This window comes from Candidatus Zixiibacteriota bacterium (assembly GCA_034439475.1).
Taxonomy (GTDB): domain Bacteria; phylum Zixibacteria; class MSB-5A5; order GN15; family FEB-12; genus JAWXAN01.
In genome coordinates this window covers 1-57,671 of sequence record JAWXAN010000070.1, presented here as the reverse complement: position 1 = coordinate 57,671, position 57,671 = coordinate 1, and the positions used below count along the sequence as shown (strand labels likewise).

Annotated in this window: 52 protein-coding genes, 1 other RNA gene and 1 riboswitch (1 of these 54 running past the window's edge); of the genes, 25 read left to right on the top strand and 28 right to left on the bottom strand. The window is 48.2% G+C overall.

Annotation, left to right across the window (positions count from 1 at the left end):
* From SGI97_09935 to SGI97_09905, 7 genes are all read right to left on the bottom strand, one after another.
* Positions 1-218 carry the beginning of a DUF255 domain-containing protein gene (locus SGI97_09935; GenBank protein ID MDZ4724207.1) on the bottom strand. Its footprint begins 304 nt before the window's first position, so 218 of the gene's 522 nt are visible here — the first part of the coding sequence; the start codon lies at positions 216-218; its stop codon lies off the left edge, out of view.
* 44 nt (positions 219-262) lie between these two features.
* On the bottom strand, positions 263-1,636 hold the full coding sequence (locus SGI97_09930) for an MBL fold metallo-hydrolase (GenBank protein ID MDZ4724206.1): 1,374 nt from the start codon (positions 1,634-1,636) through the stop codon (positions 263-265).
* Positions 1,637-1,775: 139 nt separating this feature from the next.
* Entirely contained in the window at positions 1,776-3,848 is a 2,073-nt protein-coding gene (locus SGI97_09925; protein MDZ4724205.1) for a thioredoxin domain-containing protein, read from the bottom strand.
* Positions 3,849-4,321: 473 nt separating this feature from the next.
* Entirely contained in the window at positions 4,322-5,764 is a 1,443-nt protein-coding gene (locus SGI97_09920) for a capsule assembly Wzi family protein (GenBank protein ID MDZ4724204.1), read from the bottom strand.
* A gap of 103 nt (positions 5,765-5,867) precedes the next feature.
* Entirely contained in the window at positions 5,868-7,478 is a 1,611-nt protein-coding gene (locus SGI97_09915) for a sugar transferase (protein ID MDZ4724203.1), read from the bottom strand.
* The gene (locus SGI97_09910; GenBank protein ID MDZ4724202.1) at positions 7,475-8,551 is read right to left on the bottom strand and encodes an aminotransferase class I/II-fold pyridoxal phosphate-dependent enzyme; all 1,077 of its coding nucleotides are present in this window, start codon (positions 8,549-8,551) and stop codon (positions 7,475-7,477) included. Before SGI97_09910 ends, SGI97_09915 begins: the two co-directional genes overlap by 4 nt.
* A gap of 337 nt (positions 8,552-8,888) precedes the next feature.
* A complete protein-coding gene (locus SGI97_09905; GenBank protein MDZ4724201.1) occupies positions 8,889-11,255 on the bottom strand; it encodes an SLBB domain-containing protein in 2,367 nt (788 codons plus the stop codon).
* A gap of 526 nt (positions 11,256-11,781) precedes the next feature.
* On the opposite strand from SGI97_09905, the gene SGI97_09900 reads away from it, so the two are divergent.
* The 3 genes from SGI97_09900 to SGI97_09890 all read left to right on the top strand — a co-directional run bounded on the left by SGI97_09900 (position 11,782) and on the right by SGI97_09890 (position 15,415).
* Complete coding sequence (locus tag SGI97_09900; GenBank protein ID MDZ4724200.1) at positions 11,782-13,278, top strand: outer membrane protein transport protein; 1,497 nt, start codon at positions 11,782-11,784, stop codon at positions 13,276-13,278.
* An 18-nt stretch (positions 13,279-13,296) separates the two neighbouring features.
* A complete protein-coding gene (locus SGI97_09895) occupies positions 13,297-14,625 on the top strand; it encodes an alpha/beta hydrolase-fold protein (GenBank protein MDZ4724199.1) in 1,329 nt (442 codons plus the stop codon).
* Positions 14,626-14,701: 76 nt separating this feature from the next.
* Complete coding sequence (locus SGI97_09890; protein MDZ4724198.1) at positions 14,702-15,415, top strand: PIG-L family deacetylase; 714 nt, start codon at positions 14,702-14,704, stop codon at positions 15,413-15,415.
* Between the two features lie 258 nt (positions 15,416-15,673).
* On the opposite strand, the gene SGI97_09885 is transcribed toward SGI97_09890, so the two are convergent.
* A complete protein-coding gene (locus tag SGI97_09885; protein ID MDZ4724197.1) occupies positions 15,674-16,849 on the bottom strand; it encodes a PLP-dependent aspartate aminotransferase family protein in 1,176 nt (391 codons plus the stop codon).
* 6 nt (positions 16,850-16,855) lie between these two features.
* Entirely contained in the window at positions 16,856-17,842 is a 987-nt protein-coding gene (locus SGI97_09880) for a cysteine synthase family protein (protein MDZ4724196.1), read from the bottom strand.
* A gap of 348 nt (positions 17,843-18,190) precedes the next feature.
* Between SGI97_09880 and SGI97_09875 the strand changes: the two genes are divergently transcribed.
* A complete protein-coding gene (locus SGI97_09875; GenBank protein ID MDZ4724195.1) occupies positions 18,191-18,358 on the top strand; it encodes a hypothetical protein in 168 nt (55 codons plus the stop codon).
* 64 nt (positions 18,359-18,422) lie between these two features.
* On the opposite strand, the gene greA is transcribed toward SGI97_09875, so the two are convergent.
* The 4 genes from greA to SGI97_09855 form a co-directional block, all read right to left on the bottom strand.
* Complete coding sequence (greA, locus tag SGI97_09870) at positions 18,423-18,899, bottom strand: transcription elongation factor GreA (protein MDZ4724194.1); 477 nt, start codon at positions 18,897-18,899, stop codon at positions 18,423-18,425.
* Between the two features lie 22 nt (positions 18,900-18,921).
* Positions 18,922-20,313 carry a sodium:solute symporter family protein gene (locus SGI97_09865; GenBank protein MDZ4724193.1) on the bottom strand — a complete coding sequence of 464 codons (1,392 nt, stop codon included), beginning with the start codon at positions 20,311-20,313 and terminating at the stop codon, positions 18,922-18,924.
* Between the two features lie 6 nt (positions 20,314-20,319).
* Positions 20,320-22,863 (bottom strand): TonB-dependent receptor, encoded by a 2,544-nt coding sequence (locus SGI97_09860; protein MDZ4724192.1) that lies wholly within the window; start codon positions 22,861-22,863, stop codon positions 20,320-20,322.
* 87 nt (positions 22,864-22,950) lie between these two features.
* Positions 22,951-23,047, bottom strand: a riboswitch (TPP riboswitch).
* A gap of 137 nt (positions 23,048-23,184) precedes the next feature.
* Complete coding sequence (locus SGI97_09855; protein MDZ4724191.1) at positions 23,185-23,535, bottom strand: pYEATS domain-containing protein; 351 nt, start codon at positions 23,533-23,535, stop codon at positions 23,185-23,187.
* A 34-nt stretch (positions 23,536-23,569) separates the two neighbouring features.
* Between SGI97_09855 and SGI97_09850 the strand changes: the two genes are divergently transcribed.
* From SGI97_09850 to SGI97_09830, 5 genes are all read left to right on the top strand, one after another.
* Positions 23,570-24,580: an SDR family NAD(P)-dependent oxidoreductase gene (locus SGI97_09850; GenBank protein ID MDZ4724190.1), complete on the top strand. Its 1,011-nt coding sequence runs from the start codon at positions 23,570-23,572 to the stop codon at positions 24,578-24,580.
* The gene (locus SGI97_09845; GenBank protein ID MDZ4724189.1) at positions 24,577-24,996 is read left to right on the top strand and encodes a hypothetical protein; all 420 of its coding nucleotides are present in this window, start codon (positions 24,577-24,579) and stop codon (positions 24,994-24,996) included. The genes SGI97_09850 and SGI97_09845 overlap by 4 nt, the downstream gene beginning before the upstream one ends.
* Positions 24,993-26,177, top strand: a complete 1,185-nt coding sequence (locus SGI97_09840; protein MDZ4724188.1) for an aminotransferase class V-fold PLP-dependent enzyme — start codon at positions 24,993-24,995, stop codon at positions 26,175-26,177. The genes SGI97_09845 and SGI97_09840 overlap by 4 nt, the downstream gene beginning before the upstream one ends.
* Before the next feature lie 237 nt (positions 26,178-26,414).
* Positions 26,415-27,377 carry a ring-cleaving dioxygenase gene (locus SGI97_09835; protein MDZ4724187.1) on the top strand — a complete coding sequence of 321 codons (963 nt, stop codon included), beginning with the start codon at positions 26,415-26,417 and terminating at the stop codon, positions 27,375-27,377.
* Positions 27,378-27,389: 12 nt separating this feature from the next.
* Positions 27,390-28,025 (top strand): alpha/beta hydrolase, encoded by a 636-nt coding sequence (locus SGI97_09830; protein ID MDZ4724186.1) that lies wholly within the window; start codon positions 27,390-27,392, stop codon positions 28,023-28,025.
* Between the two features lie 3 nt (positions 28,026-28,028).
* Here SGI97_09830 and SGI97_09825 read toward each other — a convergent pair whose 3' ends face one another.
* Entirely contained in the window at positions 28,029-28,439 is a 411-nt protein-coding gene (locus SGI97_09825; GenBank protein ID MDZ4724185.1) for a RidA family protein, read from the bottom strand.
* A gap of 235 nt (positions 28,440-28,674) precedes the next feature.
* Between SGI97_09825 and SGI97_09820 the strand changes: the two genes are divergently transcribed.
* The 3 genes from SGI97_09820 to ssrA all read left to right on the top strand — a co-directional run bounded on the left by SGI97_09820 (position 28,675) and on the right by ssrA (position 34,398).
* Positions 28,675-30,333, top strand: a complete 1,659-nt coding sequence (locus tag SGI97_09820; GenBank protein MDZ4724184.1) for a SulP family inorganic anion transporter — start codon at positions 28,675-28,677, stop codon at positions 30,331-30,333.
* A 299-nt stretch (positions 30,334-30,632) separates the two neighbouring features.
* Positions 30,633-33,722, top strand: coding sequence for a hypothetical protein (locus SGI97_09815; GenBank protein MDZ4724183.1), 3,090 nt, complete (start codon positions 30,633-30,635; stop codon positions 33,720-33,722).
* 325 nt (positions 33,723-34,047) lie between these two features.
* Positions 34,048-34,398: a transfer-messenger RNA gene (gene ssrA, locus SGI97_09810) on the top strand.
* A 350-nt stretch (positions 34,399-34,748) separates the two neighbouring features.
* On the opposite strand, the gene SGI97_09805 is transcribed toward ssrA, so the two are convergent.
* Positions 34,749-35,270, bottom strand: a complete 522-nt coding sequence (locus SGI97_09805; GenBank protein MDZ4724182.1) for a pyridoxamine 5'-phosphate oxidase family protein — start codon at positions 35,268-35,270, stop codon at positions 34,749-34,751.
* Between the two features lie 325 nt (positions 35,271-35,595).
* Here SGI97_09805 and SGI97_09800 point away from each other — a divergent pair, with 325 nt between their 5' ends.
* Positions 35,596-36,585, top strand: a complete 990-nt coding sequence (locus SGI97_09800) for a TerC family protein (GenBank protein MDZ4724181.1) — start codon at positions 35,596-35,598, stop codon at positions 36,583-36,585.
* Between the two features lie 29 nt (positions 36,586-36,614).
* Here SGI97_09800 and SGI97_09795 read toward each other — a convergent pair whose 3' ends face one another.
* The 7 genes from SGI97_09795 to SGI97_09765 all read right to left on the bottom strand — a co-directional run bounded on the left by SGI97_09795 (position 36,615) and on the right by SGI97_09765 (position 41,145).
* Entirely contained in the window at positions 36,615-37,439 is an 825-nt protein-coding gene (locus SGI97_09795; protein MDZ4724180.1) for an ion transporter, read from the bottom strand.
* Complete coding sequence (locus SGI97_09790; protein MDZ4724179.1) at positions 37,436-38,686, bottom strand: ice-binding family protein; 1,251 nt, start codon at positions 38,684-38,686, stop codon at positions 37,436-37,438. The genes SGI97_09795 and SGI97_09790 overlap by 4 nt, the downstream gene beginning before the upstream one ends.
* Positions 38,687-38,770: 84 nt before the next feature.
* Positions 38,771-38,920: a lmo0937 family membrane protein gene (locus SGI97_09785; GenBank protein MDZ4724178.1), complete on the bottom strand. Its 150-nt coding sequence runs from the start codon at positions 38,918-38,920 to the stop codon at positions 38,771-38,773.
* Positions 38,921-38,954: 34 nt separating this feature from the next.
* Complete coding sequence (locus SGI97_09780; GenBank protein ID MDZ4724177.1) at positions 38,955-39,440, bottom strand: hypothetical protein; 486 nt, start codon at positions 39,438-39,440, stop codon at positions 38,955-38,957.
* 67 nt (positions 39,441-39,507) lie between these two features.
* Positions 39,508-40,038: a hypothetical protein gene (locus tag SGI97_09775; protein MDZ4724176.1), complete on the bottom strand. Its 531-nt coding sequence runs from the start codon at positions 40,036-40,038 to the stop codon at positions 39,508-39,510.
* A 218-nt stretch (positions 40,039-40,256) separates the two neighbouring features.
* Entirely contained in the window at positions 40,257-40,502 is a 246-nt protein-coding gene (locus tag SGI97_09770; GenBank protein ID MDZ4724175.1) for an RNA-binding protein, read from the bottom strand.
* A gap of 334 nt (positions 40,503-40,836) precedes the next feature.
* The gene (locus SGI97_09765; GenBank protein ID MDZ4724174.1) at positions 40,837-41,145 is read right to left on the bottom strand and encodes a hypothetical protein; all 309 of its coding nucleotides are present in this window, start codon (positions 41,143-41,145) and stop codon (positions 40,837-40,839) included.
* Positions 41,146-41,492: 347 nt separating this feature from the next.
* Between SGI97_09765 and SGI97_09760 the strand changes: the two genes are divergently transcribed.
* The 4 genes from SGI97_09760 (at position 41,493) to SGI97_09745 (ending at position 43,441) form a co-directional block, all read left to right on the top strand.
* Positions 41,493-42,062 (top strand): YeeE/YedE thiosulfate transporter family protein, encoded by a 570-nt coding sequence (locus tag SGI97_09760; GenBank protein ID MDZ4724173.1) that lies wholly within the window; start codon positions 41,493-41,495, stop codon positions 42,060-42,062.
* A gap of 12 nt (positions 42,063-42,074) precedes the next feature.
* The gene (locus SGI97_09755) at positions 42,075-42,488 is read left to right on the top strand and encodes a DUF6691 family protein (protein MDZ4724172.1); all 414 of its coding nucleotides are present in this window, start codon (positions 42,075-42,077) and stop codon (positions 42,486-42,488) included.
* Between the two features lie 97 nt (positions 42,489-42,585).
* Complete coding sequence (locus SGI97_09750) at positions 42,586-42,888, top strand: hypothetical protein (GenBank protein MDZ4724171.1); 303 nt, start codon at positions 42,586-42,588, stop codon at positions 42,886-42,888.
* Positions 42,889-42,931: 43 nt separating this feature from the next.
* Positions 42,932-43,441 (top strand): DinB family protein, encoded by a 510-nt coding sequence (locus SGI97_09745; protein ID MDZ4724170.1) that lies wholly within the window; start codon positions 42,932-42,934, stop codon positions 43,439-43,441.
* 18 nt (positions 43,442-43,459) lie between these two features.
* Here the strand turns inward: SGI97_09745 and SGI97_09740 are convergent, their stop codons facing one another.
* On the bottom strand, positions 43,460-44,335 hold the full coding sequence (locus SGI97_09740; protein ID MDZ4724169.1) for an NmrA family NAD(P)-binding protein: 876 nt from the start codon (positions 44,333-44,335) through the stop codon (positions 43,460-43,462).
* Positions 44,336-44,747: 412 nt separating this feature from the next.
* Between SGI97_09740 and SGI97_09735 the strand changes: the two genes are divergently transcribed.
* Together SGI97_09735 and SGI97_09730 are read left to right on the top strand one after the other, a co-directional pair.
* Positions 44,748-45,869 (top strand): hypothetical protein, encoded by a 1,122-nt coding sequence (locus SGI97_09735; GenBank protein MDZ4724168.1) that lies wholly within the window; start codon positions 44,748-44,750, stop codon positions 45,867-45,869.
* A gap of 117 nt (positions 45,870-45,986) precedes the next feature.
* On the top strand, positions 45,987-46,334 hold the full coding sequence (locus SGI97_09730) for a hypothetical protein (protein MDZ4724167.1): 348 nt from the start codon (positions 45,987-45,989) through the stop codon (positions 46,332-46,334).
* Here the strand turns inward: SGI97_09730 and SGI97_09725 are convergent, their stop codons facing one another.
* On the bottom strand, positions 46,335-47,855 hold the full coding sequence (locus SGI97_09725) for a fused MFS/spermidine synthase (protein MDZ4724166.1): 1,521 nt from the start codon (positions 47,853-47,855) through the stop codon (positions 46,335-46,337). It lies immediately after the preceding gene.
* Positions 47,856-48,075: 220 nt separating this feature from the next.
* Here SGI97_09725 and SGI97_09720 point away from each other — a divergent pair, with 220 nt between their 5' ends.
* The 3 genes from SGI97_09720 (at position 48,076) to SGI97_09710 (ending at position 50,097) form a co-directional block, all read left to right on the top strand.
* A complete protein-coding gene (locus SGI97_09720; GenBank protein MDZ4724165.1) occupies positions 48,076-48,804 on the top strand; it encodes a hypothetical protein in 729 nt (242 codons plus the stop codon).
* Positions 48,805-49,070: 266 nt separating this feature from the next.
* Entirely contained in the window at positions 49,071-49,679 is a 609-nt protein-coding gene (locus tag SGI97_09715; protein ID MDZ4724164.1) for a nucleotidyltransferase domain-containing protein, read from the top strand.
* A complete protein-coding gene (locus SGI97_09710; GenBank protein MDZ4724163.1) occupies positions 49,651-50,097 on the top strand; it encodes a hypothetical protein in 447 nt (148 codons plus the stop codon). The genes SGI97_09715 and SGI97_09710 overlap by 29 nt, the downstream gene beginning before the upstream one ends.
* A gap of 27 nt (positions 50,098-50,124) precedes the next feature.
* Here SGI97_09710 and SGI97_09705 read toward each other — a convergent pair whose 3' ends face one another.
* Complete coding sequence (locus tag SGI97_09705) at positions 50,125-50,739, bottom strand: YdeI/OmpD-associated family protein (protein ID MDZ4724162.1); 615 nt, start codon at positions 50,737-50,739, stop codon at positions 50,125-50,127.
* 202 nt (positions 50,740-50,941) lie between these two features.
* Between SGI97_09705 and SGI97_09700 the strand changes: the two genes are divergently transcribed.
* Together SGI97_09700 and SGI97_09695 are read left to right on the top strand one after the other, a co-directional pair.
* Positions 50,942-53,686, top strand: coding sequence for a protein kinase (locus SGI97_09700; GenBank protein ID MDZ4724161.1), 2,745 nt, complete (start codon positions 50,942-50,944; stop codon positions 53,684-53,686).
* A gap of 287 nt (positions 53,687-53,973) precedes the next feature.
* Positions 53,974-55,803: a DUF4153 domain-containing protein gene (locus tag SGI97_09695; GenBank protein MDZ4724160.1), complete on the top strand. Its 1,830-nt coding sequence runs from the start codon at positions 53,974-53,976 to the stop codon at positions 55,801-55,803.
* A 60-nt stretch (positions 55,804-55,863) separates the two neighbouring features.
* On the opposite strand, the gene SGI97_09690 is transcribed toward SGI97_09695, so the two are convergent.
* The 3 genes from SGI97_09690 to SGI97_09680 all read right to left on the bottom strand — a co-directional run bounded on the left by SGI97_09690 (position 55,864) and on the right by SGI97_09680 (position 56,999).
* Positions 55,864-56,214, bottom strand: coding sequence for a hypothetical protein (locus SGI97_09690; protein MDZ4724159.1), 351 nt, complete (start codon positions 56,212-56,214; stop codon positions 55,864-55,866).
* Positions 56,215-56,261: 47 nt separating this feature from the next.
* Positions 56,262-56,573 carry a hypothetical protein gene (locus tag SGI97_09685; GenBank protein ID MDZ4724158.1) on the bottom strand — a complete coding sequence of 104 codons (312 nt, stop codon included), beginning with the start codon at positions 56,571-56,573 and terminating at the stop codon, positions 56,262-56,264.
* Positions 56,574-56,768: 195 nt separating this feature from the next.
* Entirely contained in the window at positions 56,769-56,999 is a 231-nt protein-coding gene (locus SGI97_09680) for a DUF3185 domain-containing protein (protein MDZ4724157.1), read from the bottom strand.
* Positions 57,000-57,174: 175 nt separating this feature from the next.
* Between SGI97_09680 and SGI97_09675 the strand changes: the two genes are divergently transcribed.
* Positions 57,175-57,671 (top strand): hypothetical protein (locus SGI97_09675; protein MDZ4724156.1); only part of this gene is annotated, 497 nt, incomplete at its 3' end.

The following is a 57,671-nucleotide window of genomic DNA, read 5'->3' as shown; positions in this document are numbered from 1 at the left end:
CATGCCACTTCAGGGCGGGTAAAAATTGTGTCCTGCATTTTCTCGCAGTGCTCGCAATGGGATTGATTGACATATAAGAAGATCGGTTTGCTGTAGGCAGGGAAACTACTCGCCACTTCGCTGTAAGGAGTCCATTTTACCGCAACATTTTCGATTTTCTTAGGTCCGCAGCCAGCGAGCGCAAGACCACAGACCAAGGCTAGACAAAGATGTTTCATACACAAATCAAGCTTTCTACACAAAGGTTGGAAGCGCATACGCTTTATGGTAAAAATTGACACACTGATTCTTTCATATCATAGACAGGTTCACTGCGCAGGCCGCTAATTATGCTCGCGGCTGTTGTCGATCGCGAACCGCCGGCGCAATGGACAACTATCGGCTTTCCTTGGGGGATTTCATGCACTCGCTCGCGCAGTTCATAGAGGGGTATGGAAATGCTGTTTTCAAATGCTTTTCCTAAACGGACTTCGGATGGGTTTCGAACATCGACTATGGTAAACGCTGAAGCATCGTCCGCAATTTTGGAAATACTGAATCCCGGGCTCTTGATATCAGCATCAAGACCTGAGATGAAAGCTTTGAGATTCACTTCATATCCTATCTTGGAGATTCGGGCAAATATCGACTTTTTTTCAAAAATATTTTCAATGACTACGTAAAATGATTCCGTGGGCGCAATGATCGACCCCAGCCAAGTTTCAAATCGGGAATTGGACGGAATATGTATCGCCCCGGTGAGATGTCCGGCTTCGAATTGCTCACGTGTTCGGGCATCGACGATTGGTATGCCTGGCTCCAATAAGCTTTTGTCATTGACAACACGAACATCCCGCGCCGCACGAGCCAACCCGGACACTCCTTGTTTGTTCAAATTCACATTATATGAGAAATATTTCGGGACAAAAGGCTGATCGGCGGTGAGCAGTTCGACAAACCTATCCTCGCTCATCGGCTGCAGAGCGTAATTGGTTTTGAGTTCACGTTCAATCGTGCTGTAATGATCTTTGCTCAAATTTTTCCCGCACAGACTGCCGGCTCCATGCGCGGGAAATACGAGCGCGCTGTTCGGCAAGTTCATAAGTTTTGTTCTGGTCGAATGGAACATCTGCCGGGCAAGTTGCTTTCGCTCGGCGGTTATCGCTCCTACAGACTCGCGCAAATCGGGCCGTCCGACATCGCCAATAAAAAGGGTATCACCAGTGAAAACCGCCACGGTCTGGACAAACCTGTTCTTTAACAAAACGGTAATGCTGTCCGGAGAGTGGCCGGGTGTGTTCAAGGCATGCAGCGTGACCGAGCCAAGCGATAAAACATCTCCTTCATCGAAAGGGACAAAGGGAAATTCCGGCGACATAAGTTTGCTTGCATAAATCTTCGCTCCAGACAACTTGGCTATCTCAAGATGGCCGCTGACAAAATCAGCATGGGGGTGAGTTTCGATTATGGCGGTAATAGGAATATCATGACTGGCGGCGAATTGGATATATGTCTGCGCGTCACGTGACGGGTCAATTATTGCCATCTGCTCGCCGAGTATGGCATATGAATAATGCGACAAAGGCTCATCAGTAAATTGAGTGATTGAGTAGCCATCGCCAGAGGCGACTGTTTCATAGGTCAACATAGTCTCCATATAATCCGTTATAGCTTCATTGTTTGTTTCGTGGTCACACTTATGTCACGGTGTTTATTACTCTCATTCAATCGCACAATCGCAAATATACTGTAGATTTTATCCAAGCGCGAGTTGAAAGAATTTCGGGAATTGACAATCAGAGATTATTTAGTTGTGCTTTGAAAGCTTCAAGGTCGGTGACAGGAAGTTCACAGGTACTATTGCGGCAAACATACGCTGTGGTCCTGCCCTTAGTCGGCAGCCGTCCTTCAAAGAGCGGCGATGATGTGAGCTGGGCTTTGTCGCCGAATGCCATTGACAACACCTTGTGTGGTAGATACCGGCGATAAACTTCTTGACGCATTTCGTATGCGTCAGCTGAGTTGCCGACCAGAACTATTTCAATTTTATCGCCAAGCCAGTAGTCCAGCGCGAGCAGGGCCGACGAAAACGCAGATGGATATTTGGCCATTTTGCCGGAAAGCTTTCTCAGTCCATTTTCTGCCGCCGATAGATACTTTTGTTCGCCTGTTATGCGATTCAGTTTCAAAAGAGCTTCAATAAAAAACGACCCCGGGGCCGGAAGTGCAGAATCATTTTCTTCCTTAGGACGGACAATCAGATCGGCTTGGTTTGCTTCGCGCAGGTAGAGATTACCGCCTTCGTCCATGAATAGCTCGAGGGCGCTATCGGCAAGCTGTCGGGCAAATGCAAGCCACTTTGTGTTGTCTTTGATGTCGCTCTCATACAAATCAATCAGGCCGCGGAGATAGTAGGCATAGTCTTCGAGAAACTGCCCTTCGGAATGAATGCCTTCTCGAAAGGAATGAGTCAGCCTCCCGTCGCGATGCAGCTTTTTGGAAACAAATTCGGCATTGGCAATTGCGGCATCGAGGTAGCGCGTTTCTGAGGTTATTTGGTACCCCTTGCAGAAAGCCGAGAGCGCGAGTCCGTTCCATGAAGTCAAAATCTTGTCATCGGTCAACGGTCGAATACGCTTGGCGCGCGCTTCAAATAGTTTGTACCTGCACTCCGCAATTTTTTCAATAAATGCGTCAGGCGTCAAGCCACACGACTCCCGCACATTTTCCGAGTTCAGATTGATGTTAAGGATATTGAGTCCTTCGAAATTCCCCTCCTGTGTAACATTATAATATTGCATGAAGAGGTCGGCGTCCGCTCCGAGGATACTTTTGATTTCATCGGCCGACCAAACATAGAATTTTCCTTCTTCGCCTTCGCTGTCTGCATCGAGCGCGGAATAAAAGCCGCCCGACGAGTCTGTCATCTCTTGCAGGATAAAATCAAGAACGCCACACACTATTGTGCGATAAAAATCTATGCCCGTGATTTGAAAGGCTTCGACGTAGGTCGTCACCAGTAGAGCGTTATCATAGAGCATTTTCTCAAAATGCGGAACGAGCCACATTGCATCGACCGAATACCGTGAAAATCCCCCGCCGATATGATCATAGATTCCGCCTTGCCCCATTCCTACAAGCGCTTTCTGTGCGGCTTGCAGATAACTAAGATCGCCGGACGCGCGATAGTGCCTGAGAAATAGTGATAATTCGACTGAATGAGGAAACTTTGGCGCTGTTCCAAACCCGCCATATTGATGGTCAATTGTGCCAATCAATTGCTTCACACCGGAAGCTATCACATCTTTGGTTAGTAAAGTCGGTTCGGCGGTTGAAGAGAGGTGTCGTTCGACCTCCGCAAAAATCTCCTCAGACGACTCGATAATTTGCCCGGCTTGGTCACCGTATGCCTGCCCAAGTTCAGTAAGTACTTTCTTGAACCCCGGCCGGCCATACCTATCATCCGGTGGGAAATAGGTCCCGGCAAAAAAGGGTTTGAGTTGCGGCGTCAGAAAAACAGACATCGGCCATCCGCCCTGTCCGGTCATAGCTGTGGTGAACGACATGTATATGTGATCCAAATCGGGCCTCTGCTCACGGTCGACTTTGATGCTTATAAAAAGACGATTCATTATCTCGGCAATTTCAGGATTTTCAAACGACTCGCGCTCCATGACGTGACACCAATGACAGGCAGCGTAGCCAATAGAGAGAAAGATCGGCTTGTTCTCCGCCTTGGCCCGGGAGAGCGCTTCAGATCCCCAAGGGTACCAGTCGACAGGATTGTGAGCATGCGACAGCAGATACGGGGAGTTTTCGCTGATGAGCCGATTTGTGTGCGAGTGCGATGTTTCAACTGCCTGCTTCAAACAATTTTCCCTTTGTATTACAAAGCTCAAAGTCTGTTGCTATTATACGAAATAGAAGGCTATAGGAGAAATACTTTTATGATGTTTTGGCAGGCTTGAAGAGGGTATAGGAGAACATGAGATTGCCACGTCCCTCTCAGAATCGGGACTCGCAATGACGATGTTAAAATGTCACCCACATACATAGTGTCACCCAAGCGCCTGACCGCTGTGGCAGGAAAGCTGGGGTCCATCTTCTCTTTAATCTTGTACCACACTGCTTGCGGTGTGATCTTCTCTTTCCCTGCTGTGAGAGGACGCGGTGAGGGCTAATTAAATTTTGGAGACGAAAAAAGACCCGCGGGGCATAAGAATGACCCGCGCTACCAGACAAAGAGACGATGAACTGAGATGCTGTGCTGTCAGGCGCCCTCGCCTGACAGCATCCTTCTCTGGCCCGAAGAATCGCCACGAAGACAGAGTGAAGTTTTATCTTACTCTATGGAAATTATCTTTGAAAAAAATGTCGAAATCTTCAACTGGAAAAACGGCACAGTTTGTTCTTTGCCGTTCACATGCCCCTGATTTCTTATCTGCTCTATGCCGGTTTCAATATCGAAAAATCCAAAGGTCTTTACAAAGCCTTTCAAGCCCGCTGAAACAATTGCAATCTTTTCAACGACCCCGGTTGGAAACGGTTCGGTATAGGCTCCTTCGGCTGTAATCCAGGGTTCGCTCCAGATCGCATCGATACTTCCTTCGCCCTGACGGAGATATCGAAATGTGAGTGAGCTATTTACTGATGTCCCAAACCAGCGTGTGAGCGAGATTGTGCTCAGGTCATAGTCGTTGCCAAGCGCGGCTCCGATGAGATTATTATCGATTGTGTATCTGTTTCTCGGAGCAATCTGATTAAATGTCCAGTTTGTGACCCTACTGTAATCCATGGTGAGATCGTATGAAGGTAAAACATCGGCGATATATCCGGTTAACAAGATTCCCATCTCAGTCGGCTCTTTGTCTCCGCGCGACTTATTATCAAGCTGAATATCATCGATAAGCAACTGGCCGAAGAATTTATATCCCCGCGCAGGTTTGTAGGTAAAGTCAAACCCAAGCAGCGTGTTGTCATTGACATCCTCATTCAACTGCGAGCCATGATAGAAAATAATCGGATTGAGATAAAACAGATCAAGCTGTCGTCCTACACCGCCGAAAATAACTGTTTCAATCAATCCGAGTCGAAACTGAGGACTAAAATGCATATCCAAACGATGTCCAGCGAAATACCGATTCTCAAATTGCGCGACTGCATCAATATCGGTGTTCAAACCGTCGAGACGCGCCAAGCGATATGAAACTGTCAAGTTCCCCCATTTTAAGGCATAGGCAAAGCCGTCGAGTTTGCGCTCAGGCGATAGAAACAATGATTGCCGCTCTCCCCAGAATTGGGAAAAACGCCCCACGAGAAGATGGACACGATTTGTCTGATAACTGCCGAAAGCATATTCGACATCTCCAGCGAACCCTCGCCACTTTTTGCCACGATACTTTTCATCGCGGGCACGCCGTTCGTCGAGCACAAAAGCTGAGTAGATAAATAAATTATTCAATGGTTCGCCTGAGCCCCCCCCCCTCATTCGCTCAAAACCCTGCGGTCGGCTAAATCTCCCTGATCGGAAATCTTCGTCGATAAAACCAAACAGCGACAGTCTCGATGCAGGCACATTTTGGATGTCAGCAAACGGCGCTACGGAGCAGTCTATGTCGCTGCAGAGGTATGGTCCACACTGGTAATCATAGCGGTCCAAAGCAAATATTTCGTGTCTCTCAAGACGGTCATAAATAAAGTTATATTCAGCCTGCCCAAGCGGCAACACTCCGCCAGCGGAAGCGCTAATTGGTTTTAATGCCGAAGCGGCAATTAGTACGAGCAAAAAAGTTGAAGGGTAATGTCTCATGGGTCGAAGAAAATGACACATTGCGCACGGCGCAGATTTTTGAGAACAGCCAGTGCATGACTGTTCTCGATGATACAACCTACATCCCGGTCCCTTTAATCACGGTCGGGATAGTTTTCATAATCAGCTTTGCGTCAAGCCAGAGCGACCAGCGGTCGATATATTCAAGGTCGAGTCTCATCCAATTGTCAAAATCAATCGCATTTCGTCCGCTGACTTGCCAGATACAAGTCATGCCGGGTTTTACAGAGAGTTTGCGGCGATGCCACGGCTCAAAGTTGCGCACCTCGTTCGGAAGCGCGGGTCTGGGACCGACAAGAGACATCTCGCCCCGGAAAACATTGATAAGCTGAGGGAGCTCATCAATTGAAAATCCCCGGAGATATTTCCCGAGTCTTGTTACTCGCGGATCCTCCTTAATTTTGAACACGGGTCCTGACATCTCATTTTGGTCAAGCAGGTCATCTTTCTTCTGCTCCGCATCGGTGCACATGCTCCTGAATTTATAGAGCATAAACGGCCGTCCGTTGAGGCCGACCCTGACCTGCTTGAAAAAAATCGGCCCGCAGCTGTCGATTTTAATAACAGCCGCAATCAGCAACAGAATCGGAGACAGCAGCATCAGACTAATGGCGGAACCTATACGATCGACTAAAGCCTTGGCCAAAAGCGCAATCTGATTGGTGGGCGCGGAACGATACAGAAATGCCGGCAAACCATTTATATAAGTTGAACGTGGAACTGCTATCTGTGGCTTGAACAACTCAGGCATGACAAAAAGGCTCACTCCCATTCTCTCAGCCGCTTCGAAAAGCGCGCGAGAGCGCGGGAGATCCTGCGGCTCAACAGCCACAAAAATAGCGTCAGCCCGATCCTTCTCGATAATTTTGACCAGATTATCAGGATGTCCGGCAAGCGGGATATCCCGATAGCGCCACAATCCGGTCTGATGAAAATCAACAAAACCGGTGACATCCGTTTTTAGTTCTGGAGAATCAAAAATCATATCGGCAACTGTTCTTCCTTGAACGCCTGTCCCAACGATGAGAACCTTCCTGACGGAAGAGAATTGGTCGGGCAATCCTTTCGCTCGCAGACCAAAAGTGTTCCGTTGACGACGAACGTAATCCAAAATTACTTTTGCAATGTTATACAATATTAATTGTGAAGCAAGGTTTAAAAGAATAAAAAGTCCCACTGCCGTTCTATCAATCGGCCAGACAAAAAGATAGCTCGTGGCCAGAAATGCAAGACTCAGTTTTGCCTCATCCGCAAACAGCCAGCCCAATCTCTTTCGAATCCGTGAAAAAGTGAGCGCAGGCTGGGGACCGCGAGTAATATAGTAGCCTACTCGAATAGCAATCCCGACCATCAACGCTTGCATCATCCAGCTCTGCCAGTTTGAAGTTAAAAGCAAAGCTGTTATAAGAGAAGCCGTTGCGACAATCGTTTCGCCTGTCTGTCCGGCAAATGCCAACAGAAAATTTTTCTTTCTTTCGAAGTTTGCCGAGCGAGAGGTCGACGATTCAATTTCGACCTGAACCGAACTTCGGATTTTATTTATGGAGGTTTCTGTGTGTGAAGGGGTCTCAACTTCCTCAACAGTGATCGATTCGCGTACCATTTCACCCTCTAAACCGATACCGATTTCATCCATGACTGGGGCAGCGGTTGTCGCCGGAGGAGTCATGAAATTTCAACCTTGGCATTTTTATCCGCCCGATACACAGAGACCCTCCGCACATCAAAAACTGACTCTTTGGCCATAGGCATTGGCTCAGATTCGCTGGTGCCCTTGCGAAGTGTGACCGGCCGATTGTCCATTCGATTAATGGCATAAGACTCTTTCGGCATTGATTGAAAGGCCCGCGTGAGTAGAGCATTCATATTGACGGAGTGGATTGAATATCTGAGATAACCTTCAAGGCCGGGATAGCCGTCGAGATTCTCGAAATTGACTCCTTCCCGAACAAGCCAGTTGCCGGCCTGAATCGGCTGGGCAACCCGGATAAGCATAAAGTCTGTTGCGACAAGACGATAGTGTACACCAAGCTTTGTTAAAACGGTGGCAATGCGAAGCATTTCCTCATGTGTCGAAATGACCTGTTCTGCAACACTTGATCCAGCTTCGATCGCTTTGGCTGCAAGAGCAATGGTTTGACTGGAAATTTTTTCCAGGCGAATTTCATTCCTAATCTTTCGCATCGTCGAAGCGCTGCCAATAAGCACTCCTGCTGCATGGGAAATGGCTGTAGTATGGCCGTGTAAGCTTCTCAGAATCACGAGATTGGTGTATTGTTGGAGCAAAGGCAGTGCGGTCGCCCCGAAGTAATCGATATAGTATTCATCTATAATAACCAGTCCACGAGGCACGGCTTGTGCGAACTGCTCAATATCAGCCATTGAAAAAGAGGAGCCAGTCAGACGGTTAGGATTGGCAATGAAAACAATGTCTTCGGATCTTTCGATTTGGGAGAGGACGGCTTCAACATCACCGGAAAAGGGGGACAGAGACAACGCTTCAATTATTTCAATTCCGGCCCGGTCGGCCGAGATTGCCAGATCGGGTGTGCAATGACCCGCAACAACAAGCTTGGTCGAAGGTTCATTCCAGACAGCCAGCAGGGCCGTCATGAAATCGGTCGAATCGTTATAGACCAAAAGCGAATTCGGCTCGACTTTGAACTGTGTGCCTAAAAGCGGAAGAATATGCTGCAGTGACTCTTCGGCCGTGCGAAACTGTAGGTTCTCAATAGTTTTCATTCTTTTTTCCTTCTTCTTACTCATCACTCTCGCCGTTGAGCGAGGCCGATTCTATCTTTTGTTTTAGGTCGGCTGACTTGGTAATTGCAAGGAAGGTGCCGAGATGATCAGAAATCGAACATCACACAGTAAGGCTATGGAATAAAATGAGTTAACAGGCCGCACGACCGACAAAATGTTCTAACGCACAGAAGAAATTTCGCCTGAGCGAGACCTTCTTTCCCCAGTTCAGGAAATCTATTCCCAAAACTATCATCACCGGAGGCTGGTAGAGAGCCTCCGGTGATTTTAAGGAAGGTGAGATAAGAAAAGGAAGCTGAAATCGTTGTGTGAAGCTCTAAAGTTTATCTATTAAGAGTATTGTAGTTAGAAGTCCTGCGGTCGTGGTCACCACCGCCGTAAGTGTTTTAGTCCAATCTCTGCTCGTCTGAATTTTGGTCGGAACAACAATGACATCGCCGGGCTCTACGCGTTTACCGAGGGCGCCTGAGCCGGAATAGACCGAGCCATTTGCCTTGATGAGATTTGTCCCTTTTTTATCGGCCTGAAAAGAAAAATTGCCGGCTTGTTTGATGTAGAAGCTGACATTCTTTTTTTCCTGATACTTTATGGTTCCATCGGAGGAAACTGCCCCAAGTACCGAAATACCGCTTGGAGTCGCCGGAATATAGATATAATCGCCCGGCTCAAGGACAACATTGCCGATTTTGCCTTCGCTCGCTACAATCTGATCCATATTTATAACGAGTCTATTGACCGAGCTTGGGTCGTATTCAAAAGGTTTGATTCTCGAAATATTGCCCAGCGAGTCTTTTACCATCGGGCTTGATTTGACAAGCAGACTGGGAACACGGAGTCGGTCAAGGTTATTGCTTATTGTTTTCCGTTCGAAAATCGTCCCTTTCGGGAATGAACTTGGGCTGAAGCCACCGGCACGAAGAAGCAAGTCGTAGAGCGTTTCCTGTTCCCCGCTCAAAAGATATTCGCCGGGATAGTTAACCTCTCCCTCCAAGACAACGGTGCGGTGGACGCGCCATTGCGGAATCTGTCTGATGTAGACACGATCATCTTGTTCTAATTTTACCAGTGACACTTGTTCGCTATTTAGGCTGATATACTGCAATGACACCTCGCCGCTGACATCAACCCGCCCTATTTCAGCTTGAAGCCGCGAGGCTCCGCGTGTGAAAGAGCCGGCGAGGAAGACGAGGTCGTTCACGGTCATGTCGGCATAGAGGGGATATTTACCGGGGTTGTGAACTTCTCCCTCGATCTGGACATATTTTTCGCGGGTGACTTCGGACATCGAGTAGACATGCAATGAATCACGATCTCTGAGAATGATGTTCTGTTCAGAATTGCCAGCCAGAATGGCAGTCAAATTTACAGGTACGACTTCGCGGCTACCGTCGGTGTGGCGTCGGAAAAGATTTGCGCGCTCAAAATGGACATCATAGGGCTGAAGTATCGACCGGCCAAGCAGGTCGGATATCCGAGTGGAGTCATTCCGTTCAAAATAGCCGGGATGTTTGACCATCCCGCCAATGGAGACCATATTATTCTTTGATTCAAAAACAGAAAAAATGGTCAGTTTGTCACCGTCAAGCAGTTCAAGGTCGCTTACTCCTCCGGCACTGTCGGATCTGAGATTTAAATCAATGACTTCCCATTCATCGCGATCGGCAATGCGCTCGAGCATCACACGGTCAAGGTGAGCATCGGCTGTGGCATTGCCCGCCAAAGCGAGAACTTGAAGGGCTGTCTCACCTCCTCTGAGTTCATAGAGGGCGGGGCGTATAACTTTTCCAGAGACCGCCACACGAGCGCCTGAGACCGGGACAAAGATTGCGTCGCCAGACTCAAGTCTGGTATCGAGGCTATTGTCACCTTCGAGTAAAAATTTATAGAGGTCAATCTCTTTGACCTTGACCCCGTTTCTCATCAGCCGTATTGCCCGCATGGAACCATGTTCATTGGGACCGCCGGCAAGAAATAGGGCGTTAAAGAGCGAGGTCAATGAAGAGACCGTGTATGCCCCGGGACGATTCACTTCGCCTGTCAGATAGATACGTATTGAGCGTATTTTGCCTAACGAGACATTGAGGTCAAACTCGGTATAGACTTCGCTGAGCTGTCGTCGCACACTCGTTTTGAAATCAGCAAGCGACATACCATAGGCCAGAACTTCGCCGACTTTAGGGATGAAAATTTTTCCTTCCCTATCTATAGTGAGATTGAATTCTTTTTCAACTCTTCCCCACAGATAGATAATGACATTATCGCCGGGACCAAGAATATAATCAGGTGACGATGCAATATCATTAGGTGGGGCGCTCTCAAACGGGGCGTTGAAAAGTTCAGTTCCAAACGGACGCAATACACCCTCTTTTTGGTCTGTCAGATTGGCTGATTCTGTGACAGTTTGGTTGCTGGAATCAGACAGATTTTTCCCCTGACCTGCGCCATTGAACACTCGCTCGGAGACGACTGGCAATTTTGTTTCTACGGTTGAGTCATAGATCGAAGCGGTTTTGTAGGAGTTGTTCTCAGGTTTGGCTTGTGAAAGCGAACTTTGATACTTTTTTACGTATGCTTCCTTTTCAGCCGCCGAAAGCGATGACAGGTCCTGCGCAAAGAGCTCTTTGAACCAATTCAATGATACCAGCACAATGACCAGTAGTAACAGCAGAAAAATCCTTTTCATTGTCTTTTACCTTCCTTTGACAATTTCTCTATTCTCACATTTATCCTTTAGCCCCTTCCTTGAGGGCTAAACCAACATAGTGCAAGGAGAATGCCAAGCTCTGCGGCGGCTTCAGAAGTCAATAGAAGACAAGGCTATACGCGGACCTTAATATCACTGAGATGGATTATCCTAATACAAAACAGGCAAGCTCTTCCGGATGGGATGGTCTTTTTTTCCTTATTTCAGTTAACAAATTTACTCTCGGTCTCCTGTCAGACTGCCAAGGCCCCTCTTCAAAGAGCAGACTCGACGCCAATGATTCGGAAGTTAGGGTATCGAAAAGCGATGTCCTCTTGACTTTGCCCGACGGATTATTTACTTTAGAATTCTGATTTTGACGTATGCCCAGGTGACTGCGTCTATATGTATCGACTTAGGTTATGAAATGATAAGCGGCCGCCATTCTCGAGGCTGCCCAAGGTTTTCGGTTAATAGGTTGGGAGTTGTTATATGTCTTATAGACTCAGTGGAGAAGTATATGGGGATGATTAAATTTACAGTGCTTGGTTTGTCTCTTGGGCTTTTTGCCTGCTTGCAGGTTTCTGCCGCCGGTTTTCAGAATACAAGTGTTGGCGCTACATCCAAGGGTATGGGCGAGGCTTTTCGAGCCACTGCAAATGACTGGACAGCCGCATACTATAATCCGGCTGGATATGCCTTCATCCCGGACAACCAGCTCGGGCTCAACTGGGCGTTTCCTTATTTGCGGCATGAACTCACCCCGAATTACGGATACCGTGATAATTTCGGAAATCGCGTAGAAACGGGTGTTTTCAATGACCATCAGGTCAACAATTCCCATGAGATTCTCAATATTCCCTCAGCCGGTTTTCTTCTAAGATTTCCGGTATGGCAGGAGACCGTTTTTGGGCTTTCGGCTTTCGAGCCATTTGACTATAACATCTCCTGGAATCTCTATACCCCGCCTGAGGCCTACAACGACCTTGTCCAATTAAACGGTGCCGACACAAACCGACTTGATATTCCGACCTCGCAGTTCAGTAACAATCTGGACGTTGTCGCTTTTCAGTTAACCGCGGCCAGAGAGTTCATTCCTGATAAACTCTCTATTGGACTCGGCCTCCAGTTGCTTCGCGGAGACCTTGTCTTTAACGACCTTACCTTCCGGAATAATCCACTCGCCTCGCCGGTTTCCGATCGGCCTCGAGATTTGGTGCCTGAATTCAGTTCCAACGACGGTCGCGGCTGGGGGTTCGGCATCAATGCCGGTATGATGATGAAGGTCACCCCTAAGATGAATGTCGCGGCAACAGTCAAGATTCCTTTTGATATTAAAATAAGCGGTGAGTCGACCCTGAGTTTCCTGATGCCGCGCAATACCTTTCTCTCACCGCAGTATCAGCCCGGCAGCGAAGAGTTTCTTTTCACCAACGGAAGCCTCGTTCCCATCTCGGCCAATTTCGAAACAACCCTCAAACTGCCGACATCGCTTGCCGCTGGAATTGCCTATAATGTCAACGAAAAGCTGAATGTGGCTTTTGATGTCGAATATACGCTTTGGTCTAAATACAATGGTCTTGAATTCGAATATGCAGATTTTTCCTACCCACGTATTTCTGAATACCGAGCTATCGACTCCACCCCTGAATTTTTCACCTCTGACCTTTCATCTCCAGTCGAGTGGAATAACTCAGGAAAAATTATGGCGGGGCTCAATTATAAATTGAACAATTTGCTTACCATCATGGCCGGCGCATCACTTGATCAGTCAGTTGCGCGCGAAGGAATTGCGGTCAAACCGCAATTTGTAGATACCGGTAACAAGCTGACAGTTAATCTTGGCGGACTGTTCCATCTCTCGCGCTGGGATTTCGGCCTCGTCACAAGTTTCACAGATTTTCCAGACCAGACTATTTCCGGTTTCATCGATCTTGATAACGATGGAATCAATGACAATTTCCCGGGCACATACGGCGCGCGGGGTTTTGAAACCATTATTTCTGTCGGCCATCGATTTTAGGAACGAGGAGAGATCATAATGATATCGAGATTTTTTAAGCCAGCCAGTTTTCTTCTGATCATTGCTCTGTTATCCTTGAGCTGTTCAGACCGCGGTTCCTACTCGGTTAAATCCGATGTGGACGAGAAGGGTATTATCGCCGGATTAGGCGCCGATCATGTCTTTGACTTTCCCGGCCTGTACTTCCAGCCGCGAAATTCCCCCGGAATGCAAAAAATGGCCATTTACGCGCCCAAGAGATTTTTTGATCAGGGACAGCCCCTGCCGGTGTTAGTTCTTCTTCCCCCTGCTTTTGGAACTCAGTACTATTACTTTGAGCGCGGTCTTTATGAACTCGCTGAAGATATGATCCAAAAGGGTGAGATTAAGCCGATGATTATTGTCTGTCTCACTAATGAGTCGAGCTTTGGCGGGAGTTTCTTTGCCAATAGCATTCCCGGCGGATTTTACGACAATATTTTGGGTGGGCAACTGCTCGACCACATCAAAGATCGCCTCGACATTGTCCTTCCCCAGACCAGCAAGCATGGTATCGGAGGAATTGGTATGGGCGGTTATGGCGCGTTCCGCGCCGCAATTAAAAGTCCCGGCGTCTATGGGTCAGTGAGCGCCAACGATGGCCCGCTCGACTTTGACGGTCCGACAGGCAACAGTGGACTCAAGAATTTGTTTGTCCGCGCAAGCAATGAGCCCCTGAATGCATCCACAGACACTGTAGCTTCGTTTTCCAAACGCTTCAGGACGACGGTAAATAGTCCCATTGTTAATCCAGCGACTATTCCTTTGTCAATGCTCTTCACCGGAGGATCGCTCGCCTTTTCTCCCAATGACACAAATGCCACCCTTGGTACTATTCTTGACAGAGACGTAATAATCAATGGCGTTCTTGTGCACACCCGTCTCAGCGTTACTCTTTCCTCGCCTAACACAATAGGCGCCACAGCTTCAAAAGTCGACAGTATTTTCTCCGTTACCCTGCACCCCACGAGCGGCGGCGGTAGGCACTATTTTGGCATTCATCTCCCCTACGACAGCATGGGCGCCATTAATCAACCTATTTGGGACATGTGGATGGACAACGACCTTGCCCAATTGCATGAAGACGCGGTCAGCAACAAACCACTCTACGGAGTCAACATCTTCATGGCGTCGACCCCCGAGGCCGCCGATGGATATTATGACATGACCCAGTCATGGAAGAACTACCTCAGAGGAATCTACGGTATTGGACGCGTTCAGGAATATTCATACAGTGGACGCCTCGGTAATCCCGCGACCAAAGATCAGTATGTAAATGATTTGCTCCGTGAAATGCTGATGTTCCATTCAAAGAATTTTCAAGAGTAATAACAGTTTTAGCATGATACGCCCGGAGGACAAGTCCTCCGGGTTTTTTTTAACCTAAACGGGAATAATTTAGACCATGTCATACGATCTACTCGCTATTGGAGCGCATCCTGACGATATCGAAGTCGGCTGCGGCGGCGTTCTTATAGATCTGGCCAGCCACGGTTACACATGCGGCATGGTTATCATGACCCTCGGTGAAATGGGAACCGGCGGCTCGGTGGATATCCGGAAGCAGGAAGCAAAGGATGCCGCATCTATTCTGGGCGCAGACATTCTCGGTCATTTCAATTGGGGCGATACCAAGCTTGAAGACACATCTGCGAACCGGCTTGAGATAGCGCGAATTATCCGAGTTGCCAAACCGAAAATAATTCTTACTCCGTATCCGCAGGTTGCGCATGGCAGACGACAATCACATCCGGATCATGTCGCCGCTGGAATTATTACAGTCAATGCCGCCAATATCGCGAGTCTTCGGAAAGCCGATGTCCCGGGAGAACCGCACCAAGTCCAGCGCGTTTTTCATTACTTTCTGCCGCCCGGCGTTTTCCCGACATTTGTGGTGGACATAACCGTGCATTATGACAAGTGGATAGCCTCGCTCTCGGCGCATAAATCGCAGTTTCTCAACCCTGACAAGGGACGGGATTATATCGAACAGTTGACGGCCATGTCCCGTTCATTCGGCCAGCTTGCACGGTGCAAATACGGCCTTGGCTTTGCGGCTTTTGAGCCGCCGCTCATTGGGGATATGATGAGTTTGGTCGAACAGCCGGAGATGAAGTAGCAGGATGTTTTTTTGTCCTTACTTCCTGCGCTGGCGAAAAGCCCGAGCCAACCGTATCTTCGTGCGGGGTGGCCCAAGCCTGCACAAGCATTTGTAGCACACCGCTTGCGGTGTGATCTTACCGTTGGTTCCGTGGTGTCGGGCCTCTCTGCCCGACACCTACGAATGAAGTCGTCAGGATCACAAGGATCGCTGACCTACGAATATCGGAAAACATGAGATTGCCGCGTCATCCCGCTGTCGAGGGTCGGGTTCCCGCTACCTCTTCACTGCCAACTGACGAACCTTCTCAAATGCGCCCTTGAGATCAGTCATCAGGTCGTCAATGTGCTCAAGCCCAACCGATAGGCGGATAAGGCCGTCGCTAATGCCATTCTTCTCGCGGATCTCTTTTGGAATCGAAGCATGGGTCATCGATGCCGGGTGATTGATAAGAGACTCGACACCGCCCAGCGATTCAGCAAGAACAAAGACTTCAGTCGCCATGACAAAAGCTTTTACCGTCTCAAAATCAGCCTTGAGAACAAATGAAACCATCCCGCCGGGAAGAGACATTTTGTTCAGGAGGGGTTTCCCATCCAGTCCGGGATAGAATACCGTTTCAACAAGATCAACTGACTTCAGATAGGCGGCTATTTTCTGGGCGTTTTCGCTGTGCCGCTCCATACGAAGATGAAGCGTCTTCAGACCGCGCAACACCAGCCAGGAATCAAACGGGCTCAAGACCGCGCCGATAGCATACTGATTAAATCTAAGCCGTTCAGCCAAATTTTCGTCGTTGACTATAAGTGCTCCGGCGATAACATCGCAGTGCCCAGCCAGATATTTCGAGGCTGAGTGATGGACAATGTCCGCCCCGCTTTCAAGCGGCCGCTGAAGAAACGGTGTGGCAAAGGTATTGTCGACTGCCGTCAGAATCCCTCGTGGTTTGCCGATTGCTGCGACGGCTGAAATGTCTATCAGTTGCAAGAGCGGATTGGTGGGCGACTCAAGCCAGAATAATTTGGTGTGCTCATTGCAGGCTTTGGCAAAGTTCTGAGACGCACGTCCATCGACATAGGAGAAATCGAGCCCGAAATTTCTCATCACCCGCTCAAACTGTCTTCGGCTCCCCCCGTACAGATCACTGACCGAAACAACATGGTCGCCGCTTTTCAAAAGTGACAGCACGGCATGCATTGCCGACAGCCCCGATGCAAAGGCGTAGGCGTGACTTCCTCCCTCAAGCGAGGCAAGCGCGTCTTCGAGCGCGTTTCGGGTCGGATTTGACCAGCGCGAGTAGACATAACCGGATTCATCTCCGGGAAATCCGACACGGTAGGTCGATGACGGATAGATTGGTGTGGTGACCGAGCCGCTTTCGTCCTGTGGGACATGGCCGGCATGAATCGCGCGAGTGGCGAACTTTTTCTTGTCGAAATTGCTGTCTTTCATATATGGTTATAGAAATCCTTTCTCGCGCATCCAGTCATCGTTAAACATTTTGCTTATATATTTTGTGCCACTGTCGGGCAGAATCACGACCATTATTTTGTCCGCTGAAAGTGTTTTTGCGTGCTCGAGCGCAACATGGACAGCCGCGCCGGAAGAACCGCCGCCGAGCATTCCCTCTTTTCGGGCCAAATCCCTCCCCGCGAGAAAACATTGCTGATCATTAACTTGGTAGATTTTATCGATAACCGTAAAGTCTATAGCTTTGCACATCATATCCTCGCCGATTCCCTCCACAAGGTAGGTGTGCGGCTCGATCATCGATTTGTCTTTATGATACTGATAGTAAATTGACCCGATAGGATCGGCAGCGACGACCTCGATTTTCGGATTTTTCTCTTTGAGGAATCGGGCAGTTCCGGAGACAGTGCCGCCGGTCCCGATGCCGCCGACAAAGACATCAATTTTACCGCCGGTCTGCCGCCATATTTCAGGGCCGGTGAGCATATAGTGCGCTTCGATGTTATTCAAGTTATTGTACTGACCGATAAAATACGAATTTGGGGTCTGGTCGGCGATTCTCCGCCCGGTCTCATAGTAACTTTCAGGTGATTCTGCTGGCACGGCAGTCTTGCAGATATGAACTTCGGCGCCAAATGCCCGCATTGTATCGACTTTCTCTTTGGACATTTTATCCGGGATGCTGAGTATGGCCTTATAACCGTACACTGCGGCAAACATGGCCACTGCGGCGCCGGTATTTCCTGACGTCGCTTCGACAATTGTCCCACCGGGCTTAAGGTCGCCGGAGGCAATGGCTTTGCGGAGGATGTAGACCGCCATTCGGTCTTTTACTGACCCGGTCGGGTTAAGAAATTCGGGCTTTACCAACACTGTGGCCGCAATCCCCCGCTCCTTTGTCATCCTCTGCAGTTTGACCAAGGGGGTATTTCCGATTGCCTCGGTTATATCATGAGCATAAAATGTCTTTTCCATCTTCGTGGCTGTCTCGCTTCTTAAAACGTTTGTTGTCATGTTGCCCCTTTGTTACATGGGATCGGCGTAATTTTCCATCAACTCAATAATTGATAATAATTTATGAAGGAAGCGGGAATTGTCAAGCAATTCCCCTACGGGACTTAGGTCAAATCTGAGACTGAGTTCATGGCCTGCAAAGTCTGCGGCTTCGCAGAAAATGATAATTTTGGATATTTCTTGAAAAAAAACATTTGACAAAAAAGAATTCAGACTATAACCATAGACCGCTAATGGGAAATAGATTGAGTGTGGAAAATCATCCGGTTGGATAATTATACACGTCAAGAGGGAGGTATAGAAATATCTATGTTTTGCGCTAACTGTACGGAGAAAATTGTTGGAAAGCCAATCAAACAGGCAACCGACTATTACTGCTCACTCGAATGCGCCAATCTCGCTTCCGGAATCGAGCCTGAAGAAGAAGAATATTTCGAGGAAGAAATGATCGATGAGTATTTCGGCGAGGAAGAATAATCTATTATCGACATCGACTCCACGAGACAACGATTTAATCTGACCTTCCTCTTTCGCTCTTATTCTAAGAGCGCGAGATATTCAGTACTTTATATTTAATCGTACCGGTCGGGATAGTGATTTCTACGGTCTCCCCAACAACTTTACCCAGAAGCGCCGCCCCAATTGGTGATTTAATCGAAATAACATCGTTGTCGACATCGGCTTCTTCAGCCGGGGCAATTGTGTAGAGAATTTCCTCTTTATTGCGAAGGTCCTTCACGAGCACTTTAGCGAAAAGATAGACTTTATCTGACGGAATCTTCTCGGGGTCGACCGATCGAATGCGAGACATCTTATCTTCAATCTCAGCAATTTTCCGCTCCAGATGTTTCTGGGCGTCCTTTGCGGCATGATACTCCGCATTTTCGGATAAATCGCCAAGCTCCATGGTTCGCTTGATTTCAGCGACCAATTTTGGGCGCAATTCGAATTTGAGCTTTTTAAGCTCATCTTCCATTTTCATGCGGCCCTCTTTAGATAAATAGATAGGTTCACTCATAGGGCTCTAATATACATTCAAATTATCCTGAAGGCAACGGCGATGGCGTCCGTTTTGCAAAGAGTCCATAGATGAACAGAGAAAGGGCAAGCCCGGGGAAAATAGGCTGCAAGCCGAACCAGAAGCTATTATCCGGCGTCCAATACTGGGATAAATACCAGACCGCGGATAACGAGCCGGACAATACGATAGTCCAAAAGGCCGATGTGCCTGATAATCGCCGATTGCCGACAAAACTGAAAAAGACAGGTATCAGAAGGGCGGGTGTGCCAATCGAGCCGAAAGCATACCAGATATCAACGACTGAGCGAAATACAAGCACACAGACAATGGCCAGAACGGCGGTCAGCCACAATCCGATATGTGTGAATTTCAAAATGGACGAATTGTCGAGCTTTCGCAGGCGGCCAATTATATCATTACTGAATGTGGTAGCGGCGATAAAAAAATACGAATCTGCGGTCGATTGCGCTGTTGCAAACATCGCCAGAACAAACAACCCCAACACTCCAACGGGAAGTATCTGCTGGGCGAGCGCCGGAAAAGATGTCACCGGGTCAGCCAAATCGGGCATAAGGACGCGCGCATACAAACCACAGGTTGTCGTCAAAAAATCAAACAAGGCCCAAAAGCCAATGGAAAGAAAGATGCCATTCCGCGCGACGGAACCTGATTTTGCGGCATAACAACGCTGAAAAAAAGCCGGTTCGGTCAAGGTCGCAAGGGCGATGACATACCATGTCGCAATATAGAATGTCGGTTGGCCGCCATGCCAAGTCAGATGATTTTCGGGCAGACGCGACTGCAAAAACTCAAATCCGCCGTATGTGGCGATAAGATAAATCACAAGAACGATGAATCCAAGGAACATGAGGACTGTCTGAAAGATATCGGTGCGTACGACCGATTTGAAGCCTCCCAAAAACAGATAGATAATTGAAAAGAGACTCCCCGCGACCGCGCCAGTCCAAAACGGCCAGCCGAAAAGTGTTTGGCAGAGAACGCCCAGAATAAGTATATACGCGCCGGGGACGGTCATGAGGTAGATAATCGACGCCCCAAGGACGGCGGTTTTGGTGTCATAAATTTTTGCAAGGCGGTCAGGAATAGTCAGCAACTCCGACTGACGAGCCTTTTTGGCCAGAAAAATCGCGAAGAGAAATGCCGCCACATAATACGGCAGTCCGAAAACGAGCCAGTTCGAAAGGCCATAGCGGTAGGTGTATTCTCCGATGCCGAGTATTCCTCCGTACCACGTCGAGACCAGACTTGCGGCAAAAGCTGGCACAGTGAGCATACGTCCGCCAAGAATGAGTTCGCTCGTCGAACTTTCGGGCTGGAGTCGTGTGCGAAACCCCAACCATAAAATAGCGGCGGCATAGAAGGCAATTATGCCAATATCGAGAGGGTGCATTGGACGTTAAAACAGTTCGAGGCGAAGTTGCGCATAAAATGACCGTTCTGCAGCGACATAATATTCTGCGTCCCCGGCAAGAGTTACCCCGCCAGTGGATGGGTCTATTACGCCATAATTCCAACCATAGCCGGAACGCTCGTATTTGAGATCAAAAAGATTGTCGATCGTTCCGGATAGAGTCAGGTTGCCGATATTAAGAGCATTTTTCAGGGTCAGCTGCGCAGAAAGTGATGAGACCGTGAATGCTTCGATAGCGAGCGATTCAATATTGACAAGCTCAAGATATTGTTTTCCGACCATCTGCAGGCGGTATGTCAGACGCCAACTATTTTTATGCAGATCCGCTACGAATGAGCCGAGCATGTCGGGGAAACCAAGTCCCCGTCTATTATTGAGATTTACTTCAGCTTGACCGAAAAAGGCGCCGGTTCCGTCATAAACATCGATTGTATCCACGAAATCTTTGATGCGATAGCGGTTGAAAGCAAGACTTCCGCTTAGACTCAGAGGTTTTGTCAGGTTAATGCTTCCGTTCAATTCAATCCCCGATCTGACCGACCCGTCGGCATTGACCGTTATCGCTTGACCAGTGCTTGGGTTTATGCCACCATAGGGGATAATCTCGTCTTTGAAATCCATCCTGAAAAGATTTACGCCGAATGAATATTTTTGGGTTCGGTACACGCTTCCAATCTCCAGATCATAAACGCGCTCTGAGCGGGCAGTCGGGTCACCAAAGACAACCGCCGAATCGCCCGACGCGGTAAGCAAGATATCGTCGATTTCAAACGATGGGGTAATATACGGATCGCTGGCATCATAAAGCGCGGCATCGGTCGGCGTGCGCGAGGCGAGAGCGAAGTTCGTATACACGTTCAGCTTTGATTCCTCGTTGTCAGACAACAAATAATTAAATCCGAGACGAGGGGAAAGGAAAAGCCAGTGGACGTCATATTGATAGCCTTGAAACGCGCCGAATCTTTCCTGATTAAAGCTGTAGGTCTGATAGCGAAGCTGCGCAGTCGCCTGGGTTGAAAGTCTGTCAGTGATTTTGAAATACTCCTGCGCATAGAACGAGGCCACATGCTTCTTGCCGTAATATTGGTAGTATCGATGTCCCGGCAGGACTAATCTATTGCTGTTTTCGCTCCATTCCACAGTCCCAATGTGGTCAGATTCGAAGAAATAGTACGAACCGCCGAGTGAATGACTACCGCGGGAATGAACGAGATCAAACCGTGGATTCCAGCCGATTTGATATTTGGCAACAGATTGTCTTCGGATGAGATCCCCGTTTGCTTTGAGGCTGTCGGTAAATGTGGAATCTATATTATAATCGCTGTAGAGCGCATCTCCGATATATTGCTCAAAATAACCGCGTCCGCGAATGTAATAGAGGGTGTTGTACAATGTCGCGTTCTGGGACAGCAGGTAGGTGTTGTGCAGATGATAGTGCGGCTGGTTAAAATTATCGGTTTCGTTTTCGTAGGTGAGCGGGTTGGAGCGTCGGTTTGGTGTATCACGCGGAATCCCATAATACGCCAGATGCAGACTTGTCGGCCCGCCGAATAACTGAAGTTCAGTCGTCATATTCGGATCGAGACGCGCAAGAGAGAGGTGGTATGCCCAGCTGTCCACCCAGCTTTGTTCGCGGTAGCCGTCGCTTTTCTGTTTTGAAAACCGTCCGCCAAAAGCCCACTGGCCGTCAATTAAACCAGACGCATAATCAAATGTCTGTTTTGTCGTTTTGCCGATTGCCTTGCTATTACTTGAAAATTCTCCATAACCCGATGTGACTGAAGTCATGCGTTCTTTCCCGAGGATGCCGCTGACGACGTTGATTGAGCCCCCGAATGAGGCATCGCCATAAAGGGAATTCCCTACACCGCGTTGGATCTGGACATCACTCACACTTGAGGTGAAATCCGGCAAATCGACCCAATAGGCATATTGGTCTTCGGGGTCGTTGAGCGGAACGCCATTGAGATAGGTCGCTATACGTTTATCGTCGAATCCACGAATCTGGGTATATGTATAGCCAAGTCCGCCACCGGCATCGGAGTAAGAATAAAGATTTGGAGATGTCTGCAATAGTGTTGGCAGGTCGCCGACGGTGTAATCCCGCATGATTTCATCCCTCGAGATGTTTTCGAAGGCAACTGGTGTCACTCCGGCTTTTGCCCGGTTGGCAGTGACAGTTATCTCTTTCCCCTCGTAATAAATTGGAGAGAGAATAATGGTGTCGGGCAACTGACTCACAGCGAATCTTCGCGGGGCAAATCCGACCGATGAAAAAGTCAGATGAGTAAGCTGGGCAACGCCCGGTTGCGGCGAGTCTGGTGCCGCCTCGGCTGAGACGATGAAGAAATGCCCGAGCGAGTCAGTGATTGCCCCGCGGCCTCTCACATTCCCGGCAACTGTAACTGACCTGAGCGGATGCCGTTCGGGGTCAACCACGGTTCCGGAAAAGGACGCGCTTTGAGATGGGGATGGCATAAACGCCAGCCACAGGCCGGATAACAATCCGGCGATTGAAGAAGATTTCATGACAGTAACCTCGCGTAAAACGGTAAAAGTTTTGCAAGATTCCGTCCTGTGTCGATAGGTCTGCCCATAATTAGGCAGGAGGGGATGTAGTAAGCATCTCCGTTTCCCTACGTCGGCATTACCCGAATCAGGTCTAGGGGGTATGATCTCAGGCGGTCGTATTACGCCACCCCCAACGGATCTATATTAACGAAAAAAAGAAACAGCCTTGGTGTTGCTTTGGCAAGTGATATTTTCAATGACACATCGCTCCTTTATAATACCTGGAGTTAATCCGAATTACCATCTTTTCTACATCGATTTTGTACAGAAATCACTCAACTATTCCACCGGAAGCTGGATATAATTAAGTCCATAATCGGACGGTAAATCATAATCGAGGTAGAAGTTATATGTTTCACGTGCGCCATTAAGAAAGAGGACAGTTGCTTCTATGTTGAACTTTCCCCAGGTAAAAAACGTCTCGACAAATCTCACGTCACGATTGTCATTGTGGCGAAGGGGTTCTTTGAAGGTCTCATGCAGTTGATATTCCACAAGTCTAATTGCGCTCAAAATGTCATCGGGCTCGTCAATAAAAACCGCCAGATGGAAATGCTTTTTCTTCCCAGGCCGCTGTTTGTACTCAATACGGCCATGGGCGTCTTTTACCAACGTGTACCCGAATCGCATAGCCAAAAGATAACTACTTGTCGGCTTGTGTTCAATGAGCTACATTTATCGCATGGATAAAAAGCCAACCGTACTCATCACCGGCGCAAACGGGTTTATAGGCTCACGGCTTTGTCGTGAGTTCTCAACACGCGGCTTCCATATAATAGCCGGGGTGCGCCCTACGGCGAATCTTGAGTTGCTCAATGGAGTTTCTATCGAGTATCGCTACGGTGATATTTGCGATCCGGCTACTTTGATTGATATGGTCAAACATGCAGACTATATTATTCATAACGCCGGGCTGGTAAAGGCGAAAGAGGACAAAACCTTTTTTGAGGTAAATGAACGCGGGACATTCAATCTACTCGAAGCGATCACACAACACAATCCGAAAGTCAAAAATGTCATCTATCTGTCGTCGCTTGCAGTTGCTGGCCCTTCAATAGGCGGGCGCCCATCGAAAGAAAATGACATGCCCCTTCCGATTACTACCTATGGCAGCTCGAAACTTGCTGCCGAGAGGGTTATCGCCCGCTATACCGATACACTGCCTATTCTTATCATTCGCCCATCCGGTGTTTATGGTCCTGGGGATAGAGAAATCCTGACAATTTTTCAGACCGTCAAATGCCGTATAAAACCGATGTTTGGGGATCCTGAACGGCCAATTCAGTTAGTCCATGTAGACGATCTATGCCGTGGCGTCTATCTTGCTGCTGTATCGAAAGCGGCCTCCGGTTCGGTTTTTTTCATTTCGGAGAACCGCGCTTATACAATGTCAGAAATGATGAGCGCTATTGAAACTGCAAGCGGGAAAAATGCGCTGAAACTTCCCATGCCGGGTTGGCTGTTTGAGGGGATCGCTGCCATTTCTGAACTGGGATTTCGAACTGTTCGCGCTACGCCGATGCTCACTCGCGAAAAGGCGAATGAACTGCTCGCCCCGTGGTCGGTCTCGACCGACAAAGCCCGTGACGTGCTCGGATTTGAATCCTCTATTCCATTCGAGCGCGGAGTGAAGGACACTTTCGACTGGTACAAAGAGCGGGGATGGATTAAATGATTTCCTCGACCCTGCTGATCTACTGCCTGATCGCAGCAGGGGCTTATCTCCTAATCATCTCGCTTCTCAGCGAATATGTATCGAAAAAACTACGGCTGACGGAATCAATTCCATCTGAAATCCTCGAGGAATCTTCTGGTGTCTGGTGGTTGATGAATTTCATGATGGAATCACTCTTTTTTGTGGTCATCCCGACCCTCGCCTACGGATTTTTTGCATTTGTTCTCCCTTTTTCCGGGACTCGGGCCGCAATGGCCGCTGCGTTGTTTGCTTTCCTTGTTGGCGCGGCTCCGGCATTGATGAGCCTTTCGGTACGATTGAAGCTTCCACTCTCATGGCTCTTATTTCTGATGCTTAGCCTACTGATAAAACTTGGCGGTTCTTTAATAATTATCGGGTATGTTTATCTGTTATGATGCAAGTATCAACCCACAAAGTAGTGATGGACAAATTCAGCCAGGCGAGGCTGCTTTTTCCTCACACGAATTCAATCAGCTACTTTAACTCTGCTTCGTATGGACCATTTTGCACACCCGTGCAAAAAGCTATCGAAGCCAATATTGCCGTCAGACTCGCGGCGGACCGGGATGATTCTCATGATACCTTTGAAGCAGCAGAACAGCTACGAGGCGATTATGCTACACTTGTTGGCGCAGATAGTCGCCAAATTGGCCTTGGGCTGAATACAAGTTTTGGGCTTAATATAGCCGCTTTTGGACTTCCCTTGGAGCCTGGCGATGAAATTCTTGTCTCGGATATCGAATTTCCGGCAATAGTCTATACATGGCAGGCGGCGGCGCAAACGCGCGGTCTGAAGGTCCGCTTTGTGGCTTCGACTGATAGACAGTTTGACATAAACAAATTTCAGGAATGTATCACGGCCAAGACGAAAGTACTGTCGCTGTCATACGTGCAGTTTTTTAATGGCTATAAAAATGATTTGGCGGCTTTATCAAAAATCTGCAAAGAGAATAATATCTATTTTGTGGTGGACGGTATTCAGGGGATGGGAGTCGAGCCGGTCGATGTGACCAAGATCGGAATTGATATTTTCACTTCGGGCTGTCAAAAATGGCTTCTTGCTCCCCAGGGTTGCGGCTTTTTCTACCTTTCTGACCAAATCCGCAAACGGCTCGGCATTCCATTTATGAGCTGGCTGGGAGTCGATTGGGAAATGAAATTTGGGGACTTGTTTCATTACGATAGGCCTTACTTTGATTCGGCCCAGAAATATGAGTTGGGCTATTATGCCGTGCTCAATATCCTTGGCATGAAGGCAAGCGCGAATCTGTTTCTTGATTTGGGAATTGAGAACATTCAGAAACACAATCATGTCCTCATTGACCGGCTGGCCGACTATGTAAAGTCCAGCGGATATTATACTGTCACTTCATCGCTTGAGGAGAAACACCGTTCGGCTATTTTCACTTTCACCTGTCCGAAGTTTGAAGAGCTTCACAAGATGATACTTAAGGCCGGGATCATTCTGGTGACCCGCGAGGGTTCAATCAGGGTCTCGGTTCATCTCTTCAATGATGAATCAGATATCGATAAATTGATAGAAACGCTCGAGCAGTTTCAGCAGAAGCAGAGCTGATGGGGCCGAGGACATTTCAAACATATCCCGGCTCTCGACGGCCAGCAGTGACCGAAGGGAATGGTGAAACCATTGGCGGAATACTATAGTTCGGGCGGTCATTAGGCAGATCCGATTGGCTTGAGTGGTGGGACCAATTGGGGCAGCCAGACTGCCAGCAGAAAAAATATTTGCTCAGGTTTCCCGTTATTGTATAATTGAAAAAGTTAGAATCTCAGTGTGAGGACTTAAAAGCAGATGACAGATGGCGTTCTTGGAATTCACCATGTGACAGCAATTGCAAGCGATCCGCAGCGGAATCTTGACTTTTATGTGAATCTGCTCGGAATGCGTCTGCTCAAACTCACCGTCAATTACGACGACCCGGGAACCTATCATCTCTACTACGGCAATAAAATCGGCTCGCCCGGTTCGGCGCTCACATTCTTTCCTTGGCCGAAAATACCGCGCGGACGACGAGGGAGCGGCCAAGTGACATCGACCACTTTTTCGGTGCCTCCTTCGTCCATCCAGTATTGGGCCGACAGGTTGATTCGGAATCAAATTCAATTCGAGGAAACGATGACCGCGTCCGGTGAACAGACGCTCATTTTCGAAGACCCCGATGGAATGGAGCTTCAGCTTGTCGGAGTCGCCTTTGATTCGCGAGAGGCATGGGGTGAAGGCGAAGTCCCAGCCGAACATGGCATCCGCGGTTTCCACAGTGTGACACTTACTCTCGAAGGATACGAGCGGACAGCAGGTCTTATGACAACCCAGCTTGGCTTTCGTTTACGGTCGCAGCATGGTAATTTGTTCAGATATGAAAGCGGCGATGGCGGCTCCGGATCGTTTGTCGATATTCTTTGCCAGCCAGATCTTCGTATGGGCGGGATGGGAGCTGGAATTGTTCATCATGTCGCATGGCGGGCAAAAGACGACGCACACCAGTTGCGGCTTCGCGAATCATTGGTAAAAGCCGGCCAAAATGTAACACCCGTCATTGACAGAAATTATTTTCATTCGGTTTATTTTCGTGAACCGGGGCATGTGCTCTTTGAGATTGCCACTGATCAGCCTGGGTTTGCCATAGATGAACCGCTTGATAAGCTTGGCGGTAAACTGCTGCTACCGCCCCATCTTGAGACGAAGCGCAGTCAGCTTGAAGCAGCGCTCCCTCCGCTGACACTGCCGTCGAAGCAAAAGCAAAGACAGTCATAAGTTGCAGGATTCATGAGCAAGCCGACTCTTGATTTTATTCATAAATATATACCTCCAGGGAATCCGGCTTCAAAACTTACAATTTTGCTGCTTCATGGCACTGGCGGTGATGAGTCCGATCTTTTGCCGCTCGGAAAAATGCTCGCTCCATCGGCGGGAATACTTAGCCCACGCGGGAAAGTTCTCGAAAACGGGATGCCCCGCTTCTTTAGAAGATTCGCCGAAGGAGTGTTGGACCTTGAGGATTTGAAAGTCCGCGCCAATGAACTCGCCCAATTCATTACCTCGGCAAGCGAGGAGTATGGTTTCGACAAAAATAGAATCGTAGCTGTCGGCTATTCCAATGGCGCTAATATTGCGAATGCACTCTTGTTGGAAGCCCCGGGGCTTTGTGCTGGAGGTTTGCTTTTACGCGCCATGAAAACACTCGACCCGCATCCCCGACCGAATTTAAGCGGGACAAAAGCTCTCATCTGCGAAGGGCGTCATGACCCGACAATGCCTCCGGGTAGCGGAGAAGACCTTGCTGATATTCTCAAACAGTCCGGCGCGCAGGTACTGGTTCACTGGCTGGATACCGGCCATCAACTTACAAGCGAGGATATCGTTGTGGGGCAGGAGTGGCTCGCTCAAAACTTCACTGATTAATCATTAGCTGACATCGGGTATACCGTCGCTCACAACGGCTGTGACTTCAATTTCGACCAGTAAGCTCGGATCAATGAGCGCTGAAATCTGAATCATGGATGTCGCCGGTTTTATATCTTTGAAATACTCGGCATGCGCCCGGCCGATTTCCTGCCACTGTGTAATATCCATGACATACACTCGCGTTCGCACAACATCGGCTATGGTCGCACCGGCTGACTTGAGCGCTCTTTCGATCTTCTGGAGAATAAACCGTGTTTGCTCGTAGGGATTGTTGATGCCAACTGTTTTACCCGCTTCATCGACAGCCGTGGTGCCGGAGATTTCGATTAGATTGCCAATTCGAACGGCTCGCGAGTAACCGACAATATCCTCCCATTTTGCGCCGGATGAGATGTTATGTCGTTTGTTCATGAAGAGTCCTCCACTAGTGTTGGTGTACTTTTTGTAACTATAACGAATCTGGTTTATCGACGCCAGTTAGGACTTTTTCTTTGATTTGAATTGTTGCCCACCAGAATATTAAGAAACGAACCCGGCCTGAAAAATATGGAATCACCCCTGTTAATCTCTTGCAAATTATCCTGAAAACTATTATTTCCACCCTTATGGTTTCAGTGACAGCCCGGCTTTCGATGTAAAAGTTTAAATGAATATACACCAGAACATCACAGCCTATTTAAAAGGCTCAGCTCTCTTTGACATCAAAGCCGGATTCATCACGGCCATAGTCGCTTTGCCTCTTGCTATCGCTTTTGCCATCGCATCTGGTGTGCCCCCTATTATGGGATTATACACGGCGGTCATTGCAGGTCTACTCGGCTCAACATTCGGCGGCTCAAAGTTCTCGATTACCGGGCCGACCGGCGCGATGACTGTAATTATACTCGCCACGGTCAATCGATTTGGAATCGAAGGCCTTCTCATGGCGGGACTTCTGGCCGGTCTGATTCAAATTGCTTTTGGCGTGGCCAAGGTTGGAACATTCGTCAAATATATTCCATTGCCAGTTGTCTCGGGTTTTACGGCGGGAATCGGCATAATCATTTTTATCGGACAAATTGCGAACGGGCTGGGGATTTCCATCCCGGCTGAGGAATTTATCGGCCACACAGTTGTCGACATCGTGAAAGAGTTTCATTCGGTCAATCTCTCGGCCGTGATAATCGTAGTAGGAACTATTCTCATGCTGGTCTTTTTGCCTTCGATGTTCAAACGAATTCGGCCATTGAAAAATTTGCCGCCATCGCTTGTGCCCTTGTCGCTTTCGGTCGCGGCAACGATGCATCTTGGCTGGATTCTTCCCGAAGTCGGCGATGTACCGAGCGGGCTTCCGGCATTTAATTTACTAAGTTTTAATTTCGACTTGGCGCGCCAAGTCCTACCAGCGGCACTCACCATCGCGCTGCTTGGTTCAATCGAAGCTCTTCTCTGCGCTGTGGTGTGCGATGGTATGACCAATACCAAACATGACAGCGACAAAGAATTAAAGTCTCAGGGAATCGCTAACGCGATTCTCCCTTGGTTTGGCGGCATCCCCTGTACGGCGGCTATCGCGCGAAGTGCAGTGAATGTGCGTGAGGGCGCAAAAACGAAAGGCGCGGGAATTATTCATGCGCTTTTTTTGTTGTCTTTCATGCTGGTTTTTGCGTCTATTGTTAGTCATATTCCAAAGGCGTTTCTCGCTGGGATTCTCATGTTTGTCTCATTCAAAATGATTAATATCGACGAGATAAAAACGATAATGCGGATAAGCAGGCAGGACACGATTATTCTGTTTGTGACATTGGGGCTGACGGTCCTAACTGATTTGGTCTTTGCTGTACAGATCGGAATGTTCTTCGCTATATTTCTGCTCTTTGTTCGGCTGGTGAACACGAGTGACATTCGCGCGCTGGAAGAATATGACCCGACTGATACTATCAGCGCGACACTCAATGCCCATCCCCTCCTGAAAGATAAAATGGCGGTCTATACAATCAACGGCCCATTCTTTTTTGGCACGATGAGTATTTTTGAAAAGAAGGTCAATGAGCATATGCATATGGCGCGTCCGATAATCCTCATTCGGATGAAGCATGTGCCATTTATTGACGCAACGGGACAGACACGTCTGAAAGCTTTTGTGCGCGAAAGAAAAGGGCGCGGCATCTATGTTCTCTTTAGCGGGTTGCAAATACGGGTCGAGGAACAGCTGTTGGCCAGCAAGGAGTTTCAATCGTTAGTGCCGACTGAGCATATTTTCGAGCGATCTGTCCAGGCAATTGAGTTTGCGGAAGAAAATCTTCTGCAAAAGGTTCCTGTATAACCGATTCCGGCAAAAGTTAGTTTCCGAAATCTCACCATTTCCAACTCCTTATTGGCAAGCCGCACACTATTCGTTCCTCCGGGGGAGGTGTGTGATCGTTTTTTTGCTTGACAGAAGCCAGATTAATTGTCATACTTGGGCATAGTCGGAGTGGTTGAGAAGTCCTTCTCATTCGGCTTCTGTGATATTAGGTGACTTTCTTTCCCTTCGTCTATCGCGCCAGAACGTGGCCAAGAAGGCAGTATGATGTACGCAAAAACTGAATCGTAATACCCACTTTCGCTAGTAGGAGGTAATCTATGCGCTCCCATATGCGCTTTGTTGCAATTCTCGCAGGCATTTTGCTCGTTTCGTTTGGAAGCGACACCTTTGCCACAATCCATAATGTAGCTGTCGGCAACATGATCTATACGCCGAATTCAGTTACTGTGTCGCCGGGAGATACTGTCCGGTGGACATGGACGGGGCTTTTACATTCAAGCACCTCAGATCCCTCCTCGCCAAAAGTCTGGAACTCAGGCCTCAAATCGACCGGCACGTTTAGCATTGTGATAAGCCCCAGCGACGGCCCAGGCCCGTTTGGCTACCATTGTTCTCTTCATCCAACAATGATAGGAAGAATACTGGTTGAGCCGCCGGAAATCGTAATTGACGCGGGGGTAGATCTTTGGTATACTCCATTTGACAGTTGCACCTTCAGCAATCAGTTTTCTCCTCCAAATCCGCCAATACCCCCAGGGTTTTTCGGCCCCGGTTCCGATCCCTTTAGTGGACCGATATTAATGCAGGGTCTCCCGGCTCCTACAAATCCGCCTAATAGTCTTGGTCGGACTGATGCTATTATCAGGCGGAACACGACGATCTCCCTCCTGCTGAATGGCCCCCCCGAAACCGTTCCTATTGAACTTGTCGCGCTTTCCTTAGTGTCTTGTCAACCGATTACTGTTACCGGCGCCGGCGGACCAGAGCTGTGGAATGTCCAAGTCGGCTTGTCAAGCCAAGTACAGCAACAGCAGGGGCAAATGACTATCGAGCGAAGCTGTACCGATGGCGGAACATACGATGCGGTGTTGCCTATTACTCCAAGATTCATTTTTACAAGAATTAACCCCCCGCCAATAAATCCTCCCATTGTACTTGATCCGTTACAGCTTATCTTGATTAACACCCAAAATCATTGGCATTACGGAAGCTTCCCCAGCTTTGCGCCTTGCCAATCAGGCCCGACAGTCACCGTAGACCATGACCTGAATCCATTGACGCCTAATGTACTGGTAGGACCAAGCACTCCAAATTTCTTTGCCGGTTATAGGGGGCTTCAATGCGATAACGCCAACAACGCGGTTTGTGTAGGATTGTCGCGTCAAAACTTCGAAGGGCCTCTTCTTCGGTTGAGCAGTTACATCTGCGGAACGCCCCCTGTGCAGTTTGGCGCAACATGTCTGCTCGATGGGAGTTGTGTGGTCACCACACCATCATGCGCATCTCTCACAGGAAGCGATTATAAAGGAGATGGAACCCTCTGTTGTCCGGATCCCTGTATTCTCCCCCCCTTATCCGGTGTTAATATTAACCAGGTTGATTATATATTCGGCGGCAGCACGACCGAAAATTCGGCGTCTGGCCGGATGCTTATAGATGTTGAAATAATCGCATTGCAACTTGTAAGCAGTTCAGGATTCTTGAACATGTACACCGACGAAGGATGGGTGATACAAAACCTTAAGTTTGACACATCCGACGGTGTTGATAAATTGGTCACCTATTTTCAAATTACTCCCTTCGATGGTACAGACGTGCTTTCCCTCACGGCTCATATTGAACTTTCGACTTCACCGGTTGTCAGTTTCGGAGATGGTTTGCGAGGTCTCTACCCGGTTCTGCCTTTCAGATTCAGCGCTGAAGGGGGCGGAGATTTGCCCACCCTCGTCCCGGTGACACCGATAGCTCCGAACAGCATCACTTTCAGTCTGGCCGGCCTCATTGAATCTCTTACTCAACCGAATAAATCTAATGTTGAGACTGCGACAAATCAGTGTTTCCCCATGTCGATTGCCAACAGCTTGCAATATCTTGAGGATCGTTATGGATTGCCGGTACCGCACAACCATACGAAAGGATTGAAAGGGGACAATACGCTGGTCGGCCAGCTTGACTCTGCGTCTAATCGTACCGCGCCAAGCCGCGGCACCGGAAGCGGCGTCTGGTTTGTCCCGATGGTTGACGGCAAATTCAAGTACCTTAAAGATAACGGACTTAACAAGAAAATTGTAAACAAACACCAAGGGCAAGGATATGGCGGAGCCGGGAATCAATTGCCGCCCGGAGATTATAGTTCTAGCGGCAGTACTTCCAAGGATGAATCGGTCGGGGGGAAAGTGACTTTCGACTGGATCTGCGCGGAGCTTGCCAAGGGAGAAGATGTCGAAGTCGTCTTCAGTTATGACAACGGGGCGGGTGTGCCGACAGGCGGTCATGCAGTGCGAGTATTCGAATGCGGTAAAACGCTCGGCATCCCTTGGCTGGGGTATGTCCACGACGCTCAGCAGACCAGCACCGACCCGGGTGACTCTACCGGATTGGAGTGCGTCAGAGCATGGGCAGTCGATCTGGACGCCGACGCCATTGTGAATCTTGGAGCAGCAAACCAAGAAATTCGTTTTGCCTTCTCTGAATCGGCCGACAACGACCATGACGGCGTTACCGATGGAGTCGACAACGCGCCGGGCACTTTCAACCCCGGACAGGAAGACCTCAATGGAAATGGTATCGGAGATGTACTCGAAAATGGACTTTTGCAAACCGAGCCAATTCCGTCATTCGGTCTGCCCACTGCCGGTTCGGAGCAAACGTCTGACCCATATATAAATATCCTTCCCGAGTTCCCTGACCATAAAGACCTCTGGTTTGTTGGGAATGCGACCAACCCAGGCGGTACGCCCCGTAAAGTGGCCATTGCATTCTCCTGGTTCGAAAGCGACACTCTCGTACTTGGAGCTTACAAAGACACGATTGAAATTCCAGGAGGCGCTACCCGTGAGATTTTTGGTTCGAAGCTGCTTCCGATATGCCCAGAGCAGGTTATTGTCCGTATGAAAGCCATCGATGGTGAGATTACAAATATCAGCGGTAACTTCAATCATATCTGCTATCCGAGCCTTCTCGGCTGCTGTATCGGTCTTAGAGGAAATGTCGATTGCAGCGGCGATGATATTGTAGACATCTCTGATTTGACAGCGCTTATCGATAATCTTTTCATAAGCCTTGCGCCTCTCTGTTGTGAAGCTGAGGCTAATACCGATGGAGCCGGCCCGGTTGATATTAGCGATTTGACCGTATTGATTGACAATCTCTTTATCAGCTTAGCGCCGCTCATATCTTGTCCATAAACATGAATGCGCTGTCGAACAGACTATTTTGAACGAATTACGCAACATCGTTTCCGCGAGGCAGAAATGCCTCGCGGGAATAGCTTATAACGGTCCGATAAGGCAATAAACTTCGTCTCCACCTAAACTTGCGAGGAGTGCGAGTTTAAGAGCGTATTGCCCGTCTCTATTCCTGATTTCCGGAACCTTTCGTCTATTCTGTAGTTGTCATTGTACCGAACTGACAGTAGCTATCCAATGTAGAAGCGTATATCTTGAGTTTTCAGGTTCGGTTGTTCTTTGTCATCTGAGAGGAAAAAACTTCTCACGACCGTTATTGAGATCTGGGGGTGAACTGGATTCGACGGGTGTGTTGGGGGGTTGTTGGCGTGTCGGGGTTGTCTGGGCCCCCGTTATCAAACTAGGCAAATAGTAATTGACAACAATTACGCCCTCGCTGCCTAATTAGGTAGCGCGTTCTGCCTGACTTTCGCCTTCAGGGTCAGGATAGAGCGACGAACTTGGAGGCTCGGCGGCTTGACGCCTTTAATAGCCGCTTAACATACAAAGGCTGGCGTGTGATGTAGTCTTGTCGATCGACGGCATTTATACGCGAGAAAAAAAGTATCGACTACACACGTAGATGACGGCCTGACGGTACACTCGGACGGGGGTTCGATTCCCCCCACCTCCACCAATTTCTATTTCCTAGTAACCCAATGAAAATCAACGATAAGTGGCTGTTTTATAGCCACTTATCTGTATGTCACCGACCTGAATATCGCCGAATATCTCCCAATAACTTACGACCACGAACGTCACAATTTCGTCACAATATGGTGTAAATCCTTGTCCCACAATGCGAGTCGGGGGTTCGATTATTACGACTTCTGGTGTTGGTATGCTATTGCCGCGCAATGTGTTAGTGCGACGATTTGCGACATCTCGATTAACTGAGCCAATAGAAAATCTATTGATCTTGTTACTTTCAGGGGGTAGTTCCAGAATTTTCCAACGTCAGCTGGTGCCGATCCGCTTACGTTCAGATCATACAATACCAGAAGGAGGCGTCCACTCGGTAACTTTCTGAAACGAGCGAACCAAAAAGAATCGGGCAATTGAGATTTCGAATATGGCAGTAGAAGACGATAAGACAAACGCTTCCAGATTCGGATGTCGCTTCAACAGCGATTGAACCCATTGCGAGGGGATTCCCGTTTGTGTGATTTCGCTGGCTCTGCCGGTCGCAGTAAACGCTTCAACTTTCATCAAGTCGTTCGAGTGCCTGCTCATGTTGTTCACTACAAGCGCAACATTCCTGCACGCCGCCAGGATTTGGTACTTCTTCGTGGCTCTAGGCGTTCCAAAGACAACGTGTTTGAGATCTTCGCTGAAGGCAAAAGCGACCATTGATCCATAAGGCTGTCCGTCACTCTGCGTGCATAACACACCGTACAACTGGTCCTCGATCAAGCGATGGATCCACCCCTCTACCGAAAGGTCATATTCACCACCCCCATCGGGCTCTCCGCCCTGGCCACCAAAATGTGATCGGTCGATATCTGCCATAATCTCACAAATAATGTACCGGCTCGCGTAAGGCAATTCAAGAATTATGTTTACGGACTTCCAAGTACGTGAGTGTGTCTCTGCGCTGTGTGCTTCACAAGGAGCGGGGATCGTGCAGGATTGGCGTTCAATTCCATGGCAGTGCGTTGGTACGGGCATGGCGACCATGACAACCGAATCCCCTAGTTGTATTAACTGAGGGTTGATCGAACACCATCCGAACTGGACCGTAAATTACTGGTACGGATCATGTTGACTAACGTTCTGAGAAGACCACTCAGTTTGGACTTTGCAATTCGATGGTGTGAGTCTATATTCCGGAGCTATGGAAGCGTACTTACAGAATCAGACTCTCCTCTACGGAGCATTCATCCTATTTGTGCTTGGCATGCTGGCGCTTGACCTGGGGATCTTCCACCGGCGTGATCATGTGGTAAGCGTTCGCGAGTCGTTAATCTGGACCGCTGTCTGGATTGTTCTGGCACTGGCTTTCATGGCCTTTGTCTACTACCGATACGAGACAATTTCACCCGGACGGGGTACCGGAGCGGCCCTGGAGTTTCTCACCGGCTACCTTATCGAGAAGTCTCTCAGCATCGACAACGTATTCGTATTCCTCCTCATTTTCTCGTACTTCAATGTGGCCGCACAATATCAGCATCGAGTCTTGTTCTGGGGGATCATCGGTGCGCTGATTTTCCGCGCCATCTTCATCGCGCTCGGGGCATTGTTGATTGCGAAGTTTCATGCCATCATCTACCTCTTCGGTGGGTTCCTGGTCTTCACCGGCATCAAGATGGCTTGGGCAAAAGACAAGCAGATCCATCCAGAACGAAATCCTATCTTGCGACTGTTTCAGAAAATGGTCGCCGTTACCGCCGACTACAGGGGAAAGCACTTCTTTGTACGCGAGGGGGGTAAATGGCTGGCCACTCCATTATTCGTCGTATTGATCTTGGTTGAGTCAAGCGACATCATATTCGCAGTAGATTCGATTCCGGCCATTTTTGCAGTGACCAAAGACCCGTACATTGTATTCACGGCCAATGTCTTTGCTATTCTGGGCTTACGCTCTCTCTATTTTGCATTGGCCGGTGTGATGAAGCTATTTCACCATCTACACTATGGGCTCTCGATCATTCTGGTCTTTGTTGGAGTCAAGATGGTGCTGTCGGACCTTTACAAGATCCCGATAGGCATTTCTCTGGGGGTGGTGGGCTTGATCATCGCTGGCTCAATCGTTGCGTCTCTCATCTGGCCGCGTAAGGAGACTGCACCAGTTAAAAGTACCTTCGATTCGGGTCACAAGACTTGAATCGAGGCACATTCCGAATAACGATCCCGCTACTGCTGGCGATCGGTTAGGAGCGACCGAAGTTTCGCAACTTCACTCTTGAGAGAATCAACTATCCCTTCAAGCTGATTGATTTCGCGGATTACCGCATTTTGTGACGACTCATCATGCGCTGTGTCCGTCAGGAGTTCTTTCTGGGACTCCATCATGTTGTTGATAATAACGCCAATGACAAGGTTCATGATGACCATCGTACCGATCAGTATGAAAGATACAAAATAGATCCCAGCTACTAGTTGGCTGGCGCCGGCTGCTATCAATCCGCGCATAACGTCAACCCATCCTTCCAGCGTCACCACTTGAAACAGGGTGAGGAAGACTTCTGATAGGGAGCCGAAGTGAATGGGATCCATTACTCCGAACAGTTTGATGCCAGCCAGACCGTAGATGTAGAAATGAATGCACAGAATAAGGCTCACGTAACCAAGTGAGCCCACACTCTTGATCATTCCGCGCACGACCACCTGCAGTCCCGGGACTGCCTTGAGCAGGCGCAATGCCCGTAGGACTCGTATCAAGCGAAACACCGAGGCAGCCTCGCTGTGGACCGGAAGCACCGAAGCGATGACGATGAGCAAGTCGAAGATGTTCCATCCGCTGGCCAGATATCTCCATGACCGCGGCCATAACGCTCCAATTCGGATCACCATCTCCAGCACGAAAAGCCAAAGGATGATTGTTTCGAGGGGCATCAGCCATGAGCCAGCAGCTGCAACGACCTGTGGATAGCTAAGGAGTCCAATGACAATACTTGATACAATGATCAAGCCAAGGGTAAAGCGATCAAAAAAGGTCGAGTTTGCGATCCTACTCAAGTGCTGCATGACGCACCGGTATTCATCGTGATTGACTGATCAGCCATGATGGTTCCCTTGAGAACTGAAGTCGTTCCCAGAGTTGCCGAGGTGCCGACCTGCCAAAAGATGTTGGCGGCCTTTGCGCCGCCGCTCAGTATTACTTTGCGACCGGAGGTAGTGGTAAGTGTAGATGCTATCTGGAATATCCAGACGGCATTGGCGTTTCCCTTGGCATCGAGAGTGAGATCTCCAGAAGAAATCGCCAGCCCGGAGGTGGATTTATAGAGGCCCGGAGGAAGTGTCAATCCGCCAATGTTGCCGGCCACAGAGACAGGGCCCAAAGTTCGCCCGGCGGCGTTGTTATAGGCAGTAGTCAAATCGAGTTTTGCCTGAGCCGCGGAAGGATCGGCAATATGTGTCGTACCGACAATTATTCCGGGAGGAAAGCCGGTCATTGATGAGCCTGGGCTTAAACCCACATCTCCCGTGATGTTGGTGGCGCCGGTGTTAGTAACTGTGGATCCGGCTAGAACCGCATAATTTACACACGATGCCAGAGGTACCGTCGGTTGGACTGTTGCAGCAGCTAAAGTTGTGAAACTCCAAACATAGTTACCAGCCAGCGCATTACCCGCACCATCTTTGGCAGCGATCGTAATCGTCGCAGTAAAGGAGGTGGATGGTGCGAGGTCGCTCGATGGAACAAACGACGCGCGGTAGTTGGCGTCATCATAGGAGACCGTCCCTGCCACTGCAGTTACACCAGGGCCTTTAACAGTAAACGATGTCTGGCTGATGGATGACGCGCTCATCGACTCACTGAAGGTCGCACTTATGACGGCCACACCAGTGCCGCCGTTAATTGGGTTTGTGGACAATACCGTTGGCGGTGTCGTATCGGGAGTTCCACCCGTCGGACCATTGTCGTCTCCACATCCGGCGATGAACGCCGTGAAGAGCAGCGCCATCACCATCGTCGTACTTGAAATCTTCATAAAATGATTCAGAATTTTCATTTTCATACTTTTTCTTTCTTTTATAAATGAGATTTGCATCTCATTTTTCGTATTGTTTCGTTTCTTAACTTCAAGACAGAAAAATCGCACTCGGCTCCCTTCCCACAGTTTCAAGATAGTATCGCAGTTGCTTGTGAAAACACTGCAGTTGCGGAACGGCGGCGTTATCCCCAAAGAATTGATAGCCGCAAACTCCCGCGAGTTATATACATTGAACGTGCCGGATTCTTTTCCGATAACACGCTTCATACAAAAAAGCCCTAAGTAAACCGGCCGCGCTCATGCGAAGCCCCCGCGGGCTGGCCCGTGTTGCCCAACGATACCCACACCGCATCACATAACCCGTCGGCCGGAAATTATCCTCAGCAGCACAGCCACAATGGCAATTACTATCAGAATATGAATGAAACCACTTATCGTATAGCCTGTCACCAAGCCAAGCGCCCATAGAATTAACAGAATTACAGCTATTGTCCACAGCATAGAAACTCTTTGATATGATTGTTTTACGGAGAGTTTAGTTTCCGAATGTCCAGCCGACAGTGGCTTTAAAATCAGGAGCATCAACTAAACCGAGTTTCCCTTCGATAAAGAAATGCCCGGTCTCAGCGGCAACTGAGCCTTTACCTATACCAAACTGCAGATAGAGGGCAACTTCAGAGGCGCTGGCTCCGTTTTTATGAGAGTAAAAGATTGGACCTATGCCGCCGCCGAGATACGGTGTCCAGACACCCCAGTTGTCGCGGAAGCGATAATCGAGTTCAAATGTTGGTGCAATTGTGGTAAAGTCATCACCGACACCTATTTCTATATTTGGAATCATCATCCATCGAGGAGCAATATCTCCGAAATCGATATGACCGCCAAAGTGAAACTGATCGGGATTGACCGTTAACCCGACTCTCGGTCCCATACCGCGAAAGCCAGCGGGGCGTGCCTGTGAGGAGACCGGTAAGGTGCAAAACAAACCTACTGTTAGTACGAGTGTAAGAATCTTTTTCATCATGTATTCCTTTTACGATTTGGCTGGTTCTCTTTTACAGAAGACGGTTGATTAATCCGCACTATCGCTATCTCAACGCGATCTGAGTCGACTGACTCGAATAGAAGGTAACTTCAGTGCCTGCCCCGTAGAAGATGTCTTTTTTACCGGTGGCGGCAGACAGTCCGGTGCCTGCTATGGCGCCGGCCACAGCGCCTATTTCCGTGCTTCCTTTTTTGTCTATTATCTTACCGATTACACCGCCGACTATAGCACCGCCGCCTATCATCGCGACTTCTCTGCTGGTATGGGAGCCGTGCTTTTCCATAATCATATCAGTAGCGATATTAATCCAGCGGCCACTTCTATCTTGAATGGCAGATAAACTAAAATTCAGTTCGGCGGGGGTCTTGAGACGGCCAGACTCGACAACTTTGTTCAGTATCCCTTTTGCCTTGGCGCCATCTGCAAACAGGGTGTGTCCATCCACGACAACGGGCTCGGAAAGTCTGGCGAGAAATTCCTCGCCTGATTGCTGAACATCAGTATCGATTGAATCGATGAGAGTGACGGCGATAGCCGTATTCTCCGGCATGGTAACATGGGTGGTCGTTTTCACCGCCGTTTCGGTTAGCGCCGTGCCAGCTTTCTGATCGGTTGTGCTGTCAGTACCGCACGACGCAATAAAGAGCGTCAGCGAAACGAGTAAAAATAGTCGGTTGTGCTGTCAGTACCGCACGACGCAATAAAGAGCGTCAGCGAAACGAGTAAAAATAGATTGAGTTTTTTTGACATGTAATTTCCTTTTGGCAGCGGTAACCAGCTGCGGTTGCCGCTTTAGACGCGCGCTTTCGCTTCGTTGACTTTCAACGCGCGTCCATTTAACTGTTGGCCATTTAGGCCGGTGATGGCCGCTGTACCTTCGTTTGCCGTCGGCATTTCGACAAAGGCGAACCCTTTTGGCTGACCGCTGTCTTTGTCTTTAATGATGTTGATGGTTGACACTTCGCCAAATGCCTGAAAGGCCTGGCGCAACTGATCTTCTGTCGTCTCAGACGACATGTTGCCGATGTAGATATTCATTCTACCCTCCGTTCTTACTGGTCTTAATGAGTACTGGACTTACGACGAAGCCAGTCACTTTAAGACATCTAGAGGAATAGCGCGTACAAGCGCGATCAATTAGAATTGGGCGATGGGGAAGTGTTGGGTGTTAGACAAGACTTCGACAAGGTCGAATTCAAACTAATATTAACTCCTCAGCATATCTCATATTTATTGCATAACCTACTCCTATTTAATTGGATATTGCTGTTTATCATCGCAATAGCTTGTAAGTCGTTACTCTGACCTTCCCCCGGTTTAGTGGACACAACAAGAAGATGGGGTTATATTCCTATCTGGAGGTGTGTGCATGTCAAATCAGACGCGTCGTACGTATGACCGGCAGTTCAAACTGGAGGCCGTTCGGCTGAGTTATGAACCTGGTCGGAGCGTGTCCGGGGTCGCCCGCGATCTCGGAATCAGCGAGAATGTTCTGCATGTGTAGCGGACGAAGCTGAAAGGGGATGGTGAGGCGGCCTTTCCCGGTACGGGTCATCAATCGGCTGAAGCCGAGGATATGCGACGGTTGCGTCGGCAGTTGGCCGATGACCAAAGGGAATGGTTTATCCATGTGACTGAAGAGCGTGACATTTTTAAAAAAGCGCTGGAAGTCTTCGCTCACTCTCCCACTTTCGTTTCTCCACGACTAACTCCTATGTGAAATTAGTAGGAGCTACTCGTTTAACATCGGCTACGCACTAATGGGGAGCAGTATAATGAGACACTCTTCAAATCTGCTTGACTAATGGGGAGCAGTACACGAACATGGTACTAGTAATTATGAAAACCATTTATTAAATGATTTAGATGTTGAAAATGGCGTTATCCATTTCAATCAAATGCAAGAGGTTGACATTGTATGCATTGGTACACACGGCAAAAGCAACTTGTTTCATGCCAGCGCAACTGAAAAATTAACCAATTATTTATTTAAACCAATTATTTCATTTCATCTAAAAAATTAAAAATATGTTAGAATTTATTCAGCAACCCTGGACGTGGTACGTATCCGGAATCATCATTTCACTGATAATGTTTTTGATGCTATTCTTCGGTCAATCTTTTGGTTTTTCGGCAAATTTAAGAACAATGTGTGCTATTGCAGGTGCAGGAAAGAAAGTTAAATTTTTTGATTTTAATTGGAGATCACAAATTTGGAATTTAGTTTTTTTAATAGGCGCTATTGTAGGAGGCTTTGTTACACACCAATTTCTTTCTACCGATGAACCTGTAAAAATAGCAACATCAACTATTAACGATTTAGCTAAACTAGGTATTGGGGCTCCTACATCGGTTCAACCCCCGGAAATTTTTGGTTGGGATGCCGTACTTTCTTTAAAAGGATTTCTAATTCTTGCTATTGGCGGTTTAATGGTTGGCTTTGGTTCAAGATACGCGGGCGGCTGTACATCGGGGCATGCCATAAGCGGCTTGTCGGATTTACAAGCCCCGTCACTAATTGCCGTAGTTGGTTTTTTTATTGGCGGTTTAGCAATGACATTTATTTTTTTACCCTTAATTTTTTTATCTATATACTAAAATAAATTATATATGAAACTAATAAAATTTTTAGTTACTGGCGTATTGTTTGGAATTGTAATGGCTAAGTCTGAAGCATTCTCGTGGTATCGTATTCAGGAAATGTTTCGTTTTCAAGCGTTCCACATGTATGGCATTATTGGCACAGCGGTTATTTTAGGAGTTATTGGGGTGGCAGTAATAAAAAAATTTAATATGCGTGATATTAGCGGAAACCCGATTAAATTTTTCCCGAAAGATAAATCAACTCCTTGTTATCTTATAGGCGGTACAATATTCGGATTGGGATGGGCCTTATCAGGTGCCTGCCCTGGGCCTATGGTGGTAAATATTGGATATGGTTACTTATCAATGGGTATTGTTTTTTTGTTTGCTCTAATTGGAACGTATCTCTACGGTGTTATAAAAGACAAGCTTCCTCACTAAATTAATCTTAACAAAGAAATTACAATGGAAAATCAAGAAGAAAAAGACAAAACCCTTCTTAAGGTTATTTCTCAATTACTAAATCTTAATAGGCTTATTGATTCTTATCGTAGGTCTTACAATACTACTCTATAATTACACTCCCGATTATATACCTTCAAAAGAGGTTGAAGTTCCTGTGCCTGGTAAAAACGGGAATTTTACTGATGCTGCAAAGCAGGATGCATTAGTTCCTAAAGATACAGTTAACTATTGGCAAGCTTCTAATCTAGCTATGTTAGAAGGAGATAAAAACAAAGATTTAATACTTTATGGTAAGGACATACTTGCATCTCTAATCGCGGAAATTCTATTCATGCCGATTTTGTATCTTTGGGTAACTAAAACTGTCAGACAATAATGTAATTGACGCAGGCCGTTAAAAGAGCTATTTTCAATCCACTATGACCACCACCTGGCAAACAATCATCTGGCAGCAATTCGGGGCGGCAATTGATATGCTAGAGAATGCGATCGTCGCCTGCCCTGAAGATTTGTGGGGCGACCGCAGTGTGTACCATGAGTATTGGTATTGGGTCTATCACACCCTCTTCTTTCTCGATTATTACTCCTCCGGTACCGACAAGGGATTTGCGCCGCCATCACCTATTACACTCTCGGAACTCGACCCGGCAGGCGGCATGCCCGAACGTGTGTACACCAAAGATGAGATGCTGAGCTATCTGAATTACGGACGCAACAAGTCCCGCGCCGCAATTGTGTCTCTTACCGATGACAATGCCAATGAGCGGTGCGATTTCAACCGCCCCGAGCTGACAATCGCCGAACTGTTGCTCTATAATATGCGTCATGTTCAGCACCATACGGCGCAGTTGAACCTCCTGCTCCGTCTACGAATCAACTCCGCTCCCAAATGGGTCGGCAAGACAAAGATAAAACTCAGCGGAGAATAGACGACGCGTATCACCCTCTCACACAGTTACCGAACTTTTCCAACTCGGTGTAATCTCCTCAAGAAAGGTCTCAAAAGTCCGAGGGAGGTGACCAATCACTTTCTCCTGTTCGGCCAATTCCTGGTACGTGGCCGTGAACCCATTCTGCTGAAAATACTCATACATAATGCGGAAGTCATGTACCATCCATTCGGGCAGCATCGTGAGAGCCTGCTTTGACCAAACATCAAGATCATCGCCGCCATAGTTGATCGGCCGTTCAAGATATCTGGAGTAGATTTTCGCAGTGCCGATTCCGGTATGGACATCGGGACCATGAAGTGTATATGTCTTTCCTTCATGAGCTTGGCTGGTGAGGGCGTTAACAGCTGCATCAGCAATATCCCGGACGTCAATTCTGTTCATTCCTTTGTTTCCAATCGGCTGAGGATAGACGCTATATTTGAGAATTGCATCTTTATACCAGAAATCGTTCTGCATGAAATTGTTCGGTCTCAGGATGGTGAAAGGGATAGTGGATTTTAGGATCGCCTGTTCGATTGGTATTTTGCTGCCAAAGTGCGGGATATGCTCCGAGCCCTTCGGAAGCGCCACCGACATATAGACAATCCGCTTTATTCCGGTCTTCTTTGCGGCATCTACTACCGCCAAGCCCTGCTCAGTTTCGGTCTGGCTGACCGGTGTCAAAAAGAAAAGATTGTCGATCCTTGCGAATACATCCGTTAGGCACGATGGTTGCTCAATGTCACCTAGGACTGGCGAGGCTCCGGCGGGCAGTTCAGCCGCCTTGGCGTTTGAGCGTAACATAACCTTCGCATTTATCTTTTTCTGCGAGAGGCCGCTGACAATGTGGCTTCCCACTGTTCCGGTCCCGCCGATAACTAAGATATTCATACTGACTGATTCTCCCTATTTGCTTTGTTGCCCAAATCTTGTATGGTTATACAATCCGCACATGCTTTGGACGCTCAAGGTAAGCCGTGCGGGGGCCGATGGCAACTGCTTCCGGATGTCATAGAGGGCAGAGAAAAGCTCCTCAAAGATGCGATTGAAGTTGCTTTTTAAAAAAAAGCTTATATACTAATCTGGAGATATTTAAGTACAGACTTCATACATCATTAGAAAATGGCACAGTGCGAAGAAGCGCAGAAGTCTTTAACCGCCAAAGTCTGGAAGGAGAATAAGACATCAATTAGCCGCATTAGGGGCGGTGAGCTATTCTCATAGGATAAAGATAATTTCTCTTTCCTCTCTGGGAACCTCACGTTGTCAAAAGATGATAGAAATAGATTAGGAGTACGTAACGATGAAGAAATCGACAATGAAATTCAAGGCGCTTACTTTCTTGAGCGCCCTCGCTATCACCGCCGCCATTGTCTGGACTGGTTGTTCCAGTAATGGCGACTCGCCAATTGCGCCAAATACAGATATCCAAGACCCTCGGGGCGGCATTGAGCTCAGCGCTTCAAACCCACGCGTTCAATCAGTTATGGCCGTTCAGGACAAGCACACCAAACAGCTCATGTCCGATCCAGATGTCATCGGTACTGCGACCACAATTGGTGATGACGGTGAACCGGCAGTCATGGTTTTGGTGACTTCAGAGAGAGCCCGCAGGGGCGCACCATTGGTGCTCGACGGCGTTAAGACCAAAGTCGTTCTGACCGATAGAATCGTCGCGATGAAGGGCGGCGGTGTAAGTCACACAGCCAAGCAGACGCTTCCGATTCAACTCGGTACATCGGGCGGATGGCGCCAGGATCTCGCGAATGGTTACTGTTGCGGCGGAACCCTTGGCTCCTTAATCCAAGTTGGCTCACAGCAGCGAATCCTCAGTAACTACCACGTTTTTGAGGCTGACATTGTCAACGGAGGCAATGGAGTCGTGGCTACTACGGGCGATAATATAATCCAGCCAGGGCTTATCGATGTAGGCTGTAACGCTGCAACGGCACAAAATGTGGCAACATTGGTTAAGTCCAGTTCCTTGCCGGGAAGTAATGTCGATGCATCCAGCGCCACTATTATCACAGGCGCAGTTAACACGAGTGGCGCGATACTTGAAGTTGGCTCATTGACATCTGCGACAATCGCGGCTTCAGTTGGCCAGGCTGTCAAGAAGAGCGGCCGTACAACCGGTCTTACGCGAAGTAGCGTCAGCGGTTTAAACGCCACAGTGAGCGTTGCCTACGATAACGAATGCGCCGGCGGTGCGGCATTCACTAAGACATTCACGGGCCAGATTCTGATTAGCAATTCCGGATCCAGGTTCCTCGCGGGCGGCGATTCCGGCTCCCTTATGGTTCAGGACGTTACCAGTAATCCGCGCGCCGTTGGTCTTCTCTTCGCTGGAAGCTCCAGTATTGCAGTTGCGAATCCGATCGGACAAGTGTTAAGCTTCTTTGGCGCTAGCATGGTTGGAATCTAAGGATTTATTCGTTTCAGTCTAGTTGAAACAGATTTGATACGCCTGCCCTTGATGAATATCGGGGGCAGGCATTTTCTATTATGGAAGATTACCCAGGCGTGAACCAGAGAGGCCACAATGACAAATGATACGAGGCGATTGCAAAGGGTTGGACTTGTAATATTATTAATTTTGATTACAATAATCGCGTATTCATGCAATTCTAAAAATGAGAGCAGCGAAAGCGGGAAACAAGTGCCAATACGAGATATCATCGAAGTCATGGACACCCATGTCGATTCGCTCATGGCAATACCGGGTGTGACTGGTGTCGCAGTCGGTCAACTCGAAGATGGCACACCGTGCATTCAGGTGCTCGTGTTTGAAGAATCCGAGGAAATAACCAGCAAGGTTCCCAAGACTATAGAAGGACATCCGGTGGATATCATTGTTAGCGGTGAAATAGTGCCGTTGGACGGCAACTGACTACCAAGCAATTCCTTTCTCAGGGAAATATTTGTGAAGGTCTTTTCTTGCAACAAGATTGATTCGTTCCGCCCAGACATCAACCGGATTGAGTTCATCTGTCAGAATCTGAATTCCTGTTGTATCCACCTGAAAGCGATTGTCCCAAGCATGGGTTTGGTCATATTCAGGCGAAAAGCGGTCAGTAGGAGCGGGCAGTTCCTGTTTCAAGACGAGCGGCTTATCGGACATCAAAAGCACAAGATTCCCTATCTGGTCTGGGGGCTCGGCTATAGGCAGAACAATGACATTCTTAAATTCCTGATTTGCTGTTGCGGCAAGCGAAGTAATAAGGACATCGCGCCAGCCGATCGCCTCCACATTCATCGCGAGAACACCACCAGGGGCAAGGCGTGATTTGATAAGCGCAAACGCCTCCTTGGTTACCAGATGAAACGGAATGGAACTGCTTCCAAAAGCATCCATTACGATCAGGTTATACTTTTTTTCATGAGTTATCAGATACTGGCGGGCGTCCATCTCATACACTTCGGCATCGTCAGGTTTAAAGCCGAAATGAGCGCGAGCCACTTTGGTCACGACCGGGTCGATCTCCACCGCATCTACATTCCATCCGTCGCGGGCGAAATTTTTGGCGACCGAACCGCCGCCAAGCCCTACTAAGAGCATTTTTTCAGGCTTATCAAAAAAGCCTTTGGCAATTTCCATTACATTCACGTAAGGAAAGTGCGACTGCCACGTGCTTGGATCGACAATGGTGTGTGTGCTTCCATCAATAATCATATACCGCAAATCATTGCGGTCGACCACGCGAATCTCGGCATAGGCGCTCTCTTCAATAGCGACAAGACCTATTTTAGGGTCAGCCGCCTGCGCAGGTGAAAAGAATAACAAGAGAGCAAACGCCGCGATGAGTATCAACGGAACAGTAGCCGCGCGCCATCTTCTTTGGCTGGCAATTCCGATAAGCGCAGTCACCATGAGTATGACCCCAATGAAAAAGACCAGACGGGAGACGCCCATATTGGGTATGAGAAAAAAGCCGGTCGCAATCGCCGCGGCGACACTTGCCAAAGTTGAGATAGCATACAGATTGCCCGCTGTACGTCCGACCTCATCCAAACTGCTGGCCTTGAGACGAATCGCATACGGACTTATCATGCCTAATAGCGCAAGAGGCGGAAAGAAGAGGATTGTGGCTGTGAGAAGGACCGCCGTTCGCAGGCCGAGCGCTTCGGTTATTCCAAGAACAGGGAGTCGCAAAAAGGGAATGACAGCAATCCATAACCCAGCAATGCCTATGATAGTACAAAAACGGCCAAGTGAAGCATCGCGGTCGGCCAAGCGGCCGCCGATGGCATAGCCGAGACTGAGAGCGGCAAGGGTCACGCTGATGAGCGCCGACCAAAGATAGAGACTTGCGCCATAGAACGGCGCGATGACACGAGTGCCGAGCAATTCAATTGCCAGGACTGATGCCCCGCAGACAATTACGGCCGAGTAAATATAAAAACTGCGCATAGACATTCGCTCCTGCTTTGACGGTTTGTTTCGGTCATCGCTTTCCCGCTGTCGCTCGAGTAAGTTGCAATTAGTATAGCGTAAATTATAGCAGTCTTCAAGGTGAATTACGGGGGGGCCCAGAGCAGGCGCTAAAAGCCGCAGCTAAAAAAATAGGAAGCTTTTTTTGTTACTCGACGACGCTTAAAATGCTAATTTGCAGATTGAGCAAAGTATTGATATGAAGCAATTAATAATTCTGATTACATTGTGCATCTTTGTCCCATCTAGTATTTTCGCATGGCATGAAACGAAAATTGATACCGTTGAAGTACGCTATTTAAACGGCCAGCTTCAGGAGCAGTACCAAACTCTCTATTGGGGAGGAAACGAAACTACAAAGAAATATGGCTTTTTCCGATCGTGGCACGCAAACGGCCAATTGGAATGGGATGGGCACTACGCCGAGGAAGCCAAAGTCGGTGCTTGGGTTAGATGGGATAGCTCTGATCACCGCGTCGAAGAATTATCATATTTCAACGGACTACAGGATGGTCCCGAAATAGGATGGAATCTCGATGGCACCTTCAGGAAATTGCTTCACTACCGCGGTGGAACACTACATGGGCTTTGTACCTGGAATAAGTCAGGAAACTTAGTCAATGCATTTAAGAATGCGAACGACGGTTTGACAGTTGATTCGCAATCATTTTATCTATATGGAGATCTCCTTGTTCCCATTGTAGACGGAAGCTTTCACAATTACGAGCACCCATTTGACGCTTCAAGGAGTCCGTATTACAACTCTGATCTTGATTTATGGGCAGAATGGACCATAGAAAGCTCCAGGATCAATGTAGGCCTGAAAATCGACGGCAAGAAGGACGGTTTATGGATTTTATGGAACAAAAGCGGCGATCACGAAAAGTCAGAGCTTTATAGCATGGGCGAAATAATGAATACCGACTAAATGTTCTGATTCGTGTGCGCAGAGAGAGCTACATCCCCGCCCCTACCTCCGCACATACTTCCGTTTCTTGCTTTTGCCTACGGACATCCATACTAAACTAAAGTGCGTCCGGCAGGCTGGCGAAAGCAAAAAATGGCTTGGGACAAAATATCCGATTTGGCTTAAGGCGCGAGGTATTCGATAGGGTTCGCAACAATTGAAAAAAGTTGACATCTGATCTCAATTTGAGTACAATTGGTCTCAATATGAGATCGAAGCGGAAAGTCATGAAACAGAAGAAAACTATAAGCATTGGCGCATCTCTATTTCCGAAAATTAAGCGGCAGCTTTTTACTCTGTTCTTTCTATCCGAGAGTCGGCATTACTTCCGCGAAATTACTCGCTTAGTGAATGCTTCGCCAGGAACAGTTCAAAGAGAGTTAAAATCACTGACGGAGGCTGGAATTCTGTCCTCGGAGAAGGTGGGCAGACAGAAATATTATTGGGCCGATCCTGAGTGCATGATTTATGCTGACCTGAAAGCAATTGTGATCAAGACATTTGGAGTGGTAGAAACAGTTACTGAATCCTTGGAAAAATTTCGAAAGGACATCGTTGTGGCCTTTGTGTACGGTTCAATTGCCAGAAGCTCTGATACATCCAAAAGCGACATAGATATCATGATTGTAGGAAAAGTGGAAATGCGGGCACTTGCTGCGGCGCTTAATAAAGTCGAAGAAACTCTCATGCGTCCCATAAATCAAACTTTGTACTCGCCTGAGGAGTTTTCAGACAAGGCAGGCAGCAAGAATCATTTTATTCGTAGCGTAGTTGCATCCGAGAAACTCTTTATTATTGGCACAAAAAATGACCTTGGACGATTGGCTCAAAAGTAGCTGGCTCAAATCACATTCTTCGAGCGCAGAAGAAGTCGAGGTCTTGCTTCTCAAGGTAAATCGTGATATTGATGAAGCCACAAAAACGACCATTGGCCTTGATTGGAGATTGGCTATTGCCTACAACGCCGTACTTGGCTTGGCGACAATTGCCTTGCGCGTGAGCGGTTATCGCGCACCCGAAGTGGAAGGACATCATTACCGAACAATCGAATCGCTCAGATATACTCTCAAACCGGATAAAAATCTTGTCTCAGCATTGCAAACGATCCGCAAAAAGCGCGCGGTTGTCAACTACGATGCCGCAGACACGGTATCCGAAGCCGAGATGAACGAAGCACTTGCGATAGCAAAAGAATTATACGTTGAGTTGCAGGCATGGCTAAAGTCAAAATTCCCGCACTTGTTGAAGCCCTGACGCTTCGACGTACGTCTTTCCTCCCCTCTATTTCCGCACATACTTCCAATTTCTGCTTTTGCCTTCGGACATCCATTCAAGCGCCTGCTCAATGCGTTTCTCGCGCGTGGCATCGGATTTGGCTTCAACTATCCACTCGATATATTCTTTTTTGTGGCTCGGTGAAAAAGCGCCGAAAGCCTTCTGCGCCTCTTTGTTCCTGCGGAGCGCCTTTATAAAATAATCTGGTATCTCAAGCGGGGTCGTTGCTGTTACCCTCGGCGTTTTGGGGACTTTCACGCCGTCATCATTGAGTTTCATCGCATCCTTGATGAGTTGCGTCATCGTTTTTTTATTGGGCAAATCGGCGATTTTTGTGATGCGTCCAAGATGTCCCATTGACGTATCATCCGCCTTAACAACCATCCCTTCTTTCTCACCGAGCAGACTTCCTTTCCAGAAACCGAACGACGCATGCGCTTTGAATGATGCCATGCTGCAGAGCACGCCTTTGTATTCAAAGTGCGGAAAACTCCACTTCATGGTTTCTTCGACGGCGGGGCAGGCATGGTGGACGGTCTCACGAAGGTGGACTAAAATCGGTTTGGCGAAATCGGCCGACTTGGCGATGTAGGCATCGACCCGCGCATCTTTTTTACCCATGATAACCGCGCTCCTTGTGATATGGGTTAATTTCTGCTGAGTAATTGTAATAAACGAGGCGTTGATTTGTCAAGGAAGGAAGGGCGGAATGGGGCAATTTGTGACACGAGCCGTCTCGTTTTTTTCTTTTGGCAATAATGGACTTGCATGTACATTGCCGAGGAAGAAATGGGTACTATTTTGAAAGTTAGGATGAATTGACATGGCATTGACAACCGGCACAAAACTTGGGCCATACGAAGTCCTCAGCCCACTCGGCGCCGGCGGGATGGGCGAAGTCTACAAAGCCCGCGACAGCCGGCTTGATCGGATTGTCGCGATCAAAGTCCTGCTTGGACAGACTGCCGACAACGGCGAACTGCGCCAGCGGTTCGAGCGCGAAGCTCGCGCAGTATCGAGCCTCAACCATCCCAATATATGTACTCTCTACGATGTCGGCGCTGAGAATGGAATCGACTATCTTGTGATGGAATATCTTGAAGGTACAACGCTTTCTGCTCGGCTAACGCGAGGGCCGCTGGCGACCGATGAACTTCTCCGCATAGCAGTCCAGATTGCTGACGCCCTCGACAAGGCACATCGACAAGGACTCATACACCGGGATTTGAAACCTGCAAATGTCATGCTCACTAAATCTGGAGCTAAGCTGTTGGATTTCGGGCTGGCCAAGCTCACTCAGACAAGCGGGGCGGTGCAGGGCCAAGCCGACATGACAAGAACATCCGGCATGACCGGCAAAGGGACAATTCTTGGAACCCTGCAATATATGTCACCGGAACAACTTGAGGGAAATGAGGCCGATGCCCGCTCCGATATATTTGCTTTTGGCGCGATGCTCTATGAGATGACTACCGGAAAGAGAGCTTTTGAAGGAAAGAGCCAGGCGAGTCTGATAGCGGCAATTTTGGAACGTGAGCCGACTCCGATCTCAGACATCCAGCCTATGTCCCCGCCTGCAGTCGAACGGATTGTAAAGACATGTCTTTCAAAAGATCCTGATGAGAGATTCCAATCGGCGCATGACTTGAAACTGCAGTTGAAATGGCTCTCTGACGGAAACTTTGACCTCAAGACTCCATCAGAGAAAGACAGATCGTTCACATCAAACAAACCCCCGATGATGATCCTTGCCGCCGTATTGGTCTTCGGTCTCGCGTACACCGTCTCACAATTAGTAATGAAAACAGAAGACTCCGCGACTGCAAAGGAAATCAGGTTTGTGATTCCTGAAGAGCCGAATGCAAAATACATACGCTCCTCAACTCCTGACTTTGCACTGTCGCCCGATGGCAGTAAAATAGCGATGTCTATGCAAGACTCGCTCGGCGTGTCCTATATTGCTCTGAGGCAGCTTTCGTCCAATAGAATGATCCGCATTCAGGGGACCGAAGGCGGGGAGGGTCCGTTCTGGTCGCCAGATGGCAGTTTCATCGGATTTGAACGCTCTAATCCAGCCAGAATAAGCAAAGTATCGCTTGCAGGAGGCTCTCCGCAGGATATCTATGAAAGCCTGGATGGCGGTTTTGGAGGCGTAGTTTGGCTTGAAGATGGCACTATTATCTTTGAAAGCGGACGGCGTCCCATCATGCGTATTTCTGCGGATGGCGGCACACCTGAACCAATTCTCGATATTGAGACTGTCCATGAGAAGAACGGACACTCGTGGCCAATTCTACTTCCTGACAAAAAGCACTATATCTATCGTGTTCCTCCAGACGCCGAAGGGAATAGATCAATTTATTTGGCAAAGTTTGGATCAAAAGAGGGAAAGAAACTGCTGGCGAATGAGTACAATGCCGGCTTTCTGCCACCCGACTATCTGCTCTTCATGCGGGGATCCAGTTTGATGGCGCAAAGAATTGAACTTGATCCCCCTTCGTTAATAGGCAACGCCGTTCTGGTGGCGGACAATATTTCAATTAATCCCATTCCAGGAACCGCCGCGATAGCGGCAGGTGAAAATGGAACTTTGCTTTATCGGCAGGGAGGGTCACAGCCCATCACCCAGCTCGTTTGGTTTGACAGAAAAGGAAACAGGCTGGGCAATGCGGATGCACCAAATACTGACGTGGGGGTGAGTCTTTCTCATGACAACCAGCGCGCCGCGGTGTGTCGTCTAAACAGCCGGTATTCGCACGAAGCAGGAGAACAGCCCGTCAGTCTTTGGACCATTGACCTAAAAAAGAATATCAGCACTCGAATTACAGCTGATATCAAAAACAGTGATGAGAGCCCGATTTGGTCTACCGATGACAAGAGACTCCTGTATGCCTCCCACAAGGACGGAAGCCCTGCCCGGATTGCGGAACATCTTGCAAGCGGCTCAGGAAATGAAATCACTCTTCTCACCCACGAAGACCTTAGTTTGCTGTTGCCTAACGGCAATCCACACCCGTCAGACTGGTCTGCGGATGGACAGTCCATCCTTTTCCAAATCACCGATTCGACCGGATCGTTAGACCTGGCTATAATGAAATATGATGATATCGCCTCCATCAAAGTTATTGCCGGTGGGCGCAGCTTTCAATCTCAAGGTCAATTCTCGCCGGACGGCGAATGGATTGTTTATTCGTCAAATCAATCTGAGAGGCCTGAGATCTATATTCGGCCCCTGACCGGTACGAGCGAACTTTCGCAAATTTCTTCAAACGGAGGGCTAAACCCTCGGTGGAGACGGGACGGAAAAGCGATTAACTATCTTGATCTGAATGCGAACCTCATGGAGGTCACAATCAATCCTCTCTCTCCGTCTGAATTCAGTTCGCCAGTTATGCTTTTTAACACAGGGATTGCAATTAAGACATATGACTTCTACGGGGGTGGCGCGGAATATGACGTTACGACCGACGGGTCGCGCTTTTTGGTCAACACAGTTATCCGCCCGGCAGTGCTTGCGCCGTTGAATGTGGTATTGAACTGGAAACCGCCGGATGGAAAAGAGCGCTGAGGAGTTCCCTCATATATTTATGAAACCTACTCGGTAATTTCTGACAAAACCTCTTTTTCACATGGTAATAACTGAAGTGGAAGAGAATAGTGGATTCGAGCATTCACTGGATTGACAGACTATTGACCCCTATTCTCCTCACCAACTATTTTCAACCACGTTTCTTGCACCGGGAATCTCCTTCCATTTTTAACTTGTCATGCCAACGCCTATGTATAACACTCTAACAACAGTTCAACTCTCTGCGAGTAACGAATACACAGAACCTCTGGTTGGATAAGTGGTGTATGTCGCTTTTCTCCAAATTCCCCTCGTTTTATCAACTTTACAATGACGCTATCGAGACCTTCGCGCGTTTTCCGTTCACCATGCTGAGCGCTTGTGTTTCGGTAATTCTTGGAATTGTTCTTGTCGAAATGAGGCAGGACAACACATCACGGCACACATTTGAGAATATGTGTTTTGCGAGCGTTCTTGGTCTCTCGCTCTTTACAGCGTTGGCCTTATTCGCCGAGAAACAAAATTGGCGCCGAAAATTTTCGATTATCCTCCAGAGTTTCGGAGCGGTTTTGCTCTTCTTGTATTACCTGTCGCTTCCGGAAAAAAGTTATGAGCCAAATCTCTATCTGGTTCGCTTTGCCTTACTGGCTGTCGTTTTTCATTTGTTGGTAGCCTTCCTGCCGTTTCTTCGAGGTTATCAGGTCAATGGTTTCTGGCAATACAACAAATCCCTCTTTCTTCGCTTTTTGACTGCCGCGCTCTATTCAGCGGTTCTATACCTCGGACTGATACTCACTTTGTCTTCCGCTGAACACCTGTTCGGCATTGACATAGATGAGGAAAGCTACTTCGAATTATGGATTGTTCTCGCTGGTATAGTTAATACCTGGATATTTCTTGCTGGTGTCCCTCGCAATCTTACAGAACTAAATGACAATTATGAGTATCCAAAGGGTCTCAGCGTCTTCGCCCAATATATCCTACTGCCACTGGTCGGGCTTTATCTTGTTATCCTCTACATTTATGAACTCAAGATTATTGCTCAGTGGAACTGGCCGAAAGGCTGGGTTTCCCATCTTGTTCTCGGGTTTTCAGTCGTGGGGATTCTTTCTCTACTGCTCTTGTGGCCGTTGAAAGATAAGGCTGAGAATACATGGATCCGTACCTTCATCAAACGCTTCTTCCTTGCGCTCATCCCTCTCATCGCTATGCTTTTTTTGGCAGTGCTCGAGCGAATTTCCGATTATGGCATTACGATCAACCGATATTTGGTGATCGCCATGGCGGTCGGGCTCGCAGTTGTGGTTTTCTATTTTGTTTTCAGCCGCCGGAAAGACATACGAACCATCCCGATAGTTATTGCGTCAATCGCACTCATATCAGCGTTCGGGCCGTGGAGCGCCTTTTCGGTTTCCGAGAACAGTCAGCTGGCGAGGTTGGATGCATATTTAACAAAGTACAATCTCCCGCCCGACAGCATCCGGGCTTCTGCCCAACCGCAGCTATCAATTGAAGATAGAAGAGAGATGAGCTCTATCACAGAATATCTACTTGACTGGCATGGAGCAGAAGCATTTTCAAAGTGGGTGAATTACAGTGTGTTGATCTCAGTAGACACTGCTTATGGCCGGTCGTCGGTCAAGTCAATGACAGAGAAACTTGGGTTCGAATATTCATCGCCTGATAATACGGACACTCAGCGGCGTCTTTCTCTTTATGCGAATAAGGGGACAGCCGTTAATATCAAAGATTTTGAGTATCTCATTGAGATGCCACGCTATCTTGCCGACCCATTGGAGAATGTTAGCTATGGATCAAAATTAAAAAATGGAGATTCATGTTCCATAAAGTTTAATCTGCAAAGTGGACATTTGTCTATCAATATTATCACTGATGGTGTTCTGGTAGATTCAGCATACCTTCATCTAACGAATCAGATTGAAAGTCTGCCAGACCTTGTCAACCTTGTTCATGTTCCAGATGAAGAGTTGACATTTTCCGTTGCAGGATCGGGCTTTGATGCACAAATCATAATCCTTGAACTGTCCGGACGATTTGAGGCTGACTCTCTGAAAATAGATTCATTTAAAGGGTACGTTCTCCTGCGGAGACGGTGAGCAGGGTCCCAAAGCAAAGCCACTGATGATTTCAATTCTGTATTTGAATCTATAATCTGATTACAGCTTCTCCAGCATCCTGCTGGCGCCGGTCATTTTCATCCAGCGTTTTTCCGAGAAGAGTATAGCCCCCACGGTAATCCCCACTCCCAAATACAGAAGCGCGAAAGCAACAATCACGATCGCTTTTGTTTCCGGCGTCCAGGGCATATACAAACACAATCCAAGCGGCAAGAGCAGAAGCCCAGCTACCGCGAGCGTTGTGCAAAAGATCAGCGCACACACCGCAAGCGCAGTGTTGCGAACAATTTTTATCCCTTCGATATAGTAAATGACGGCGTTGGTTTTGGCCAGATCAATCCACGGTTGCACAAACGAGCGCACTATTCCGGAAATTAGTTCATTCAACATACTTTGCCTTGCGCGTTAAAGTGTTGATGCGTGTTTTCATTTTACAATTATTTTTTCGAGCGTCCGAGCATTATGCCCAGCAGCAGACTGACTACTGCCGCGCCGCCAATAAACGGCCAGGGATTATTTCGCACCTTGGCGTCGACATCGGCCACAATTTCTTTCGCTTTGTCTTTGCCGGCATGGAGTGTCGCGGCGAGTTGTTCCTCGGCGCTGGCGCTGAAGGTGTCGGCGAGTGATTTCAGTTCGGAATATTTTGAGCCGATGGTCTGCTGGAGCTCGGCTTTCTTGTCGCGCGCGACCTCATTGAGCAATGCAAGCGCATCGTTAATTCGTTTGTCGTCAAATCTATCTGTCATAGTGTTCTCCTTGTAGTATCATTTCCGCTGTAATGTCTTTCCAGCGAAAGCTGGAATTCATCTTTTCTTTCTCCTTGTCGGAACAACATCCAACAATTGGCCCACTTACAATATACGCGCTCACAGACAAAATAGGACGAAAGATTTTTGCGTCTCTCGTCCCAAGCAATTGTGCGAACGTGGCTCACAGCGTGTCTATTCGCGCGATTTTCCCTTTCTGCCTATAAACACAAGGCCCACCCCGACAGCCATGGCGATACCTCCGAGGATAGGAGGCATGTCGATGCGCTCTCTTTCATTAATCTGAAATTCGATTCCGCCAAAATCGATGGCGTCTTTGTTCGTCGTGTAGGTGATGCCTCCGTAAATGAGTCCGATGGCGCCGACGATTATCAAAATGATTCCGATGATTATGAGTGATTTCATGGAACTCGCTCCCGTGTTAAACGTATTCAACAGATAATGTAGGCTGTCAGACTTCGAAAACAAAGCCAAAACACTTTTGTCTAGAAGGGATTGCCAAGTGGGAAATTGCAGAAGAGAGAGAGGAATTGATATTGGGACACGACTTAACTATCCTATACTTTAGGAGCAAACCTTTATGCCACAGATAATTTCTTCACGAATCCTCGCTCTGTTTTGTGTTCTTACTATCTCGGTTCCTCTCCGCGCTTCTCCATCCAAAGAAGTGTTTGTGCAGGAAGCCTGTTTTTCACCCGACAGCAAATATCTCAGCCTGTCGGCCAGAGTCGACGGCCAGTGGGATATTTTTATCACTGATATTGAAGGAAAGTTAATCAGAAATATTACCAACGATACGATGCAGGATGTCTACACGACATGGGCATCGGGAGGCAGTGGATTGATTTTTGTGTCGAAAAGAGACGGTATGACTCAACTGTTCATTCACAACATAAATGATGGCAGTACTATTCAGTGGGCTAAGTTCCATAATGGCGCGACGGCGCCATCATGTTCGCCCGACTTTAGTCAGATTGTATTTGCCTCGAAAGTCAACGGAGCGTATGATCTTTTCGTAATGAATAATCGTGCGCTTGATCTCGCAACAATGGTCGGCGACACACCTTCAAAAGCAAT

Excerpts from the sequence above, each read along its gene's own strand:
- SGI97_09930 (MDZ4724206.1), bottom strand. The coding sequence starts at position 1,636 with ATGGAGACTATGTTGACCTATGAAACAGTCGCCTCTGGCGATGGCTAC.
- SGI97_09915 (MDZ4724203.1), bottom strand. The coding sequence starts at position 7,478 with ATGACTCCTCCGGCGACAACCGCTGCCCCAGTCATGGATGAAATCGGT.
- SGI97_09910 (MDZ4724202.1), bottom strand. The coding sequence starts at position 8,551 with ATGAAAACTATTGAGAACCTACAGTTTCGCACGGCCGAAGAGTCACTG.
- SGI97_09905 (MDZ4724201.1), bottom strand. The coding sequence starts at position 11,255 with ATGAAAAGGATTTTTCTGCTGTTACTACTGGTCATTGTGCTGGTATCA.
- SGI97_09900 (MDZ4724200.1), top strand. The coding sequence starts at position 11,782 with ATGATTAAATTTACAGTGCTTGGTTTGTCTCTTGGGCTTTTTGCCTGC.
- SGI97_09895 (MDZ4724199.1), top strand. The coding sequence starts at position 13,297 with ATGATATCGAGATTTTTTAAGCCAGCCAGTTTTCTTCTGATCATTGCT.
- SGI97_09890 (MDZ4724198.1), top strand. The coding sequence starts at position 14,702 with ATGTCATACGATCTACTCGCTATTGGAGCGCATCCTGACGATATCGAA.
- SGI97_09885 (MDZ4724197.1), bottom strand. The coding sequence starts at position 16,849 with ATGAAAGACAGCAATTTCGACAAGAAAAAGTTCGCCACTCGCGCGATT.
- SGI97_09880 (MDZ4724196.1), bottom strand. The coding sequence starts at position 17,842 with ATGGAAAAGACATTTTATGCTCATGATATAACCGAGGCAATCGGAAAT.
- SGI97_09875 (MDZ4724195.1), top strand. The coding sequence starts at position 18,191 with ATGTTTTGCGCTAACTGTACGGAGAAAATTGTTGGAAAGCCAATCAAA.
- greA (MDZ4724194.1), bottom strand. The coding sequence starts at position 18,899 with ATGAGTGAACCTATCTATTTATCTAAAGAGGGCCGCATGAAAATGGAA.
- SGI97_09865 (MDZ4724193.1), bottom strand. The coding sequence starts at position 20,313 with ATGCACCCTCTCGATATTGGCATAATTGCCTTCTATGCCGCCGCTATT.
- SGI97_09860 (MDZ4724192.1), bottom strand. The coding sequence starts at position 22,863 with ATGAAATCTTCTTCAATCGCCGGATTGTTATCCGGCCTGTGGCTGGCG.
- SGI97_09855 (MDZ4724191.1), bottom strand. The coding sequence starts at position 23,535 with ATGCGATTCGGGTACACGTTGGTAAAAGACGCCCATGGCCGTATTGAG.
- SGI97_09850 (MDZ4724190.1), top strand. The coding sequence starts at position 23,570 with ATGAGCTACATTTATCGCATGGATAAAAAGCCAACCGTACTCATCACC.
- SGI97_09845 (MDZ4724189.1), top strand. The coding sequence starts at position 24,577 with ATGATTTCCTCGACCCTGCTGATCTACTGCCTGATCGCAGCAGGGGCT.
- SGI97_09840 (MDZ4724188.1), top strand. The coding sequence starts at position 24,993 with ATGATGCAAGTATCAACCCACAAAGTAGTGATGGACAAATTCAGCCAG.
- SGI97_09835 (MDZ4724187.1), top strand. The coding sequence starts at position 26,415 with ATGACAGATGGCGTTCTTGGAATTCACCATGTGACAGCAATTGCAAGC.
- SGI97_09830 (MDZ4724186.1), top strand. The coding sequence starts at position 27,390 with ATGAGCAAGCCGACTCTTGATTTTATTCATAAATATATACCTCCAGGG.
- SGI97_09825 (MDZ4724185.1), bottom strand. The coding sequence starts at position 28,439 with ATGAACAAACGACATAACATCTCATCCGGCGCAAAATGGGAGGATATT.
- SGI97_09820 (MDZ4724184.1), top strand. The coding sequence starts at position 28,675 with ATGAATATACACCAGAACATCACAGCCTATTTAAAAGGCTCAGCTCTC.
- SGI97_09815 (MDZ4724183.1), top strand. The coding sequence starts at position 30,633 with ATGCGCTCCCATATGCGCTTTGTTGCAATTCTCGCAGGCATTTTGCTC.
- SGI97_09805 (MDZ4724182.1), bottom strand. The coding sequence starts at position 35,270 with ATGGCAGATATCGACCGATCACATTTTGGTGGCCAGGGCGGAGAGCCC.
- SGI97_09800 (MDZ4724181.1), top strand. The coding sequence starts at position 35,596 with ATGGAAGCGTACTTACAGAATCAGACTCTCCTCTACGGAGCATTCATC.
- SGI97_09790 (MDZ4724179.1), bottom strand. The coding sequence starts at position 38,686 with ATGAAGCGTGTTATCGGAAAAGAATCCGGCACGTTCAATGTATATAAC.
- SGI97_09785 (MDZ4724178.1), bottom strand. The coding sequence starts at position 38,920 with ATGCTGTGGACAATAGCTGTAATTCTGTTAATTCTATGGGCGCTTGGC.
- SGI97_09780 (MDZ4724177.1), bottom strand. The coding sequence starts at position 39,440 with ATGAAAAAGATTCTTACACTCGTACTAACAGTAGGTTTGTTTTGCACC.
- SGI97_09770 (MDZ4724175.1), bottom strand. The coding sequence starts at position 40,502 with ATGAATATCTACATCGGCAACATGTCGTCTGAGACGACAGAAGATCAG.
- SGI97_09760 (MDZ4724173.1), top strand. The coding sequence starts at position 41,493 with ATGTTAGAATTTATTCAGCAACCCTGGACGTGGTACGTATCCGGAATC.
- SGI97_09755 (MDZ4724172.1), top strand. The coding sequence starts at position 42,075 with ATGAAACTAATAAAATTTTTAGTTACTGGCGTATTGTTTGGAATTGTA.
- SGI97_09745 (MDZ4724170.1), top strand. The coding sequence starts at position 42,932 with ATGACCACCACCTGGCAAACAATCATCTGGCAGCAATTCGGGGCGGCA.
- SGI97_09740 (MDZ4724169.1), bottom strand. The coding sequence starts at position 44,335 with ATGAATATCTTAGTTATCGGCGGGACCGGAACAGTGGGAAGCCACATT.
- SGI97_09735 (MDZ4724168.1), top strand. The coding sequence starts at position 44,748 with ATGAAGAAATCGACAATGAAATTCAAGGCGCTTACTTTCTTGAGCGCC.
- SGI97_09730 (MDZ4724167.1), top strand. The coding sequence starts at position 45,987 with ATGACAAATGATACGAGGCGATTGCAAAGGGTTGGACTTGTAATATTA.
- SGI97_09725 (MDZ4724166.1), bottom strand. The coding sequence starts at position 47,855 with ATGCGCAGTTTTTATATTTACTCGGCCGTAATTGTCTGCGGGGCATCA.
- SGI97_09720 (MDZ4724165.1), top strand. The coding sequence starts at position 48,076 with ATGAAGCAATTAATAATTCTGATTACATTGTGCATCTTTGTCCCATCT.
- SGI97_09715 (MDZ4724164.1), top strand. The coding sequence starts at position 49,071 with ATGAAACAGAAGAAAACTATAAGCATTGGCGCATCTCTATTTCCGAAA.
- SGI97_09710 (MDZ4724163.1), top strand. The coding sequence starts at position 49,651 with ATGACCTTGGACGATTGGCTCAAAAGTAGCTGGCTCAAATCACATTCT.
- SGI97_09705 (MDZ4724162.1), bottom strand. The coding sequence starts at position 50,739 with ATGGGTAAAAAAGATGCGCGGGTCGATGCCTACATCGCCAAGTCGGCC.
- SGI97_09700 (MDZ4724161.1), top strand. The coding sequence starts at position 50,942 with ATGGCATTGACAACCGGCACAAAACTTGGGCCATACGAAGTCCTCAGC.
- SGI97_09695 (MDZ4724160.1), top strand. The coding sequence starts at position 53,974 with ATGTCGCTTTTCTCCAAATTCCCCTCGTTTTATCAACTTTACAATGAC.
- SGI97_09690 (MDZ4724159.1), bottom strand. The coding sequence starts at position 56,214 with ATGTTGAATGAACTAATTTCCGGAATAGTGCGCTCGTTTGTGCAACCG.
- SGI97_09685 (MDZ4724158.1), bottom strand. The coding sequence starts at position 56,573 with ATGACAGATAGATTTGACGACAAACGAATTAACGATGCGCTTGCATTG.
- SGI97_09680 (MDZ4724157.1), bottom strand. The coding sequence starts at position 56,999 with ATGAAATCACTCATAATCATCGGAATCATTTTGATAATCGTCGGCGCC.